We start from the raw sequence: 57,181 nt of genomic DNA, 5'->3' as shown, positions 1-57,181 counted from the left end.
CCTGCCGGTGCGCTCCCGGACGAGGGTCGTCAGATGCCCTGGCGTGTACCCGAGTGCGGCCGCCACGTCCGCGGTGGAGATCGGCTCGCGGAACGTCTCCTCGATGCGGTCGAACACCCGCTCCACGAGCGCGTCCCGCGTGTCGGGCTGCCGCGGGGCCAGCCGAGCCGCGTCGACCAGCACGCGGGTGAGCAGGCTCGTCACCGCCTCCCGCGCACCGAGGCGCTCCGGTGCGGCCAGTTCGGCAGCGAGGTCGGCCAGGTGCCGGGACCAGCGGTCGCGGTCCGGTTCGGGAACCAGCGCGACGCCCACCTGCGGTGCGAACAGGGAAAGCAGCGGATGCCGGGTCCAGGACAGCGGCGACACCGAGGCCAGCGCGGGAACGGCGTCGGGGACGAACGAGACCGACCACGCGCGGCCGCCGGCAGGCGAGGTCGTCACCACCGGCTTCACGACCTGTCCCGGCAGTAGCGCGTGGACCTCGCCTGCCCGCAGCGGCCTGGACGCGCCGTCGACCTCGATCGCACCGGCGTCGGCTTCGACGTAGGTCAGGACGAGGAAGTCGTGTGCGTGGCGGTGTTCCGGCGGGCCGGGAGTGTCCCGCGCGGCGTCGGCCGTGGCCGGTCCCGTGGGGGCGAGCCGGTTCACCGCCACGGCGGGCATGCTCACCGGCTGGCGGTGGCGGTAGACGGGAGTGCCGTCCGCCCGCATCGTCCGCAGCTGCCGCGTGCCGCCGACCACCCCGTCAGATCCGGCGGGCGGGGGCGGGGAGTCAGCGGCAGGGGAGTCGGCGTCCCGGGAGTCGGAGCCCGGGGAGTCGGAGTCCGGGGTGTCGGAGCCCGGGGAGTCTGTCGTACCCGACGAATGTGCCATGTCTACCAAGATATTTCCTGCCGGTCTGCCATGAAATGTCCAATCCTGGAGTTGGGACACCCATAACGCTCGGACACCCGCGCCATTCGATACAGCGCGCCACCCGATACGGCACACGATGCGAGGAGCAGACCATGAGCGACGTACACATCGTCGATGAACGCACCGCCGACGAGCGGGACCGCACGTTTCTGCCCGGCATGGGCAAGGCCTGGCTGATGCCGATCTACGACGTGTTCTCCCGCGCACTCGGCGTCGCGCAGCTGCACCGGCGCGGTGTCGGTGTCGCCGGGGTCCGGCCCGGCCAGGCGGTGCTCGACGTCGGATGCGGCACCGGCAACCTCGCGCTCACCCTGCTCGAGGCGACGCCGCGTGCGCGGGTCACCGGCATCGACCCGGACGGCGGTGCGCTGCGCCGGGCGGCCCGCAAGGCCCGCCGTCGCCGGGTGCCGCTCACCCTGACCCAGGGGTACGCCGACCGGTTGCCCGCCGACGACGGTTCGTTCGACCACGTCATCTCGGCGCTGGCGCTGCACCACCTCGCCGACGAGGACCGGACGGCGTTCGCCCACGAGGCCTTCCGGGTGCTCCGGCCGGGCGGGACCGTGACCATCGTCGATTTCGCCGGGCCGGCTCCGGGTGAGCAGGACGCGGGTCACGGCCACGACCACGACCACGACCACGGCGACGACCACGACCACGGCCACGGGCACGGCCACGGACCGTTGCAGGCCGTGCGGGGACTGAGGCGGCTGCTGCGTGCGAAGGGGGAGGAAGGTCCGGTGGTGGCACGCAGCGTCAGCGATGGGCTCGTCGAGCTGCTCTCCGGCGCCGGGTTTCGCCGACGCCCGGGAGGTCGATCACGTGGACCGCTCGTTCGGCCGCGTCAGCACAGTGCAGGCCACGCGCGAGGATGCGGTCGCGCGGTAGCGCGTCGTCGAGGGGTGGTGGCCGGGCGACGGGCGGAGCGGAACACACGCGCGGCCATGCAGAACACCCGTGGCCGAGTGCAGAACACGCGGTGCTGAACGCAGAACACGCGAAGACAGTTCACGGTGGGATCGTCACGGGCTGAGGCTGGTCAGCCTGCCGAGGAACGCGCGGGCGGCCACGCCGGCGCGGCGTTTCCCGTCGACCACGACCCGGCGGCCGAGCACGTCGTAGTCGGCGGCCGTGATCTCGTCGAGAATGCCCTGGTACAGCGTGAATGCCGTGGTCACACACGGGCGGGCCTCGGGCCGCAGGAGTGCGATGCCCGGCCGCGCTCTGCGATAGACCGCACGGTTGTGGGCGACCAGTGCCTGCAGCGCACGGCGGATCCGTGGGTCGGGCCTGCCGGTGGCCAGGGACCATTCCAGCAGCTGTCTGTCCACATCGAACGCGGCGAGTTCCTCGGCCGGCAGGTACACCCGGCCGCGGCGCAGGTCCTCACCCACGTCCCGTAGGAAGTTCGTCAGCTGGAAGGCCTCGCCCAGTGCCGCGGCGTACGGTTCGGCCTCGGCCTGCGGCACCGTCGTGCCGAGCACCGGCAGCATCTGGAGGCCGATGACGCGCGCCGAGCCGTGGACGTACTCGCCGAGCGCGGTGAACGTGGCGTATTCGGCCGTGTGCAGGTCCATTCGCATCGAGTGCAGGAACGCGTCGAACCAGACGCGCGGCAGGTCGTACCGGTGCACCGTGGCGGCCAGTGCGGTCGCGACCGGTCCGGTGGTCACGCGGCCGGCGTAGACGTCGTCGAGCAGTTGCGCGGCGTCGTCGAGTGCCCGGTGCGGATCGCCGCCGGGCAGGTCGACGGCGTCGTCCACCTGCCGCGCGAACGCGTACAGCGCGTAGGTGGCAGGCCTCGCGTGGGCGGGCAGCAACAGGGTGGCGAGGAAGTAGGTGCGGCCGTGCCGGGCGGCGATCCGCCGGCAGGCACGGAAGGCCGGGGCCAGGGACCGGCCGGACATCGGGTACCGGCTCGTCGCGGTGGTCGGGTGTGCGGAAGCCACTGTCGTCAGGGCCGCTCCGACGTCGCGGCGCCGGTGATGCGTTGGGCCGCGAGCCGTCCGGAGATCAGCACCGGCGGGATTCCCACGCCCGGCCGGGTGCCGGATCCGGCGAGGACGACGTTGGCCGCACCGCGCACGAGATTGCCCGGACGGAACGGACCGGTCTGGGCGAGTGTGTGGGCGAGCGAGAACGGCGTGCCCGCCGCCATGCCGTCGGCGGCCCAGTCCTGCGGGGTGTCCATGCGGTGGAGGCGGAACTCGCCGGCGAAGCCGTCCAGGCCGCGGTCCTGCAGGGTGCGCACCAGTTCGTCGCGGTAGGCAGGAGCGATCCGCGGCCAGTCCAACGGTCCGGTGCGCAGGTTCGGTGCCGGGGCCAGCACGGACACGAGCTGGCGTCCGCCGGAGGCGAGCGTCGGATCGGTCGCCGTGGGCCGGGTGACCAGCAGCGACGGATCGCTCATCAGCCTGCCGTCGCGGACGATCTCACGGAACGTCTCGTGCCAGGCGCCGCCGAAGAAGATCGTGTGGTGGTCCAGCGCGTCCCAGCTGCGCGACGTCTCGCCGTGCAGCACGACCGCCGACGGCGAGTACCGGGGCCGGACCGGCCTGCGCGGGTGGATGCCGAGCAGGCGGTAGGCCGCCGCGAGCTCCGTCGCGAGGACGACGGCGTCGCACGGGATGCGTTCGCCGTCACTGGTGCGCACCGCGCGTACCCGGTCGCCGACGCGCTCGAGCCATGCCGCCTGCGTGCCCGTGCGGACGGTGGCGCCGGCCTGCTCGGCGGCGCCCGCCATCGCGGTGGCGATAGCGCCCATGCCCCCTTCCGGATAGGACACGCCGCCCACGGTGTCCATGAACGGGATGGCCCCGTACGCACCGAGTGCCCGCCGCGGCTCGAGCCCGGCATACAGGGCCTGGAAGGAGAACAGCCTGCGCACCCTGTCGTCGGTGACCAGCCCGGCGACCTTCGGCCACAGCCTGCCGAACCCGCCCAGTGCGACGAGCCGGGCCAGTGCGGGCCGTGCGTCGGAGCGCAGCAGGTCGAACGGACTGTCGAAATTGCCGCCGATGAAGTGCTCGGCCTCGGCCGTGTACAGCTCGGTCAGCCACCTGCGCAGCCTGCGGTAGCCCGCCACCTCGTGCGGGCCGACCACCGCGCGCAGCTCCTCCTCCATCGCCTCCGGTTCGGTGTGCAGGTTCAGCGTCGAACCGTCGGCGAAATGTGCCCGGTACGCCGGGTCGAGGCGAGTCAGGGTCAGCCGGTCGGCGGTCTTCTCGCCCACCGCGGCGAACGCCTCGTCCAGCAGCTCCGGCATCGTCAGCACCGTGGCGCCCGTGTCGAACGCGTGGCCGCCGATCGTCTCGGTCGCCACGCGCCCACCCGGCCGGGGTGCCCGGTCGAGCACGGTGACCTCCCGGCCTGCGCCGGTCAGGTGCAGTGCCGCCGACAGCCCGGACAGGCCCGCACCGACCACGACCACCCGGTCGGTGGCCCCGGAAACCGTCCGCATCAGTGATTCCTCGTCCTCGCGTGCGCAGTCGGCCGGCAGGTCCTCGATCGGCAGAGCATGGGTGCGGCTCGCATCAGCGGGAGCGCTGGGTCGCCTTGACGGCGAGTTCGGTGAGCCGCTTCGGCGCCGGATCGGCCAGACCCGCGGTGTCCAACGCGGTCAGCGCCGAGTCGGTGAGCGTCTCGATGCGGCGCTCCACCTCGGCGACGGCACCGACGTCGGTGAGTACCTCGCGCACCCGGTCGACGGTGGCGTCGGTCAGCTGAGCGTCGCCGAGGGCGGCGTCGATGACCCGCGCTGCCTCGGACCCCTCGCCCGCGTGCTGCAGGCCGAGCGCGACCAGCAGTGTCCGCTTGCCCTCGCGCAGGTCGTCACCGGCGGGCTTGCCGGTGACCGCAGGGTCCCCGAACACGCCGAGCAGATCGTCGCGCAGCTGGAACGCCACGCCGATGTCGCCGCCGAACGAGAGCAGCGGGTCGATCACGTCGTCACCCGCGCCCGCCAGCGCCGCGCCGAGGTGCAACGGCCGCTGCACCGTGTAGGCGGCCGTCTTGAGCAGGTCGATGCGCAGCGCGGCGTCCACCGACGCATCGCCCGTGGCCTGGGTGCGCACGTCGAGGTACTGGCCGGCCAGGACCTCCGAGCGCATCGCCCGCCACGCGGGCCGCGCCCTGCGCAGCACGTCGGCGGGCAGCGGCGCGTCGGCGAACATGTCGTCGGCCCACGCGAGTGCGAGGTCGCCGATCAGGACCGCCGCGGCCAGCCCGTACTGCTCGGCCGAACCGAGCCAGCCGCCCCGCGCGTGCTCGTCCGCGAACGCCACGTGCACTGTCGGGCAGCCACGGCGGGAGTCGGAGGAGTCCAGCACGTCGTCGTGGATCAGGGCGCACGCCTGGATCAGTTCGAGGCTCGACACGGCACGCACCACGCCCGCCGCGTCGTCTCCGGTCGCGGCGCCACCGGCCCCACGCCAGGCCCACCATGCGAAGGTCGGCCGCAATCGCTTGCCGCCGCCGAGCACGAACTCCCGCAACGCGTCGGTGGCGCCGGTGAACGCGGGTTCGGTCCGCCCGATCGACTCGCTCGAGTCGCGGAGGAACTCGGTCAGCGCCTCGCCGATGGCCGCGGGCAGGTCGGCGTCGAAGTCGGGCTGGGTCATGGCCCCATCGTTCCAGGCGCCGCGTGCGGCCTGCGCGGGGCGATCGCCGAGGTGTGGCGAGGGAAACGACGATGCGGGAGCACGCGGGTACCGAGCGGGTAACGACCGCGGTTCGAGCGGCGCCAAATCCCACGCGGCGCGGGAAGGCGTACGGGTAGCGTGCCGGACATGAGCGTGCACGACATTGCCAACCAGTACCTCGACGATCATGCGGCCGCCGATCCCATCGACGCGACCGCGATGGGGGTTGTCGGGTTCGACGACCAGCTCACCGACTACTCGCCCGAGGGGCACGCCAACCGCGCGGCACTGACCCGCCGTGCCCTGCGGGACATGGATTCGGCCGAACCGGCCGACGAGGCGGAGCGCGTGGCGAAGGCGGTGTTCACCGAGCGGGGGCAGGTGGCCGTCGAACTCCACGAGGCGGGTCTGGACCTGGTGGACCTGAACGTCATCGCGAGCCCCGTGCAGGGTGTGCGCGAGGTGTTCGATCTGATGCCGCAGGAGACACCGGAGCAGTGGGAGACGATCGCCAAGCGCATGGCGGGAGTGCCGGAGGCGCTGGACGGCATCCGCGCGTCACTGCTCACGTCCGCCGACACCGGGCGGGTGCCTGCCATCCGCCAGGTGAGCAAGGTCGCCGGGCAGGCTGAGACGTGGGCCGGGATGAGCGGCGACGGCTACTTCCAGACCATGGTGTCGGGCGCCGACGTGCCGGACTCGCTGCGCGGCGAGCTCGAGCACGCCGCGCAGGTGGCCCAGGAGGCGTACGCCGAGTTCGCCGGGTTCCTCCGCGCCGAACTCGCCCCCGAGGCGAGGGAGAAGGACGCCGCGGGTGCGGACGTCTACCGGTTGTGCTCGCGGAACTTCATCGGCGCCGAACTGGACCTGCGCGAGGCCTACGAATGGGGCTGGGAGGAGTTCTTCCGCGTCGAACGCGAGGCCAAGGAGGTCGCCGAGCGGATCAAGCCGGGCGCCACGCTCGCCGAGGCCGCCGCCGCGCTCGACGCCGACCCGAAGTACCGCGTCACCGGGCAGCGGGCGCTGCGCGAGTGGATGCAGAACCTCTCCGACGAGGCGCTGCGGTCGTTGCGCGGTACGCACTTCGACATCCCCGACGAGCTGATGGCGTTGGACTGCCGGATCGCCCCGCCCGGCGGCGGCGTCGGCGCGTACTACAACGGCCCGAGTGAGGACTTCTCCCGCCCCGGCACCATGTGGTGGTCGGTGCCGCCCGGCAAGGAGGACTTCTCCACGTGGCGTGAGGTCACGACCGTCTACCACGAGGGCGTGCCCGGTCATCACCTGCAGATCGCCACGTCGGTCGCCGAGCAGTCGCTCAACAGGTTCCAGCGGCTCATGGCGTTCACCTCGGGCCACGCCGAGGGTTGGGCGCTGTACGCCGAGCGGCTCATGCGCGACCTCGGCTACCTGTCGGACGACGGCAACCTGCTCGGGATGCTCGACGCGCACCTGTTCCGCGCGGCACGGGTGATCATCGACATCGGTATGCACCTCGAACTGGAGATCCCTGCCGGCACCGGCTTCCACGAGGGCGAGCGGTGGAGCCCGGAACTGGGCCTGGAGTTCATGCTCACCCGCACGATCACCGACGCCGACCACGTGCGCGACGAGATCGACCGCTACCTCGGCTGGCCCGGCCAGGCTCCCTCCTACAAGCTCGGCGAGAAGCTGTGGCTCGAGGCGCGCGACGACGCCCAGCGGAGGGAGGGGGACGCGTTCGACCTGGCCGCCTTCCACCGCCGCGCACTCCGCATGGGCGGCATGGGCCTGGGCACCCTCCGCGAACTCCTCCTCGGCTGACCCACCCGCGTGTTCTGCACTCGGACCCACGTGTTCTGCACTCGTGCCGGGTCGTGGGGCTCGGGAAATTCCGTGCCCCACGACCCGGTCGCTCGTTAGGATCGCGGCATGCACCGGCTGTTTCCGATCACTCCGCCGCCGCGCCCCGTTCGCGGGGCGTAGGCGTACAGGCACGCCGCGCGGGCCGGCCCTGATCGAGGGCGGCCCGCGCGGTCCTCGTGTGCGGTTCTCCCGTCGGGGCGACGTTCTCGTGTCGTAGCGACGTCGCCGTCTCCGACGGTTCTCTCGTGCGGCCGCAACACCACGGCGCCACACCATGCCGCCGCACCGGCACGTCGGACCACGACGTGGCCGGTCTGCGCCGGTGCGGCGGGAGTCGACGGTGCCGCTGAGGTCGAAGCGCCCCGCGTCGAAGAGTTTCCCGTTCTCTTTTCCGACGCTGGAGCGTTCTCATGTCTGTTGTCGTCTCCACATCCGCGCGTCCTCGTGCGGGCACCGTGAACTTGCTGTCGGCCGGAGTGCTGTGGGGCACCGGCGGGATCGCCGGCTCCGTCCTCGCCGCCACGGCCGGTCTGTCGTCGCTGTCGGTGGCTGCGTGCCGTCTCGTGCTGGGCGGCCTGTTCACCGTCGCGGCGCTCGGTGTGCTGGGCCGGTTGCGTGGTGTGCCGCGCACGCCGGCGGTGGTGCGCCGGGTGCTCATCACCGGTGGACTCCTGGCGTTGTTCCAGGCGTGCTACTTCGCATCGGTGGCGGCCACGTCGGTCGGCATCGCCACGATGGCGACGATCGGCAGTGTGCCGGTGTTCGTCGCCGGGGCCTCCGCGGTGCGGCAGCGCTGTCTGCCAGACGCGATCACATCGCTCTGTGTCGCCGGTGCCGTGACGGGACTGGTGCTGCTGACGTGGTCGCCGGAGGGAACCGCGGAACGCGGCCGGTTCGTGGCCGGGCTCGTCGCGGCGCTGGTGTCCGGTGCCGGGTTCGCGACGTTGACGCTTGCCACGCGCACCCGGGTGGCCGGGCTCGATCCGGTACGGACGACCGGGTTCGGCTGTCTGCTCGGCGGTGCGTTGTTGCTTCCTGCTGCCGTGTGGTCGGGGTTGTCGATCCCGCTGCACTGGGACGTGCTCGCCGCCGCCTGCTATCTGGGTGCCGTTCCGACGGCGTTGGCGTACGCGGCCTACTTCCGCGGACTGCGCACCGCGCCTCCGGTGTTCGCTGCCCTGGCGGCTCTCCTGGAACCGCTCACGGCGACGGTGCTGTCGGTGCTGCTGCTCGGCGACCGGCTCGGCGTGACGGGTTGGTGCGGAGCGGCGTTGTTGTTGACGGCCGTAGCCGCGGGTTACCTGCGGCGGTGACGCGGGTCCCGGGTACGCGGTCCGCGCCGCGAACCCGGGCCGCCGGTTCAGTCCAGCGGCAGGGTGCGGCCCAGCACCGCGAACGGGCGCGGGTCGCCCGCGAACCGGTACTGCCGCAGGACGTCGCCGAATCCGACCCTGCGGTAGAGCTTCCAGGCGCGGCTGTCGCCTTCCGGCGTGGACAGCAGTACCCGCCCGTCGGGAACGCCGTCGAGCAGCATGCGCAGCAGGTCCTCGCCGGTTCCGCGACCCTGTCCGCCGGGGCGTACGTGGATCTCGGTGAGTTCGAAGTAGTCGCCCAGCCACGCGTTGGCGGTTTGTTCGCCTTCGCGGTCGGTGACGCCGCGGCGCACCTGTTCGTGCCACCACTGGCCAGGCATGCCGCGGTAGCCGTAGGCGATGCCGACGAGGCGTTCCTCGTCATCGAGGGCGGCGACCGCGCGCCAGCCCTCGCGGAGTGCGTGGGTGAGCCACATGGGGGCGCGCTGCTCGGCGGTGCCCGGCGGGTAGTTCATCGCGGCGACGTAGATGTCGAGGGCCTCACGCAGCCGCATGCGGAACTCCTCGCCGGAGAGCCGGACGTAGCGCTGCGCGCTCGGCATCGCGGTCATCGCCGCTGTCCCGGCTCGGTGGCGACGTCCGCCGCGGTGCCGCCGGTCGCGGCCAGCAGGTCGTCGAACGTGGTGGGATAGACCGATTTCGGGTGTCCTGCGGCGGCCCACACGACGTCGTAGGAGGCCAGCGCGGTGTCGACGAGCGTGAGGATGCGCTGCGGATGGCCCACCGGGGCGACGCCGCCGATCGCCTGTCCCGTCGAGGTCTTGACGAACTCCGGATCGGCCCTGCCGACCGTGTCCGCGTCGATGAGCTCGGCGAGCGTCGTCGTGTTCGCCCGGTGCGCCCCGGACGTCAGCGCGAGTAGTGCGCGGTCGGTGCCGTCGGGCAGCGTGGCCCGGAACACCAGGCTGTTGGCGATCGCGCCGACCTCGATGCCCAGTGCCGCGGCGGCCAGCTCGGCGGTGCGGGCGTCCTCGGGGAGGAGACGAATTCCCTGCGCAGCGGCGTCCTGATCGGCTTCCGAGAGCGCGGCCGCGACCTTCGCGACCGATGGATGGTCGAGGGTGCTCATGACTTCATGAGATCACGTCCGCCGTGCGGACTGCGACGCAGATCGCTCCCGGTCGGCGCTTGTCGGGGAGCCGGTGGCGCGCTACCGTGATGGTGTCGAACAGATGTTCGGCAACGGGAATCCCTGGTGAGTCCGGCAGGTGGACGGGGAAACGTCCCGTGCCGGACGCCGCTCGACCGGGAGTCCCCAGGGCCGGAGTTGCTGGAGCGGGAGTTCCGAGAGCGGCCGGACTGGGAAGGGGGCGGCCATGTCGGTAGCCATGACGCCGCAGGATCCGTCGGTGCGTAGGCGGGTCACGCAGCCCGCGCTGCCGTTCGCGGAGGCGCCGCCCGCCGCGCCCGCGGCGGCTCCGCTGTTGGCCCAGGCGCGTCGCGGCATCCAGGCGGCGCGTGGGGAGTCGGACGTGGTGGAGAGGTTCACGGGTGCCTATCTGTCGGCGCTGCGTGCCGCGGCGGCGGTACTGACCGCGCGCGGCAGGCCGCACCGGGGCAGGGCCAAGCCGCAGAGCACCTGGTCGTTGCTGGAGTCGGCAGCTCCGGAACTGGCGGGCTGGGCGGCGTACTTCGCGGGGTACTCGGCGCGGTACTCGGCCGTCCGGTCGGGTGCGTACCGCGGCGCGGACGAGGAGTCCGCGCACGAACTGCTGCAGCGGGCGGGCGAGTTTCTCGCCATCGCCGATGTGGTCGTGCGCGGGCAGACGGCATCCGGTGGACGGGAAACGCCTTCGCAGTGTGATGCCCCGGTGCCGTTTCCGCGGCGGCGGTCGCGGAGACGGTGATGGTGACGAGCGGTGGCCCGGTGATCGATCATCGGCGGCTCGCCGAGGCGTTCGGCGACGAGGTCACGTTGCTGATCGAGGCCTCACGCGGCGTTGCACCCGAGACGCCGGTGCCAACGTGTCCCGGATGGACGGTCGGCGACACCGTCCGGCACGTCGGCAGCATCTACCGCGTGGCGCAGGCGTGGCTGATCGACGGCGAGCGGCCGCGAGAATGGCAGCGCGATCCCGCACCGGGGCAGAGCGAGGAGAGTTACGTTCGGCAGGGGTACGCGGATCTGCGCGAGATCCTGGACTTCCACGAGCCGGGCGAACCCGCGGCGACGTGGTGGCCGCAGGACCGGACGTACGGGTTCTGGCGGCGGCGCATGACGCACGACACCACCGTCCACCGGGTGGACGTCGAACGCGTCGCAGGCACGACGTGGTCCGGGGTCGCGGCCGACGTGGCACTCGACGGTGTCGACGAGGCTCTCCTACTGTGGTTCGGCCACCGATTGCCACGACTCGGGCTCCGGGGCACGCGAGCGGGCGAGGTCGGCGTGTGCACGGGCGGGTACGGCTGGCTCGTGTCCGCGGGCCCGGACGAGACGGCCGTGCGCCGATGCGGGGAGCCCGAGGCACGGCGTGCCGCCGCCGTGGTGTCGGGCGAGCCGGAGGCGGTCTATCTGTGGTTGTGGGGCCGGAACCGGCCCGGCGCCGTCGACGTGGCCGGCGACGACGACGCGGCCGGGCAGCTGTTGGCGCTCATGCGGTTGGCGACGCGATGACATGGCCGCGCCGTGTCGCAGATGTCGCCGGGACGACGGAGGTGTGTGGTGAACGGGATGCCCGGAGTGGTGTTCGAAGCCGAACGGCCACGGGAGGTTGCGGAGTTCTGGGCCGCCTTGCTGGGCGGCGAACTCGTCGGTGACGGTCATGACGCCGGCCGCCACGACGGCGGCCGGCTGCGGGTCCGGCTCCCGGACGGCCCCACGGTGCACATCGTTGGTGCCACGGCGGAAAAGTCCGCCAAGAATCGGATCCACCTCGATCTCGCCTCCGACGGTGACGGCGGAACCGGCCGCGGTACGCAACAAGCCATTGTGGACAGAGCGATACGACTCGGTGCCGTACACATCGACATCGGGCAGTACGCGGGCCCTGTTCCGGCGCCTTGGTATGTGCTGGCGGATCCGGCGGGAAACGAGTTCTGTGTCCTCGAACCACGCGGCGAGTACACCGCCACCGGCGCACTCGCCGCGGTGGTGATCGAATCGCCCGACCCCCACCGGCTGGCCGAGTTCTGGTCCGGTGCCACGTGGTGGCCGACCGTGCGGACCGACCCCGAGCTCGTCAGCCTGCGTGCTCCCGAAGGCAGGGGTCCCTGGCTGGAACTGCTGTCGGCCGACCCGTGCCCGCCGGTGACTCCTCGCTGCCGGCTCGAACTGGCCGTGTCGGCGAGCGGCCGTGGATCCACGGCGACGGCAACGGGGACGGAGAGGCCCGGACCGATGCCCGAAACCCCGGAAACGCCCGGAGCCTCTGCTGCTCCGACCACCGAAGCACCGGCCACCGAAGCACCGACCAGAGGAGCCCCGACCGCAGGAGCCCCGGCCACAGGAGCCCCGGGAGCGTCGGCCGCGCGGACAAGCCGGTCCGCGTCGGACGCACCGGATGAGTTCGCCGCGGAAGCGGACCGGTTGTGCCTGCTCGGCGCGACCCGCCGCGGAGCGGGACGGCTTCTCGATCCGGACGGCACCGTGATCGACCTCGTACCCCGGTACTGAAGTCGATGCCGGAGTCCTCCGCCGTCCCATCGTTCCGGCGCCCGATCGTTGCGCCGTTCCGGACGTCCGGGTGCTCTCCGGGATGCCGCGGTGCTCAAGTCGTGGTGCGCAAGCCGTGGTGCTCACGTCACCGTGGTGCTCGAGTGGCTGGTGTTCGTACAGCCGGTGTTCGTGTGGCCGTGATGTTCGTGTGGCCGTGGCGCTCGCGCTGCCGCGGTGCTCGATTCGCCGTGGTCTCGATCCGCCGTGGTGTTCCGGGACGCCGTGCAGCCGGAGGGTCGTCGCGGTGCGCGGACGCGAGACCGGGGCGCTCGGACCGCTGCGCACCGGCCGACGTGAGCGCCGCGGTGGGCACCGGTGTCGGCGCCCACCGCGGCGTCACGGATGCGGGTCACGTGACGTGTCAGCAGGTGACGTCCACGTCGGCGGAGGACTCGAACGACACGTGCACGTGGTCGTAGTGGTTCGCGGTGTCGCTGCCCCGGTCCTCCATGTACGACCAGCCACTGCCGTCGTTGTACCGCTGCTCCCAGATCACGTACGTCACGCCGAACTCGGACTGGTTGGCGAGGATGTACTCGGCGATCTGGTCACCGGTGGTGCCGGTGGTCATGAAGTCCAGTGCGAGTCCGCTCGGGTGGTCGCTCGCCCCGGATCGGCTGGCGACGCCGCCGACCGAGTCGACCTCGAACTTCGTGAGCACGTGGTTTCCCACCTGGGCCACGTGCGGCTGCGTGCCCTCCAGTTCCGTCGAGCACGGTTCGGGCTCCGGCGTCGGCGGCGGGGGAGGAGGAGATGGCTTCCGCGTGGTCGTAGGCGTCGTCGTGGACGGCGTCGGCTCGGGTTTCGGCTTCGAGGTGGTGCTGCTCGGGGTGGGCTTGTCGGTCGTCGACCTCGTCGTCGGAGCCGACGAGGTCGACGACGCCGTGGGGGCGCTCATGGCGAGCGCCGCGTTGGTGGGTTCGGCTCCGGAGCCGGTGAGCCCTTCCGTGATCGACACGGTGGCACCCAGCAGGGCCGCGGCGGCCAGCCCCAGTCCGACGGGCAGCGGCCACGAACGTCGGGATCGTTCGCCGGGCTGCTCATGCGGCGTCGGGGAGTCGCCGGGGGTGGGTCTTCGGGATTTTCGGGCGCGCGGGTTCGCCGCACGATGTCGGCCTGCCATGGGGACCTGCCTCGGGATTGCTCGGGGTGGGCTGTCGGGGTGGTGACAGGTTACGAACCGGCAACGGGGGCGTCACGTGCGAGTGGCAATGCGCACAGCAGGTCGAGACAACCTTTCTGATCTTCGCTGGTCAGGGAGTCCCCCGGTGGGGGATGGTGGTGCGCACCACTGGCCGTGCACGCGGTGTTCTGGCGTGTCAGCTTGACGTGGCGTGGCCGGGAGACCCGGTGAACCGGGAAGGTCAGCGGAGGCGGAACCAGTCGCGGGAGCGCATGTCCCGCAGTGCGGAGCGACGCTGCTCGGTCGCCAGCCGGTCCAGGTAGAGCATGCCGTCGAGGTGGTCGACCTCGTGTTGCAGGCACTGTGCCGTCACTCCGTCGCCTTCGATCGTGACCGGCTGTTGGCGCAGGTCCACACCACGTACGACGGCGTAGGTGGCGCGCCGCACGGGGTAGCGCAGTTCGGGCACGGACAGGCAGCCCTCGTCGATGTCGTGGGTGGTCTCGGCCAGTTCGACGATCTCGGGGTTCAGCACGTAGCCGACCGTGCCGTCGAGACGGTAACTGAAGGCGCGCAGCCCGACCCCGATCTGCGGCGCGGCCAGTCCGGCGCGGCCGGGCATGTCGACGGTGTCCAGCAGATCGTCGACCAGCCGTTTCGTCGTGTCGTCGAACCGGTTCACCGGATCGGCCACGCTCTTCAGTACCGGGTCACCGAAATACCGCAGTTCGCGTACGGCCATCGCCAGTCGTCCTCCGCCGGGCTCGTGCTGCTCGCGTGCGGTCCTGTCCGCACCGGGTTCGTCGGGATGCCAGCTTAGGACCGCTCCGGCCGCCGCCGATCAGGCCCGCAACCGCAGGCCTTTCGGGGTGGCGCGGAAACCGGCCTCCCGCAGCACGTCCGCGAGTTGCGAGGTCAGCGCCTGTTCGCCGTCGGCGCGCTGTACCTGCAGTTTGCCCAGCCATCCCTCCCTGACCGCGGCCGAGAGCGCCTCTGCCGCCTGGCGCAGCGACTCGGTGTGTTCGGTGAACGACAGCATGGACCGGCCGCCGCGTTCGACGTAGAGCGCGGGGACGCCGTCGACCAGTACGACCAGTGCCCCGGCCTTGCGTGCGGGCCGGTGTTTGGTGGTGCCGAGCGGCTCGGGCCACGGCAACGCCGCGCCGTAGGGCTGGGCGGGGTCGCTTGCCGCGAGCACCACCGCACCCTGCGTGTCCCGCGTTCCGGAGGTGTCGGACGCCGCGCGGAGCCGGTCGACGGCTCCGCGCGCGGCGAACTGCGCGGCGCCCAGGCCGTCGACGACGTAGCCGCGGATGACCTGTCCCGAGTCCTCCATGCTCCGCAGCACCTTGTAGATGCCGGAGAAGCCGCCCGTGACGCGTTCGGTGTCGAGCGCTCCCTTGGTCAGGACGCCGTGCCGTTCGAGGAACGACTCGGTGCGCGCGTGGGTTCGCCGGGTCGGGTCGGTCTCCCGCGGCGGCGTCAGCCCCCACCGGCCCGCGACGGTGGGCGGTCCGGTGCGTGACGGCATCGCGGGCCTGCCCGCGCGCATGCGGGCGTAGCGGCCGCGTGGTGCGGACCTGCGGGGTTTGTGCGCCGCGCCGCCACCGGAAACCTGGGCACGCAGCGGCGCGAGGGTGTCACCGGCGATGAGGCCGGCCCAGGTGAGGTCCCACAGTGCGGCCACGACGTCGGCGTCGTCCGGGGGAGCGTCGAGCAGCGGCGTCACGCGGTCGACGAGTTGGCGGAAGAACAGTGCGCCGTGTTCGACCGCGGACAGCACGGCCGCGTGGACCGGGCCCGCCTCGGCGACGTCGTCGTCGGCGTCGGGCAGGAGCAGGTCGGCCACGTCGGCCGGTGCGAGCGCGACCCAGCCGTCCCCGCCGGACAGCGCGCCGCAGCCCGCCCAGACGACTTCGCCCGCGGTCGTCAGCTCGTCCAGCAGCGCCGGGTGGTAGCCGGGCAGCCTGCTCGGCAGGATCAGCGATTCGACGGCGCTGGCCGGCAGGGGCGCCCCGGCGAGCTGTTCCACGACGGACAGCACGTCGTCGGCGGTCGGCGCCGAGCGCAGCCGGCCACCGATGCCGTGCCAGGAGGGCAGGAACCGGCCGAGTGCCGCCGGTTCGACGGGTTCGACCTCGGCCCGCAGTTTCGCCAGGGACGCGCGCCGCAGCCGCCGCAGCACAGCGGCGTCGCAGTATTCGACTCCGCCGGGTGCGTGGGGTTGCGGGCTCAGCTCGCCGCGGACGAGCCTGCCGTCGGCGGTCAGCCGGTCGAGCACACCCGTGGTGACGGCCGTGCCGATGCCGAACCGCTCGGCGAGCCGCGCGGCCGCGAACGGCCCGCGCCCGCGCGCATACCGGGTGACGAGGTCGCCGAGCGGGTCGTCGACCGGTTCGGTGAACGTCTCGGGTACGCCGACGGGCAGGGCCGCTCCCAGTGCGTCCCGCACCCGCCCCGCGTCCTCGATCGCCAGGTAGCGGTCCTCGCCCGCGATGCGCACCACGATCGCGCGGCGGCTCTCGACCAGTTCGGTCAGCCATTCGCGCCGCACCCCGCGCGCCGCGGCCTCGTCGGCCGTCATGTCCCCGAGGAAACGCAACAGGTCGGCGGTGTCCTCCGGGCCGCGGGCGTGGCGGTCCTCGTCGAGCCGCTGGAGTCCCCGTTCCACGTCCGCGACGGCATCCGGATCGAGCAGCTCCCTGACCGCCTCGGTGCCGAGCAGTTCGGCCAGCAGCGTCGAATCGAGCGACAGGGCCGCCGCCCTGCGTTCGGCCAGCGGCGCGTCGGTCTCGTAGAGGAACATGCCGACGTAGCCGAACAGCAGGCTGCGCGCGAACGGCGACGCCGACGGTGTTTCCACCTCGACGAGCTTCACCGTGCGGCTGCGCACATCGGTCATCAGCTCGCGCAGCCCGTCCACGTCGTAGACGTCCTGCAGGCACTCCCGCATCGCCTCCAGCACGACGGGGAAGCGTTCGTACTTGGCCGCCACGCTCAGCAGTTGCGCGGCGCGTTGCCGTTGCTGCCACAGCGGACTCCGCCTGCCCGGGTTGCGCCGCGGCAGCAGCAGCGACCGCGCCGCACATTCGCGGAACCGGGCGGCGAACAGTGCCGATCCGCCGACCTCGGTGACGATGAGTGATTCCACCTCATCCGGGTCGAGCAGCACGTCCTCGCCGGTCAGCGTGATCTCTTGGCCGTCGGCGTCGAGTGCGTCGGGCAGGCGCAACACGATGCCGTCGTCGGAATGGGCCGCCTGGGCGTCCACGCCGCGTGTCTCACGCAGCCTCGCCGTGATCGCCAGCGCCCACGGCGCGTTGACCTGTGCGCCGAACGGCGAGTGCACCACGACGCGCCAGTCGCCCAGTTCGTCGCGGAACCGTTCGAGCAGCAGGGTCCGGTCGTTGGGCACGTGGCGGGTGGCCTCGCGCTGTTCGCGCAGGTAGGCGAGCAGGTTCGTGGCCGCGCGCTCGTCGAGGCCCGCGTCGGCCGCGCGTCGCAGGGCGGTGTCGTCGCGGGCTCCTGACACCTCGCGCAGGAACGCACCGAGGGCTCTGCCGAGTTCGAGGGGTCTGCCGGGCGCGTCGCCCTTCCAGAACGGCATGCGTGCGGGGACGCCGGGTGCGGGAACGACGATGACGCGGTCGTGGGTGATGTCGGTGATCCGCCACGACGAGGTGCCGAGCAGGACGGTGTCACCCACGCGGGATTCGTAGACCATCTCCTCGTCGAGCTCGCCGACGCGACTGCCCGAGGCACGTCTTCCCGTCGAGGGCACATCGGCACTGCCCGAGGCACGTCTTCCCGTCGAGGGCACATCGGCACTGCCGGAAGCGCCTGCCGGCCGGTCGCCGTCGTCGCCGGGGGTCATCACGGTGAAGAGTCCGCGGTCGGGGATGGTGCCGCCGGAGGTGACGGCCAGCCGTTGCGCACCGGGCCTGCCCTGCAGTTCGCCGGTGACGCGGTCCCAGGTGATGCGGGCGCGCAGTTCGCCGAACTCCTCGCTGGGGTAGCGCCCGGCCAGCATGTCGAGGACGGCGTGCAGGGCGTCGTCCGGCAGGGAGGCGAACGGCGCGGCCCTGCGCACGGTGGTGGCCACGTCGTCGACGGTGCGCGGTTCGAGTGCCACCATCGCCACGATCTGCTGGGCGAGCACGTCGAGTGGGTTGCGCGGGTAGCGGGTCGCTTCGATCGCGCCGGATCCCATGCGCTCGGCGGTGACCGCGCAGGAGACGAGGTCGCCGCGGAACTTGGGGAACATCACGCCGCTGGAGACCGCGCCGACGTGGTGGCCCGCGCGTCCGACGCGCTGGAGACCCGAGGCGACCGTGGGCGGTGCCTCGATCTGCACCACCAGGTCGACCGCGCCCATGTCGATGCCGAGCTCGAGGGACGACGTCGCCACCACGCACGGCAACCTGCCGGTCTTGAGTTCCTCCTCCACGCGTGTGCGCTGCTCGCGGGACATCGAACCGTGGTGGGCCTTCGCCACGGTCGGTTCGGCGCCGGTGGTCAGGCCGGATTCGCCGATGGCTTCGGCGGGGAACTCGTCGCCGGGTTCGAGTTCGGTGCGTTCGGCGGCGAGTTCGTTGAGCCGGGCGGTGAGCCGTTCGGCCAGCCGCCGCGAGTTGGCGAACACGATGGTCGATCGGTGCGCGCGCACGAGGTCCAGCACGCGTCCTTCGACCGACGGCCAGATGGACGGCTTCGGTGCCCCTGCGGCGGGCACCTCGTCCTCGAGGGAGCCCGGTTCGGGCTGCGGTGCGGGGCCGTCCAGTTGGGCCATGTCCTCGACCGGGACCTCGACGCGCACCTCGACGGTCTTCGCGGCCTCGGGTTGGACGACCGTGACCGGCCTGCCGCCTGCGAGCAGCGAGCTCACTTCGTCGACGGGACGGACCGTCGCCGAGAGCCCGATGCGCTGCGCCGGTGTCGGGAGCAGGTCGTCCAGGCGCTCCAGCGACAGCGCCAGGTGCGCGCCGCGTTTGCCACCGGTGACGGCGTGCACCTCGTCGACGATCACCGTCTCGACACCCCGTAGCGATTCCCTGGACGACGACGTGAGTAGGAGGAACAGCGACTCCGGAGTGGTCACCAGCACGTCGGGCGGGGTGCGCTGGAAGGACCGGCGTTCGGCCGGGGTGGTGTCGCCGGTGCGCATGCCGACGGTGATGTCCGGCGCAGGCAGGTCCAGTCGTTGCGAGGCCTGTGCGATGCCGGTGAGCGGTGAGCGCAGGTTGCGCTGGACGTCGACGGCGAGCGCCTTGAGCGGGGACACGTACAGGACCCGGCACCGGTGTTGGGCGTCCTCCGGCGGCGGTGCGGTGGCCAGCCGGTCGAGGGCCCAGAGGAAGGCTGCGAGTGTCTTGCCCGAGCCGGTCGGTGCGATGACCAGCGCGTGCTGACCCGCGTGCGCGGCCCGCCACGCGCCCTCCTGGGCGGAGGTGGGCGCAGCGAAGGCCCCGGCGAACCAGTCCCTGGTCGCAGGGGAGAAGAGGTCGAGCGCGCGGTCGGTCACGTCCCCATGATGCGGCCGGTCACCGACATTCCGGGTGCGGGCCGGGTCCGGTCCTGCGCGCCGCGGTGGTCAGCGGTGGTCATTTCCGCCGGTTGCGCCGGATCTGCACGAGCAGTACCACGAGTGTGGCGGTCACGGTCGCGATGGCGGCCAGGGTGAGTGCGGTGGAGCCGATTCCGGAGTCGGGTGGCATGGTGCCCACGATACGGCGCCGCGGCGCGGCTACGCTGGCGTCGATGCGGATCACGGTGTTCCGTCGGTTGATGGCCGACGAGTTCGGCGCCACCAGGGCGGAGATGCTGGCCAAGGACCACGTGCTGAGCGGTCTCGACGGCCGGACGGTCGAGGAGGCGCTCGAGGCGGGGGTTCCCGCGAAGGAGATCTGGAAGCAGGTCTGCACGGAGTTCGAGGTGCCCGTCGAGCGCCGGTGAAGAGCGAAAGATCCTATCGCATCGGGGTGTCGCTTTCGATCTCGAACAGATGTTCTCTAGGATGTTGTCCACATCGGGGTTGGCTGTCCACAGATTCAGCGTGACTCGCGCCGACTGTCGGACCCCGCCCGTAGTGTCGGCCCTCGGCGACCGGCACGCGTGACCCGGCATGCGTGCACCGACTCGGTGCCGGCGCACGAGCACGACCCGGATACAGCAGATCCGGACACCGCAACTTCGGATACAGCAACTTCGGATACAGCAACCGCGAAGGCCAATGAGGTGGGTTCCATGGCAGCAGCATCGGACAAGGGTGCACCGGACAAGGGCAAGGCGCTCGACCTGGCGCTGGCCCAGATCGACAAGCAGTTCGGCAAGGGCTCGGTGATGCGACTGGGCGAGGACACCCGTCCGCCGGTCGAGGTCGTCCCGACCGGGGCCATCGCGCTCGACATCGCGCTGGGTATCGGCGGCCTGCCGCGCGGCCGGGTCATCGAGGTGTACGGCCCCGAGTCGTCCGGTAAGACCACCGTGGCACTGCACGCCGTGGCGAACGCACAGAAGAACGGCGGTATCGCCGCCTTCATCGACGCCGAGCACGCGCTCGACCCGGAGTACGCCAAGGTCCTCGGTGTCGACACCGACGCGCTGCTGGTGTCGCAGCCCGACACCGGTGAGCAGGCGCTCGAGATCGCCGACATGCTGATCCGGTCGGGTGCGCTCGACATCGTGGTCATCGACTCCGTTGCCGCCCTCGTGCCGCGTGCGGAGATCGAGGGCGAGATGGGTGATTCCCACGTCGGCCTGCAGGCGCGGTTGATGAGCCAGGCGCTGCGGAAGATCACCGGTGCGCTGCACAACTCCGGCACCAGCGCGATCTTCATCAACCAGCTGCGCGAGAAGGTCGGCGTGATGTTCGGCTCGCCGGAGACCACCACGGGTGGTAAGGCGCTGAAGTTCTACGCGTCGGTCCGGCTCGACGTGCGGCGGATCGAGACGCTCAAGGACGGTGGCGAGCCGGTCGGCAACCGCACCCGCGTGAAGGTCGTGAAGAACAAGGTCGCCCCGCCGTTCAAGCAGGCCGAGTTCGACATCCTCTACGGCGTCGGTATCTCCCGTGAGGGCTCGCTGATCGACATGGGCGTCGATCAGGGCATCCTGCGCAAGTCCGGTGCCTGGTACACGTACGAGGGTGACCAGCTCGGCCAGGGCAAGGAGAACTCGCGGCGGTTCCTCAAGGACAACCCGGACGTCGCCAACGAGATCGAGAAGAAGATCCTGGAGAAGCTCGGGGTCGGTGCCAAGGTCGACGCCGAGGAGGCCGCGGCCGAGCCTGCACCCGTCGAGTTCTGAGGGGTCTGCCGGTGAGCGAACCGGATTCGACGGGTGCGCGACGGTCGCGCGCCCGCACCCCGGTGTCCGAGCTGCCGCCGGAGGAGGCGAGGCGCAAGGCCAAGGAGGTCTGCTTCGACCTGCTGGCCGCTCGCCCTCGCACCAAGGAGGAACTGCGGTCGGCGCTGGCGCGGAAGGGCTTCGACGGCGAGGTCTGTGACGAGCTGCTGCGCAAGCTCGACGATGCCGGGCTGATCGACGACGCGGCGTTCGCGGAGACCTGGGTGCGATCCCGGCACACCCATCAGGGTCTGGGCAGGCGCGCGCTGGTCGCGGAGCTCCGGCGCAAGGGCGTCGACAGCGAGGTGGCTGCGGAGGCGGCGGGGGAGATCGATGCCCGCGCCGAGGAGGAGCGTGCGCGGGAGCTCGTCCGCAAGAAGCTGCGGACGATGACGGGTGTCGACGAGCAGAAGGCCACGCGCCGGCTGTTGGGCATGCTGGCGCGCAAGGGCTATCCGCAGGGCCTGTCCTACGGCGTCGTGCGCGAGGAACTCCGCAATGCCGGAGCCGAATCGACCCCGCTCGACGACGCCACCCCGGACTGACCACCCCGTGTGGGGCTACTCCTCCGAAGACGAGTCAGCAGTCAGGGTCCCCGATCGCGGTGGCCCTGACTGCTCCGGCATGGCGATCGGATGGGAATTGCTGATCACAGGGTCGGGCCCGGGTCGTAGGTAATGTCGGCTCCGTGGAGGTCAAGGCCTTCTGTGGGCAGGGGCTGTGAACATCACCTTCACTGTGACGCGGCAGTGATCATTCTCGACCGGTTCTTGTTCCCCTCGGTGTGTTCAGTTCCAGCAGACGAGCCCCGACTCCTGTGTCATCGTGACAGTGTTCCCGCTTCCTGACAGTCCGATATAGGTAACGACGGCCGAAGCGCAGTACTCGGCGTACTTGGTGGGGGCGTCGGCCCGAACCAGCATGGAGTGCGCCCCTTCCGCGCCGTACGCTACGTTGTTCCCTTTGGCTGCGCTGACGAAATAGTGTTTCGAATTGCCCTGGACGGCAAAGTATGTGAACTCGGTCTTGATCTGCAGTAGGTTGTGCTGATCTTTACTGCATTCGGCGGAGATGGTGAGCCGTTCCCGCGCACCCATGTTGTCCGAGGCGGTGTGCCCCTTGAGGTTGCCCTTGCAGTTTCCCCCGCCGAACGGGGTGTTCGTGCCGGCGTGCGCCGGCGAGGAAAAGAGCGCCATCGAGAGTGTGACAATGCCGAGCAGGGATGCTCCGCGTCGCGTTTTATGAGTATTGTTCACGATTCGCCCTTCGTTCATCGGAATCTCGACGAAACGATTTCGATGCTACGCAAGGGTTGTGCCGCGTGAAGTCCCTCGTTCCGGTTATCTTGAATCGAACGTGGATATTCGTGAGGTTCAGTCGATTGAAAAGCAGAAGGGCCACCTTCCCGGGCTGGGGGAAGGTGGCCCTTCGCGGTCGTGGCCTGGAGTCGCAGGCCCACACTCGGACGCGAACCGGGCGGAGTGACTACAACTCGTTGTTACCGTCGTCGAGCGGCTTCACCACGGTGCCGGAGCTCGTCTTTCGCTGCCGGGACCATTTCTCCAGCCAGCCTGCGGCGGCCGTGAGCAGGTTGTTCAACAGGATGTAGATCACCGCGACGATCGTCAGGGTGGCGATCGTGTTCGCGAAGTAGTTGTTCGAGATCGGTCGGATTTGGCTGAACAGGTCGCTGAAGCCCAGCGCGGCACCACCCAGTGCGGTGTCCTTCACGATCACGACGAGCTGGCTGACGATTGCCGGCAGCATCGCGGTGACGGCCTGGGGCAGCAGCACGTTCGTCATGGTCTGCGTCTTGCGCATGCCGATCGCCTTGGCCGCCTCCGTCTGGCCAGTGGGCAGCGACTGGATGCCCGCACGCACCACCTCGGCGAGCACGGCTCCGTTGTACAGCACCAACGCCGTGACCACGGCCAACAGTGGCCGGTAGTCCGAGTCGACGTCGGTGTACTCGGAGTAGAACTCGTTGGCGAAGAACATGAGGATCAGCACCGGAACGGCGCGGAAGAACTCCACCACGGTTCCGGCGGGCACGCGGATCCACACGTGATCCGACAGTCGCAGGATGCCGAACAACGAGCCGATGGGCAGCGCGATCACGATCGCCAGCCCCGCGGCGATGAGCGTGTTCAGCAGTCCCGGGAAGATGAAGGTCGTCCACACCTGGCCCTCGGTGAAGAACGGACCCCACTTCTGCCAGGTGAGCTGGTCCTTCTCCGCCAGCGTCGCAATGATCCACCAGCCGACACCGGCGAGCGCGAGAAGGAACAGCACCGTGTAGACGGCGTTGCGCGTCTTGGCCTTCGGCCCGGGGACGTCGTAGAGGACGGAGGGAGCGCTCATCGTTTCACCGTCGCTTTCTTGGCGACCCGGCCCAGCAGGAGCCCGATGGGCAGGGTCAGGATCACGAAGCCCATCGCGAAGGTCATGAAGACCAGCCCGATGACGTCGCTCTCGTTCTCGATCATCTCGCTCATCAGCAGCGAGGCTTCGGCGACGCCGATAGTGCTGGCCACCGTCGTGTTCTTGGTCAGCGCGATCAGCACGCTGGTCAGCGGACCGATCACGGACCGGAACGCCTGCGGCAGCACGATCATGCGCAGGACCTGGCCGAAGTTCAGGCCCAGAGCCCGCGCCGCCTCGGCCTGTCCGACCGGGACGGTGTTGATGCCCGAGCGCAGTGATTCGCACACGAACGTCGACGTGTACAGCACGAAGCCGAGGACGGCGAGCCGGAAGTTGATCGTAGTGAGGACATCCCCGCCCAGCGCCGCCCCCAGGGTCTGGTTGAGACCGAGGGACATCGAGATGATGACCAGGGTCAGCGGGATGCTTCGCACGATGTTGACGTAGGCCCCGCCGAATGCCCGCATGATGGGGACCGGGCTGACCCGCATACCGGCGAGAATGGTTCCCCAGAGCAGCGAACCGATCGCCGAATACACGGTGAGCTGGACGGTGACCCAGAAAGCGCCGAGTATGTCGTACTCGGTCAGAAAATCGAACACGTGGTGCTCCTCCGGAGACCGAACGAGCCCGGGCCGACCCCGTTGAGGCGGGCCCGAGCTCGAATCGGTGTCTGTCTCAGGTCAGTTACTCGACCACTTCGCCGACGGTCGGCGCCTCCGGGACCTCGTAACCGGCCGGCCCGAAGTGCTGCTGGGCGGCCTTCTTCCACTCGCCGGAGTCGATCATCTTCTGGATCGCCTCGTCGAGTGCCTTCTTGCCCTCGTCGTCGCCCTCACGCAGGCCGATGCCGTAGTTCTCGTTGCTGAGCTCGGCGCCGACCAGCTGGAACTTGCCGGGCTGCTGAGCGGCGTAACCGGCGAGAATCGTGTCGTCGGTGGTCATCGCGTCGATGGCCTCGTTCTCGACGCCGGTGAGGCACTCGGAGTAGCCGCCGTACTCCTGCAGCTGTGCCTTCGGGGCGAAGTCGTCGCGGACGTTCTGGGCCGAGGTCGATCCCTTGACCGAACAGAGCTTCTTGTTCTTGTTGAGGTCCTCGGCACCCTGGATCGAGTCGTCGCCCTTCCGCACGAGCAGGTCCTGGTGGGCCAGGAAGTACGGGCCTGCGAAGTCGACCGCCTCGTCGCGTTCGGGCGTGATCGAGTAGGTGGCGACGATCATGTCGACGTCGCCCTTCTGGATCATGTTCTCGCGCTGGGCGGACGGCGTTTCGACGAACTCGATGTCGCCTTCCTCGACGCCCAGCTCCTTGGCGACGTACGTGGCGACGTCGACGTCGAAGCCCTCGTACGAGCCGTCCGGCTTCTTCAGGCCGAGGCCGGGCTGGTCGATCTTGACGCCGATGGTCAGCGAACCGTTGTCCTCGGCGCGCTGGACGAGCGATTTGTTCGCGTCCTCTTCGCTGTTCGGTTGGCCGCAGGCTGCGAGCGTCAGGCCGACCGCCGCCACCAGGGCGCCGGTACGTAGTACTCGGCTGAAACGCATGTCGTGTTCCTTCCGTTGCCAGGTGGTTCGCCCGCCTCCGGCGGGTGTCGGGACAGGCCCCGGCAGGGGTATCGCGGGGCCGGATGTGCGATCAGTGGGTGAGGATCTTGCCGAGGAAGTCCTTCGCGCGGTCCGATTTCGGCGCAGTGAAGAAGTCGGTCGGTGTGGAATCCTCGACGACCTCGCCGTCGGCCATGAAGATCACGCGGTGGGCGGCCCGGCGGGCGAAGCCCATCTCGTGCGTGACGACGACCATCGTCATGCCTTCGTCGGCGAGTGAGGTCATTGTGTCGAGCACCTCCTGCACCATTTCGGGGTCCAGTGCGGAGGTCGGCTCGTCGAACAACATCACCTTCGGCTTCATCGCCAGCGCGCGGGCGATCGCCGCGCGCTGCTGCTGGCCGCCCGAGAGCTGTGCCGGGTACTTGTCGGCCTGGTCGGCGATGCCTACGCGCTCGAGCAGCTCCATCGCGGTCTCGCGCGCCTCGCTCTGCGAGGCCTTACGCACCTTGACCGGGCCGAGCGTGACGTTCTCGACGATCGACTTGTGCGAGAACAGGTTGAACTGCTGGAACACCATGCCGACGTCGGCGCGCAGTGCAGCGAGCGCCTTGCCCTCGGCCGGCAGCGGTTCGCCGTCGACCTCGATCGTGCCCGAGTTGATCGGCTCGAGGCGGTTGATGGCGCGGCAGAGGGTCGATTTACCCGACCCGGACGGTCCCAGCACGACCACGACCTGCCCGCGTGGGACCTCGAGATTGATGTCCTTCAGTACGTGCAGGTCGCCGAAGTACTTGTCCACGGACGCCGCCTTGATCATCGGCGGGGTGGTGCCCGTGGACGCGCCGCCGGAGCCGGACGCCTCGGTACTCAAATCTTGCCTCCATAACGGTGAGCTGCCGGTTCGACGAGCATGTCCGGCAACCCCGAGATTGAACACCATCGGGTCAATCCCGGTGCGCCATTTAAGTCAAATCGCAATCTTTCGCCCCGGGTCGCCTACGGCGCGTGACCGGAGCTGCTCGCGGGAGCCTATCCACTCGAGCCCGATCCGGCCCACCGAGGTGCCCGTTAGATGCCTGATTACCCTGGTGACGTGACCCGTTCGTACTCCATCCGCACCTTCGGCTGCCAGATGAACGTCCACGACTCCGAGCGTCTCGCGGGACAACTGGAGGACGCGGGATACGTCGCGGCCGCCGAGGGCGACGCCGCCGACGTCGTCGTGCTCAACACATGCGCCGTGCGGGAGAACGCCGACAACAAGCTGTACGGCAACCTCGGTCATCTGCGCGCCCGTAAGAACGAGAAGCCCGGCATGCAGATCGCGGTCGGCGGCTGTCTCGCGCAGAAGGACCGCGGCGAGATCGTCAAGCGGGCGCCCTGGGTCGACGTGGTGTTCGGTACCCACAACATCGGGTCGCTGCCGACACTGCTGGAACGCGCTCGCCACAACGCCGAGGCCGAGGTCGAGATCCTCGAGGCGCTCGAGACGTTCCCGTCCACGCTGCCCGCCCGGCGCGACTCCGCCTACTCGGGCTGGGTGTCGATCTCGGTGGGCTGTAACAACACGTGCACGTTCTGCATCGTGCCGTCGCTGCGGGGCAAGGAACGCGACCGCAGGCCCGGCGAGATCCTGGCCGAGGTCGAGGCGCTGGTCGCCGAGGGCGTGCTCGAGGTGACCCTGCTCGGCCAGAACGTCAACTCCTACGGGGTCGAATTCGGCGATCGGCACGCCTTCGGCAAGCTGCTGCGCTCGTGCGGCTCCGTCGACGGGCTCGAGCGCGTGCGGTTCACCTCCCCGCACCCGGCCGCGTTCACCGACGACGTGATCGACGCGATGGCCGAGACCCCCAACGTGTGCCACCAGCTGCACATGCCACTGCAGTCCGGTTCCGATCGCATCCTGAAGGCGATGCGCCGCTCGTACCGGTCGGAACGGTTCCTGTCCATCTTGGACAAGGTGCGCACCGCGATGCCCGACGCCGCGATCACCACCGACATCATCGTCGGCTTCCCCGGGGAGACCGAGGAGGACTTCGAGCAGACGCTCGAGGTGGTGCGCCGCGCCCGGTTCTCCAGCGCGTTCACGTTCCAGTACTCGAAGCGGCCCGGAACGCCCGCCGCCGAACTCGACGGTCAGCTGGCCAAGGAGGTCGTGCAGGAGCGGTACGAGCGGCTCGTCGCCCTGCAGGACGAGATCTCCTGGGAGGAGAACCGCAAGCAGGTCGGCAGGCGCGTGGAACTCCTCGTCGCCACAGGTGAAGGCCGTAAGGACGCGGAGACACGGCGCATGAGCGGACGCGCCCGCGACGGCAGGCTCGTGCACTTCACGCCCACCGGTCCGGAGATCGACACGGCCGTGCGGCCCGGCGACATCGTCGAGACCACGGTGACCTACGCCGCGCCGCACCACCTGGTGGCCGACGGTGACCTGCTCAGCCACCGCAGAACCCGCGCGGGCGACAACGCCGAGGCGGGGCAGCGGCCCAAGACCGACGGCGTCAGCCTCGGCCTGCCGAGCTTCGGCCGCCCCGCCGAAGCCGCGGAAGCCGCCGCGACGACCACGGCGACGGGATGCGGACTGTGACCGACGACGAACGGGACCCCGCGGTCGAAGAACTCGGCGCCGACGTCGACGCCACCCTCTCCAAGGCCGAGAAGACCATCGAGCCCGGGCGCTCCGGGTTCACGATCGCCGTCGTCGTGTTCGTGGCGCTCATCGCGATCCTGCTGCCATGGGCCGGCGGCGAGCCCGGCTGGCGCATGTTCGCGGGTGAAGGCGGCGCGATCCCGCTGCTGTTCGTGTCCACCAGCGCGTTGTTCGCTGTGCTGGCCTCAGCCGCCGCCCTCGTGACCCGTCGCTGGTGGCTCAGCTGGATCTGCACGGTCGGATGCTGGGTCTCGTCGGTGGACGGCCTGCTGGCCATCTGGTCGCAGCAGTCGTCACCCGTCAGCGGTCACGCCGGCACCGGCCCCGGTGCGGGCATGATCGTCATGTGGATCTGCGTCGTCGTGCTCGCCGTGCAGTGGACGCGCCTCGCGTGGTCACGGTCCTGACGGGCGCTCGCCCCGCTATCGCCTGACCGGCTGGTTGGCCCGGGCCCGGCGTCGACGGACCGGCTTCGGCGTCCGGGTGACCGCGCCCCGGTGAGGAGGGCCGCGGTCACCCGGCGCAGCCGGATCAGCGGTCGGCGATCGCGGCCTCGGCCGCCGACAACCACTCGCGCCACTGCGCGGCCTGCTGCTCGGCCTTCGCCGCGCGCTTGTCGTCCCCGGCGTCGCGGGCCTTGGCGGCCTGCTCCTCGAACTGCTCCACCTTCTCGCGGAACTGCGCCACGCGCGCCTGCGCCTCGGGGTCGGTCCGGCGCCACTTGGCGTCCTCGGCCCCGCGCACGCGGTCCTGCACCGCCTTGAGCCTGCCGTCGAGCTCGCGGATGCGTTCCCGTGGCACCTTGCCGATCTCGTCCCACTGCTCCTGAATGCGCCGCAGCTGCGAGCGAGCCGCCTCCAGATTCGCCGACGGGTCGATCTTCTCCGCCTCGACCAGCAGTTCCTCCTTGCGGGAAGCGTTCTCGGCGAACTCGGCATCCCGTTCGGAGAACGCCGCCGCCCTGCGGGAGAAGAACGCGTCCTGGGCGGCGCGGAACCGCTGCCACAGCGCGTCGTCGGCGTCCTTCGGCGCCCGGCCCGCGGCCTTCCAATCGGCCATGAGCTGCTTGTACCGCGCGGCGGTCGGGCCCCAGTCGGTCGACTCGGTCATCGACTCGGCCTCGGCGATGAGTTCCTCCTTGCGCCGCTTCGCCGTGGCCCGCTGCTTGTCCAGCTCGGCGAAGTGCGAGCCGCGCCTGCGGTTGAACGCCTCCCGCGCCTTCGAGAACCGTTTCCACAGTTCGTCGTCGGTCTTGCGGTCGATGCCCTTGATCGTCTTCCACTCCTCGAGGATCGCCTTGAGGCGGTCGCCGGCCCACTTCCACTGGGTCGACTCGGCGGCGATCTGCTCGGCCTCCGCGGCGAGCTCCTGCTTGCGGGCGACGGCCTCGGCGCGCGCCTGCTCCCGCTTCTCCTTCACCTGGGAGACGGCCTGCTCGGCGTGTGCGATCACGGCGTCCAGTTTCGCCGCCAGGGCGTCGACGTCTCCGACGATCGCCGCGTCGGGGAGGCCTTCCTTGAGGTGTGTGGCACTGCTGAGCGCCTGCTTCGGGTCGCCGGCACCGGAGGAGAGGCGGGTCTCCAGCAGCTCCACCTCGGTGCGCAGGTCGTCGAACCGCCGCGCGAAGTGGACCAGGCCCTCCTGGGCCGTGCCCGCCTGCCACACGCCGACCTGCCGTTCACCGTCGGAGGCGCGGACGAACACCGCACCCTCGTCGTCGATGCGGCCCCAGCGCTCGGGGTGCGGTTCCGCCGCGGGAACCGTGGAAGCGGCCTGTGTGTGCGGCACCTCGCTGGGCGCCGGCACGTGCGTCGTGTTCTCCGGGGTGTTCTGCTCGGCCATGGCCGGCTCCTTCTCACCTAGGCCCGTGGTGGGCGCCCCGCCGCGGGCGGGGCCGGGTGGTGCTGTCGGTGTCACTGCCTGGGATCGCGGGCGATCCGGTGGGTCGTTGTCCGCATTCAAACAGGTCAGCGCGGTTCTCGGTACTCCGTTGCCGGAAGATTGCCTCAAGACGTACCGCGGAGAGTGCTGCCGGTAGCCTCTGGACGCGTGATCTCGTGTGCCGTCGTGGTTCCCGCTGCACCGCTTCTGGTGCCGGAGTTGGTCCCCGGTACGCGGCTCGCCGACGCGGTGCGCGCCGCCGCCGTCGACGCGGCGTCCCGGTTGCCGTCCCGGTGGATCGCCGTGGGCGCGGCTGCCGCGGGCAGCGCGCCCGCCACCGTCGAGGCCGACCGGGCCGGCACGTTCCGCGCGTTCGGCGCCGACGTGGTCGTACCTCTTGGCGAGCATGCCGCCGGACCGCCGGAGGACCTTCCGCTGTCCGCGCTCGTCGCCGCGTGGCTGCGGGTGCGGGCGGGCGCGCACACGGTGCGTGCGGAACTGATCGCCGAGGACGCGAGCCCCTCCGACTGCGTGACGCTGGGCGAGAAACTGGCCGCGACCGACGACCCGGCCGGCGACCCGGTCGGACTGCTGGTGGTGGGTGACGGATCGGCGCGCAGGGACACCGCACCGCCCGGTGAGGAGGACGAGCGGGCAGAGGGCTTCGACAGTGCCGTCGCCGCCGCGCTCGCCGCCGCCGACCCGGAGGCCCTGCTCGACATCGACCCCGCTCTGGCCGATGAGCTGCGAGTGGCCGGCCGCGCCCCGTGGCAGGTCCTCGCCGGCTTCGCCCGCGCCCGCGGCGTCGCCTGGCGCGGTGACCTCGTGTATTCGGACGCTCCTCGCGGTGTGGGCTACCACGTCGCGTACTGGGAGGCGGGATGAGCATCCGACCGGTGGCGGTCGTCGGGCCGACGGCCACGGGGAAGACGGCGCTCGGTGTGGAGCTGGCACTCGCCCTGGGAGGGGAGGTCGTCAACGCCGACGCGATGCAGCTGTACCGCGGCATGGACATCGGTACGGCGAAGGTGACCGTGGCCGAACGCCGGGGCGTGCCGCACCGGCTGCTCGACGTGCTGGACGTGACGGAGACGGCGTCGGTGGCGGCCTACCAGCGTGACGCGCGCGCCGAGGTGGAACGGCTGCTCGCCGAGGGGCGGGTGCCGGTGCTGGTCGGCGGATCGGGACTGTACGTGCAGGCCGTCGTCGACGAGCTGCGGTTCCCCGGTACCGACCCCGAGGTGCGGGCCGCGCTGGAGGCCGAGGCACAGCGGGTCGGCGCAGCGGCGCTGCACGAACGACTCGGCACTCTCGATCCGGATGCGGCCGCGGCGATCCTGCCGGGCAACGTGCGGCGGATCGTGCGCGCCCTGGAGGTCATCGAGATCACCGGGCAGCCGTTCTCGGCGAATCTGCCGACCCCGGGCGAGCCCCGGTACGGCACCGTGCTGGTCGGCGTGGACCGCGACGTCGCCGAGCTGGACGAGCGGGTGAACCTGCGCGTGGAGCGGATGTTCGCCGACGGGCTCGTCGAGGAGGTGCGCACCCTGGAACGACGGGGGCTGCGCGAGGGCAAGACCGCGTCGCGGGCGCTCGGGTACCAGCAGGTGCTGGCGGCCATCGACGCCGGGACCGGGGATTTCACGCAGGCCGCCGACGAGACGGCGCAGGCGACCCGACGGTTCGTCCGCAAACAGCGCAAGTGGTTCCGGCGTGACACGCGCATCCACTGGTTCGACGGTGGAGATCCGGAACTGGGTGATCGCGTCCGCCGTCTGGTGACGCCGTAATCTGGACGGCATGGGTGGAATCGAGTTCCTCAAAGGGCACGGCACGCAGAACGACTTCGTGATCCTGCCCGATGCGGTCGGTGCGCTGGAGCTGACGCCGGAGCGTGTCGCCGCGCTGTGTGACCGGCAACGAGGGCTCGGCGCCGACGGTGTGCTGCGGGTCGTGCGCGTGTCGGCCGTGGACGGGGACGTCCCGGGCACCGAGGACTCGGCCGCCGAATGGTTCATGGACTACCGCAACGCCGACGGTTCGGCCGCGGAGATGTGCGGGAACGGGGTGCGGGTGTTCGCGCGCTACCTCGTCGAATCCGGCCTCGAGGAGCGGCGGGAGTTCGCCGTCGGCACCCGTGCGGGGGATCGGCCGGTGCAGGTGCACCGGGATCTGTCGGTGACCGTGGAGATGGGGCCGGCGCGGATCATCGGCACCTCGGTCGCGGTGGTCGACGGGCGAGAACTGTCCGGGGTCGCCGTCGACGTCGGCAACCCGCACCTGGTGTCCACAATGGATGACGACGTGTCGGGTCTCGACCTGCGGGAGCAGCCCCGGTTCGACCACGACTTCTTCCCCGACGGCGTCAACCTCGAGTTCATCAACACCGTCGAGCCCGGCGCGCTCCGCATGCGCGTGTACGAACGGGGAGTGGGGGAGACCCGGGCGTGCGGCACCGGCACCGTGGCCGCCGTCGCGGCGGCGCTGCATCTCTCGGGGACGGACCACGGTTCGTCCACAGTGGATATCCCGGGTGGGCGGGTGACCGTGACGGTCGACCGCGAGGGAGCGACGCTGACCGGCCCGGCCGAGTTCGTCGCCCGCGGCGAACTCGACGCCGGCTGGTGGGGCCGCAACCGCTGATCCGTCGCCGCCGACCCGCTGCCCTGCGGATCTGCTGCCCCGCGGATCTGCGAGCCGGCGGATGCGTCGCCCACGTGCCGCCGACGAGCCGGCGGATGCGTCGCCGACGTGCCGGAGTGCATGTGCCGGAGTGCATGTGCCGGAGTGCATGTGCCGGAGCGCAGGACGGGCACCATCGGCCGGCGGTGCTCGGCCGATGGTGCGTGCGACGGCGCCGGCCGCGCCGGCCAGGGACTGGACCCGCCGTCGACCTGCCGACCCGCGGTGACGGTTCGGCGGGTCCGTAGCTCCGTCACCCGCGTGTCCTGCGCTCATACCCGCGTGTCCTGCGCTCGTGCATCGCCGGCAGGCCGTGGCCGCGAACGGCGAACACGTGCCGGAGTGCAGCACACGCGGTGTTGCCGTAGTGGTCCGGGGGAAGGACGGGTGGTCATGATCATTGTGGACGGAGGGTGTGGCCGCTCGTGACACGCGGCGCACGTAGACTCGAACCTGTCAATGCAGTACCAGCAGGGAGAATGTGCGTGTCGGACGACGAGCAGGAGTTTCCGCCCGAACTCACCGAGGGCGACAACTTCATCGCCGGTCCGCTGCCGGACGACCCGGAGCCGCTCAGCGACGAGGCCGAGGCCGCCATCGAGCAGCAGTCCCGGCGTGAGTTGCAGATCGTCGAGGCCGAGCTGAACGAGCGGTGGCCGGAGACGAAGCTGGAGCCGTCGCTGACGCGCATCTCCGCGCTGATGAACCTGCTCGGTGATCCGCACCGCACCTATCCGGTGCTGCACGTCGCCGGCACCAACGGCAAGAGCTCGGTCTCGCGCATGATCGAGGCGCTCATGACGCAGATGGGCCTGCGGGTCGGCCGCTACACCAGTCCGCATCTGCAGCTGGTGACCGAGCGGATCAGCATCGACGGGCAGCCGATCTCCGCCGAGCGCTATGTCGACACTTACCGCGACGTCGCGCCGTTCGTGCAGATGGTCGACCAGGCGGGCGCCGCCGATGCGCCGCCGATGAGCAAGTTCGAGGTGCTCACCGGTATGGCGTTCGCCGCGTTCGCCGACGCGCCCGTCGAGGTCGCAGTGCTCGAGGCGGGCATGGGCGGCGCGTGGGACGCCACGAACGTCGCCGATGGCCAGGTCGCCGTCGTCACGCCGGTCGGCATCGACCACGCCGACTACCTCGGTGACGACCGCGCGACCATCGCCGGGGAGAAGGCGGGCATCATCAAGGCCGGTTCGGTGGCGGTCATCGCCGAGCAGGAATCCGACGCCGAGCGCGTGCTGCTGGAACGGGCCGTCGAGGTCGACGCCGCCGTCGCACGTGCGGGCAGCGAGTTCACCGTGCTGGACCGCACCAAGGCCGTCGGCGGGCAGATGCTCACCATCCAGGGTCTCGGCGGCGTGTACGAGGAAGTGTTCCTGCCACTGCACGGCAAGCACCAGGCCGACAACGCCGCACTGGCGCTGGCCGCGGTCGAGGCGTTCTTCGGGGCGGGCAAGGAGCGCCAGCTCGTCGGGGAATCGGTGCGCGCGGCGTTCGCCGAGATCGTCACGCCGGGCAGGCTGGAACGTGTCCGCGCCGCGCCTGCGGTGCTCGTCGACGCGGCGCACAACCCGCACGGCGCCGCCGCGCTGGCCGCCACGATCGACGAGGAGTTCGCGTTCCGCAGGCTCGTCGCCGTCATCGGCGTCCTCGAGGACAAGGACGTCCGGGGCATTCTGGAGGCGCTCGACCCGGTCGTCGACGAGGTCGTCGTCACCGTCAACACCTCGCCGCGGGCGATGCCCGCCGAGCAGCTGGCCGAGCTCGCGATGGCCGTGTTCGGCGAGGAGCGGGTGACGGTCGAGCCCGCGCTCGACACCGCGATCGAGACCGCCATCAGTCTCGTCGAACAGCCCGACGACCCCGAGGAACCCCTCGCGGGCGGCGGGGTGCTCGTCACCGGTTCGGTGGTCACCGCGGGCGAGGCCCGCACGCTGTTCGGCAAGGAGCCCGCATGAGCGACGACGGCACCCCCTCGGGCGCGGCCGAGCCCACCGGCGACGCGCCGGCCCCGGCGACCGACCCGATGAAGGGTTTCCGCGGTGTCCAGGCAGGGACGCTGGTCATCGAGGCGATCGTCGTCGCGCTGGCGCTGCCCGTGGTCGGCACGCTCGGTGACGGCGTGACGAGCTTCCAGGGCTGGACCGTCATGGCCGTCGTCGCCGCGCTGCTCGTGCTGTGCGGGCTGCTGAAACAGCCCTGGGCGGTATGGGCGATCCTCGGCCTGCACGTCGTGCTGCTGGCGTTCGTCGTCGCGCTGCCGTCGATCGCCGTGATCGGGCTGATCTTCCTCGGGGTGTGGCTGTGGCTGTTGTGGCTGCGCCGCGACGTCGCGCGGCGCATGGCCCAGGGCACGCTCCCCAGCCAACAGCAGGGGTAGACACCGCCCGTCTCCTGTTCGCACGGCGGCGCGGAGGCGCCGGGGCGTGAGATCGTCACCGCCCCGCGTCGTTCACCGCCCGGCCACGCGGCGTTGAACCGGCGGCCCCGCCCGCCCGGTAGAAGTGCGGCATGACCGATCTTCCTCCCCACCACGATGTTTCCGCGGCCGATGACGGCTTCGAGCGCCGCAGACTGTTGAAAGCGGGTGCCGTCGGCGCGGGCGTGCTCGCCGCCGCCACGCTGACCGGCGGCACGGCCGCCGGTTTCACCCGTTCCGGCCGTCCGGTGCTCACCCACGGCGTGCAGTCCGGCGACGTCGACATGCACTCGGCGATGGTGTGGACGCGCGCCGACCGCCCCTCGCGCATGCTCGTCGAGGTCTCGGCCGACCCGTCCTTCCGCCGCAGTCGCCACGTGCGCGGCCCCGTACTGAGTCCCGAGACCGACGGTACCGGCAAACTGCGGTTGCGTGGGCTGCCGACCGGCGCCGACACGTACTACCGCGTCACCGCCGAGGACCTGGACGGGCGCGTGACGTCCGAACCGGTGATCGGCAGGCTCCGCACCGCGCCGAAGGGCCGCTCCGACGTCCGCCTCACCTGGTCCGGCGACGTCGCGGGCCAGGGCTGGGGCATCAACGCCGACATCGGCGGCATGCCCGCCTACACGGCGATGGCCGAGCGCCGCCCCGACCTGTTCCTGCACTGCGGCGACACCGTCTACGCCGACGGGCCCCTCGAGGACTCGGTGACGCTGCCGGACGGGCGGGTGTACCGCAACCTGGTCACCGAGGCCAAGTCGAAGGTCGCCGAAACGCTCGAGGAGTACCGCGGCCAGTTCGCCTACAACCTGCTCGCCGACGCCGTCCGCGAGTTCAACGCCGTGACTCCCAGCTACGTGCAGTGGGACGACCACGAGGTCGTCAACAACTGGTACCCCGGCGAGATCCTGGACCTGCCCGAATACACCGAGAAGCGTGTCGACGTGCTGGCGCGGCGCGCGTTCCGGGCGTTCCACGAATGGCACCCGATCGACCCGAAGGCCGCCGAGGACGGGCGCGTGTACCGCAACTTCGCCTACGGCGACCACGTCGAGGTGTTCGTGCTCGACATGCGCAGCTACAAGGACCGCAACGACGGCGACGCCCGCCGCGACGGTTCCGTGCTGGGCGAGCGGCAGGCGGCCTGGCTCGTGCGCGCCCTGGCCCGCAGCAAGGCGACGTGGAAGATCGTGCAGGCCGACCTGCCCATCGGCCTCCATGTCGCCGACGGCGACGACGGCGACATGGAAGGCGTGTCCAACGGGATCGGCGGCGCCCCCGGCGGGCGCGAGACCGAGCTGGCGTGGGTGCTGTCGCAGATCGCCCGCAGGCAGATTCGCAACGTCGTGTGGCTGACCGCCGACGTGCACTACACGGCGGCGCACCACTACAGCCCCGAACGGGCGAGCTTCACCGACTTCGCCCCGTTCTGGGAGTTCGTCTCCGGCCCGCTGCACGCGGGTGCGTTCGGTCCCGGCGACCTGGACGGCACGTTCGGTCCGGAGGCCGTGTTCACGCACGCACCGCCCGCCGACGGGCAGAACGCCTCGCCCATGGAGGGCTTCCAGCACTTCGGCGAGATCAACGTGGACGGACGGAGCGGTGCACTCACCGTCGATCTGCGTGACGGCACCGGCGCCGCCCTGTGGTCGAAGACGCTGCAGCCGGAGTGAACCGGGCCGGCGGCCTCCCGCCCTCACGAGAGGGCGCGGGGAGGGGCCGCTACGCTTTTTCCAATACCGTTTTGTGTTGAAGGAGAAATACCCCGTGACTGAGCGCACGTTGGTTCTGGTCAAGCCCGATGGCGTCAAGCGGGGCCTGGTCGGTGAGGTCATCTCGCGCATCGAGCGCAAGGGACTGTCGCTCGCCGCGATGGACCTGCGCACCGTCGAGCGTTCCGTGGCCGAGGAGCACTACGCCGAGCACAAGGACAAGCCGTTCTTCGGCGAGCTCGTCGACTTCATCACCTCGGGTCCGCTCGTGGCGATGACCGTCGAGGGCCCGCGCGCGATCGCGGCCTTCCGCCAGCTGGCAGGCGGCACCGACCCCGTCGAGAAGGCGACGCCGGGCACGCTGCGCGGCGACTACGCCCTCGAGGTGCAGTTCAACCTGGTGCACGGCTCGGACTCGCCCGAGTCGGCCGAGCGCGAGCTGAAGCTCTGGTTCGGCAGCCTCTGAGGCACGTGCCTCGGGCACGCTGAGCATTCGACACCCGGTGGCCGCTTCCTCCCGCGAGGAGGAAGCGGCCACCGTCGTTCGTGAGGGGGACCGATGAATCAGCCGTACGGCCACGGCCCGCAGGGTGCGCCCGGCCTGCAACCGTCGCAGCAGCCGCAGGGGATGCGCGGTCCGCACGGCGCGCCCGGTCCGCAGGGAGTACCCGGCGGAGCGCCGGGGCCCGGTGGCGCACCCTGGCAGGCGCCCGGTCCGTATCACCAGACGGCGTATCAGCAGGCTCCGTATCTGCAGCAGCCCGGGCACGGGTGGCCGCCGCAGCAGCAACCGCCGTACGGAGCCGTTCCGCCGGGCGGCGGGCCACCCACCTCGCGCGGGCCCGACGGACTGTCGATCACAGCCCTCGTGTTCGGCCTCCTCGCCCTGCTCGGGGCCGGTGTGCTCGTCGTCGCCCGTATGGGGCTGATCGTGTTGATCCTCGCTGTGATCGGCTTGTCTACGTCGATCACAGCGCTGGTCAAGGCCCGCGCGGCCGGACGCCCGACGACACTGCCGGTCGTCGGGCTGGTACTCGCGGGGACGAGCATCGTGTTGACGGTGGCGATCGCCGCCGTGGCCATCTCGCTGGAGTGATACGGCGACGGGCTGCGGGCGACACTGCCGTGTCGAAATCCGTCGTTTCCTGTCGGTGGGTTGTGGCAATGTTCCGCGGGTGAGCGGTGAGACCACATGAGCGGTGAGGCGGCAGCCCCGATGGTGGAGGCCAAGGCGCTGGTGAAGCGCTTCGGCGACTTCGAAGCCGTCCGTGGGATCGACGTGCAGGTGCGCAAGGGCGAGGCGTTCGGTTTCCTGGGGCCGAACGGTGCCGGCAAGTCGTCGACGATGCGGATGATCGCGTCGACCTCACCGCGGTCCGACGGCGACCTGCGCGTGCTGGGCATGGACCCGGACGTCGACGGGCCGCGGATCCGTGCTCGTCTCGGTTCGGTGCCGCAGCAGGACACGCTGGACACCGAGCTGACGGTGCGGCAGAACCTGCAGATCTACGGCCGGTACTTCGGCATGTCGCGGGCCGACGTGCGCCGCAAGGCGACAGAGCTGATGGAATTCGCCCAGCTCTCCGAGCGCGCCGACGGCTTGGTGGACGCGCTGTCCGGCGGTATGAAACGGCGGCTGACGATCGCCCGCTCGCTCGTGAACGATCCCGACCTGCTGCTGCTCGACGAACCGACCACCGGGCTGGATCCGCAGGCGCGGCACATGTTGTGGGACCGGTTGTTCCGGCTCAAGGCCGGCGGCGTCACCCTCATCATCACCAGTCACTACATGGACGAGGTCGAGCAGCTGTGCGACCGGCTCGTCGTCATGGACGACGGCCGCATCGTCGCCGAGGGTTCGCCCTCGGAACTCATCGCCCGGTACTCGACCCGTGAGGTGCTCGAGCTGCGGTTCGCGCCGGGGGAGCAGGGTGGCATCGCGGAGCGGGTGGCCGAGTTCGGCGGACGGGTCGAAGAGCTGCCGGACCGCGTGCTCGTCTACACCGGGGACGGCGAACGTGCGCTGGAACAGGTCCACGGCCGGGACGTGCGGCCGGCGTCGAGCCTCGTCCGGCGCAGCACGCTCGAAGACGTCTTCCTGCGCCTGACCGGCCGGACGCTGGTGGACTGACATGGCGGGCAGGGACACGGCGGGCAGAGACACGGCGGGCAGAGACACGGCGGGCAGGGACATGACGGGCGGGAACATGGCGGGCGCGACGGCGCGCGTGGAGACCGGATCCCGCTCGGCCGGCTGGGTGCTCGGATCGTGGCGCGCGGCCTGGCTGCGGGTCGAGGCGCACTGGACGTGGTATCGGCGGTACTGGCAGTCGAGCCTGTACTCGTCGGGGCTGCAACCGGTGCTGTTCCTCGCGGCGATGGGCCTCGGTTTCGGTTCCCAGGTCGAGGCGGGTCCTGCCACCGGCGGGCTGGCGTACCTGCATTATGTGGCGCCCGCGCTGCTGGTCGCCGGCGCGGTGCAGAACGCCATCGGCGAGTTGAGCTATCCCGTGCTGTCCGGGTTCAAATGGCAACAGGACTACTACGCGGTGACCGCGACGCCCGTGACGGCGGGACAGCTGCTCGGCGGGCAGATCATCTGGATCGCGCTGCGAGTGGGGATCGCCTGTGTCGTGTACGCGATCATCGCGCTGTTGTTCGGCGCCTGGCTGAACGCCGGGGCGCTGCTGGTCATCCCCGTCGGCGTGCTCGCGGCCGTGGCGTGCGGCGTGCCGATCATGGCGGTCGCGGCGACGACCTACAACGAAGGGGAGCGGTTCGCCGCCATCTTCCGGTTCCTCGTCATGCCGATGATCCTGTTCTCCGGCACGTTCTTTCCGATCGAGCAGATCCCCGGTGCGGTCCGGTGGCTCGCCTGGATCTCGCCGGTCTGGCACGGCACCGAACTCGCGCGCGGCGTGACCCTCGGCGGTCTCGGCATCGGGCCCGCGCTCGGGCACCTGGCGTTCCTGGGTGCGCTGTTCGGCGTCAGCGCCGTGCTGGCGCGCCGGTACTTCTATCGGCGGCTGGTGGTGTGATGCGGACCTCCCCGACGACCTCGACGACCGCACCGGGCGCCGCCGGGCCGGACGCCACGAAGCCGGACACCACGAAGCCGGCGCGGCGCGGCCTGCTCCTGCGGATGCTGCCGGCGCCCCTCTACGCGGGACGCGCGCGTGCCCTGCTGGAGCGTTCGGCGATGGTGTACTCGCGCGCCTGGCTCGTGTTCGTCTCCGGCGTGGTGGAGCCGCTGCTGTACCTGCTGGCGTTCCAGGTCGGCTTCGGCAAGCTCGTCGAGGAGGTCACCGGTCCCGGCGGGCAGACGATGAGCTACGTCGCGTTCGTCGCACCGGCACTGCTGGCGGCTTCGGCGATGAATGGCGCGGTGTTCGACTCGACGTTCAACGTCTTCTTCAAGTTCCGCTACAACAAGACCTACGACGCCATCCTCGCGACCCCGCTCGGGCCGCTCGACATCGCGCTCGGCGAGATCAGCTGGGCGGTCCTGCGTGGCGGGCTGTACGCGCTGGCGTTCCTCGGTGTGATGACCGGTTTCGGGCTCGTCACCTCGCCGTGGGCGCTGCTGCTCCTGCCGGTGGCGTTGCTGGTGTCGTTCGCGTTCTCCGCCGTGGGCATGGTGTGCGCGACGTTCCTGAAGTCCCCCGCGCAGTTCGACTTCGTCCAGCTCGCAGTGATGCCGATGTTCCTGCTGTCGACGACGTTCTACCCACTGTCGGTCTACCCGGAGCCGCTGCAGTACGCGGTGCAGTGCCTGCCGCTGTACCACGGTGTCGAACTCACCAGGGGGCTGGCGGTCGGCGTGCTGGACGTGAGCATGATCGGCCACGCCGCGTATCTGTTCGTGCTCGCCGCGGCCGGTTCCTACTTCACCGCGAAACGCCTGGCGCGCCTGCTGCTGCGCTGACCGTTCCTCACGTGTGCCGGGCGTGCTCGTCGCCGGCGGCCACGCGTGCGCGCAGTCCGTCGAGCAGGAGCTCGAGGGAGGGTTCGACATCGGACCGGCCGACGGGAACGCCATCGATAGCTCCTGCGCTGGCGGCCTGCAACGCGGTCTGTTCTTCGGCGGTGTGCCCGAACACCAGGTGCAGCAGAGCGCGCGCCCCGGTTTCGACGAGGTCGGCGGGCAGCCCGCCGTCGCGGAGGGCCGTGCGCAGCCGCTCCGCGGGACCGTCCGCCCCGAGCCCAAACGTGTGCGCCGTGACGACGACCTCCGCGCCGTCGCGATACGCGAGCATGGCGTCCCGTAGCTCGGTGCAGATCTCGACAGCCCGGGCGTCCCACCGGTGCGCCCGTGCCGGCCGCCGGCCTCTCGCCAGGATCTCGTCGGCGACGGCGGCCAGCAAGGTCTGCTTGTTCGGCACGTGGTGGTAGAGCGCGCTGGGACGCACTCCCAGCTCTGTGGCCAGCCTGCGCATCGTCAACGACTCGAGTCCGTACTCGTCGAGCACGGTGATCGCGTGCGCCACGACATCGGACCGGCTGTGACGCATGCGGACCCCTCTCGTCGGTCGATCGGTGCCCATCACCCTAACCTGAGCACTGTTCACCTGAACGTCGTTCAGCTGCTCCTTGGTGCGGTGACTGGTTCGGCGACGCGACGTGCGCGTGGCTGGCGCCGTCAGTGCTGCTCGCCGAGCCGCACCAGCAACCGGTGCACCGCGTGGGTCGCGTGGGCCGCACCGGCGTCGACCATGCCGCTGCCGTGGAACGTGTTGTCCTCGCGCGGTCCCGTGCAGGCACCGTCCTCGTGCGCGGCCCCGGGGCACGCGATCGGCCGGGCCTGGCGGTGCAGCATCCGCCGCAGCGTGTCCGGGGAACGCCCGTCGGAACCGCTCGCGGCCAGGAGCGCGGCCGCGCCCGCGACGTGCGGGGCCGCCATCGAGGTGCCGCACATCCGGTCGTAGCCCCCGGGCACGGTCGACAGCACGCAGTGACCCGACGAGCCGCCCGGCGCGGCGAGATCGATCACGTTCCGCCCGTAGGAGCTGTAGTCGGTCTTGGTGCCGCGATGGTCGACGGCGGCGACCGTGACCGTGTTCCGGAGCCCGGCGGGCACGGCCACACAGTTCCGCGTGAGGTCACCGTTCCCGGCGCTCCCGCCGTGGTGTAGCTCGCTGTGGGGGAGGGGGCCCAATTCGAAGCCGTCGTTGGTGGCCGCCGCGACGGTGAGGGTGCCCGATCGCTCGGCGAACTCGACGGCCCGCGCCACGGCCTCGTGCACGACCCGGCTGCCGCGGCTCGCCGCACACGACACGCCCGACGGCGCGACGGTGACGCTGCTGTTGGCCACGGCCATGCTCCGGCGCGCCGCCCACATGTACCCGCACACGGCGGCCTCCGGGGTGACGTACCCGTCGTCGTCGACGACCCGCAGGGACGCGAGCCGTACGCCGGGTGCGGTGCCGGTGATGCCGCGGCCGTCGTCGGCTGCGCCGACGAGGCCCGCGACGTGGGTGCCGTGTGCGGAACGGCGCGCCGACCACGCCGATCGGCGCCGGTCGGGGACGCCGCGCACGCAGCCTGCCGAGGCGGCGGGGTCGACGGCCTCGGCCAGGTCGGGGTGCGTCGCGTCGATGCCCGAGTCGAGGACACCCACGGTGACGTCGGCGAGGTCGGCCTGCGCCGGGTGGGTGCGATCCGCGTCGACACCGGGAGCGCCGGTCATGTGCAGGTTCCACTGCTCGCCGGTCCGATCGGGGGTCCGCACGCCATCGTGGCCCGTTTCACCGGTGGCGGCCGTCGCCGCACCCTCCTGCCGTGGGGTCCGCCGGCTGGTCGCCCCGGTGGTGGAGCCCCACGCGCGCAGGTGGCGGGCGCGCTGGGCGCTGAACGTCCGGTCCGGTCCCAGCGCCGTGTCGAAGTCCGGGTCGCTCGACGTGGCGACGGCGACCGCGATCTCGGGAAAGTAGCCGGTCAGGGCGCCGCATGCGGTGTCGACGGCGTGGCGGGCCTCGGAATCCGACGTTCCCGGGGCGAACACCACGACATACCGCCACGCCCGGGAGTCGGTGTGACAGGTCTCACTGTGTGCGGCGTGCGCCGGTGTCGTGGCCGTCAGTTGTGCGGCGACGGCGAGTGCGGCGCACGCGAGCGGCAGGCTCCTCCGGCCGAGCACGGGACCTCCGTCGATGTCGGCGGGACAGCCGCGTCGGCATCCGTGATCCGCGACTACCCCATGACGCACCGTAGCCACGGGTCTGTGCGAGCGCCAAGCATTTCGCACCACCCGGGTGACCGGACCGGAGGTGTCGTGGAGGCCGCGCCGCGCGGTGCCCGCCGCGGTGTGTGGGATACTGGACGCGGCCATCGAGCCGTCGTCGCCGGATCAGTACGGCGCACGCAGGGGCGGTGGCCCGGTGACGTGCCGATTCCGGATCCGAGTCGTCGCCGCGGGCACGCGCCATGTGCCTGGCGGCTGGGACGACGTGGACACCGGGCTCGGACGCCGGAACGCTGTGTCGACGTCGACGGCTCGGGAGGCACCGAGAGGTCGCGAACAGGGCGGCCGCGTCGCCGCGGGACCCGCCACATCGGGCATGTCGGAAGATCCGGCGCTCACGTGGCACGAGTGACAACAGGATTCCCGCCGGTGGTGAGCCCACCACGGCGGTAAACAAGGAACGGCCCCTGTGCGGCCGCGTCCTGTGAGCCGGTGCCGGCAGCGAGGTGAGAAGCCTCGGCCGGACGGACGCAGGCGCGCCCGGGGGCGGAGGAGACATATGTCGAACGCGGACACACCCGCCGAGAACACCGGCGGGGCCGCCGCCACACCCACCGCACGTGCACTGGCAGACCTGCCCAACCGGGTGCGGGTCCACGCGCTGGCGAAACTGCTCGGCTCGAGCAGCAGGGAAGTGCTCGGGATGCTCGCCGACCTCGGCGAGACCGCACGGAGCCCGCAGTCCAGCGTGCACCGGGACGTCGCGCTGAAGGTCGCCGAGAACGCAGGCGTGCTGACCGAGGAAGGCGAAGCGGGTGCCGGGGACACGGTGGCCGCAGCCGACTCGGCGGGGGAGCAGGCGGCGAAGCCGACTCCGGAGGAGTCGAGCCCGGACCCGGCGCCAGCTGCGCAACCGGCGACTGCCGGGGCCGCGACGGCAGCGAAGCCCGCCGCTGCCGAGGAGGCCGCGGCCCAGGACACCGCGGCGTCCGCCGCCGCTGCCGGCAACGCTGCTGCCGAAAACGCTGCTGCCGGCAACGCTGCTGCCGAAAACGCTGCTGCCGAAAACGCTGCTGCCGAAAAGACGGCACCGAAGAGTGGGGCGCCGGCGGGCGCCGAGTCCACGAGTGCGTCGAAGGGCGCCGCCGGTGAGGCCGGCCCGGCCGCCGCTGCGCACACGCCGCTGTTCGCGGCGCCGTCACCGGTCTTCCTGCCGCCGGAGCCGACGGTGGAGACCGCTCCGGCCGGCGGTGCGGCCGACGAGGCGGAACCGGAAGACACGGCCGCGCAGGACGAGAGTGCGGCCGACGCCGACACAGCCGGTGAGCGCGACACGAGCGACTCCTCGTCGTCGGACGACACGGGCGACGACCAGTCCGGTGACGGCGGCCGCCGCCGTCGCCGCCGTGGCCGCCGTGGCCGCGGCCGTGGCAAGGGTGGCGACGAGAACGGCGGTGACGACCAGCAGGGCGACATCGCGGACGAGGCCGCAGGTCAGGACGACACGTCGGGCGGGGATTCCTCGACGGGCGAGTCGTCGAGCGACCAGTCGGCCGGTTCCGACGAGCAGGCCGACGGCGCGGACGGTGACGACACCGACGGCGAGTCCGGCCAGTCGGACGCGGGCAGCAAGCGCCGCCGTCGCCGCCGTCGCCGCAAGGGTGGCGGCAGTGACGACGCCGACGGCCAGTCGCAGGACGATCCGCCCAACACGGTGGTGCACGTCCGCGACGGCAAGCAGGACAAGGGCGACAAGAACGACAAGGGTGACAAGGGCGACAAGGGCGACAAGGGCGACAAGGGCGACAAGGGTGGCGACGGCGTGCGCAGTGTGCGCGGGTCGACGCGGCTCGAGGCGAAGCGCCAGCGTCGCCGGGACGGCCGGGAGGCGGGCCGCCGCCGCGCGCCGATCCTGTCCGAGTCGGAGTTCCTCGCCCGGCGGGAATCGGTCGAGCGCACGATGGTCGTCCGGGAGCACGGTGAGTCGACACAGATCGGCGTGCTCGAGGACGGGGTGCTCGTCGAACACTTCGTGACCTCGCAGGGCAGCGGTTCGATCGTCGGCAACGTCTACCTGGGCCGGGTGCAGAACGTGCTGCCGTCCATGGAGGCGGCGTTCATCGACATCGGCCGCGGCCGCAACGCCGTGCTGTACGCGGGTGAGGTCGACTGGGACGCGGCCGGTCTGGAAGGCAAGGCGCGCAAGATCGAGCAGGCGCTCTCCAGCGGCGACCAGGTCCTGGTGCAGGTCACGAAGGACCCGGTCGGCCACAAGGGTGCGCGGCTGACCACGCAGATCTCGCTGCCCGGCCGGTTCCTGGTGTACGTGCCCTCGGGTGGTGCGACGGGCATCTCGCGCAAGCTGCCCGAGACCGAGCGTCGCAGGCTCAAGGACATCCTCAAGCGCATCGTGCCGGAGGACGCGGGTGTCATCATCCGCACCGCTTCCGAAGGCATCAGCGAGGACGAACTGGACCGCGACGTCCGCAGGCTGCAAGCGCAGTGGGAGGTCATCAAGGAGAAGTCGGAGTCGACCTCCTCGTCGTCGGGCAAGAAGTCCGGCGCCCCCGCGTTGCTGTACGAAGAGCCGGACCTGCTGGTCAAGGTCGTGCGGGACCAGTTCACCGAGGACTTCGTCAAGCTCGAGGTGCAGGGGCAGACGGCGTGGGAGACGATCAGCTCGTACGTCGAGCACGTCGCGCCGGACCTGATGGACCGTGTCAAGCGCTACGTCGGCAACGGCAACGTGTTCGCCGACTACCGGATCGACGAGCAGATCACCAAGGCACTCGACCGCAAGGTCTGGCTGCCGTCGGGCGGTTACCTGGTGATCGACCGCACCGAAGCGATGACCGTCATCGACGTCAACACCGGTAAGTTCACCGGTTCGGGCGGGAACCTCGAAGAGACCGTCACGCGGAACAATCTCGAGTCGGCGGAGGAGATCGTCCGCCAGCTCCGTCTCCGCGACATCGGCGGCATCATCGTCATCGACTTCATCGACATGGTGCTGGAGTCGAACCGCGATCTGGTGCTGCGCAGGCTCACCGAGTGCCTCGGCCGGGACCGCACACGGCATCAGGTGGCCGAGGTGACGTCGCTGGGCCTGGTGCAGATGACGCGCAAGCGGGTCGGCACCGGTCTGCTCGAGGCGTACTCGTCGACGTGCGAACACTGCAAGGGCCGCGGCGTGCTCGTCACGTCGGAGCCGAACGGCAACGGCGGCGGTCACCAGCACGGCAACGGCGGAGGTGGCCGCAAGCGCGGCCGGGGTAAGGGCGGCGACCAGCCGGACCAGGCCGAGAAGTCGAAGCAGGCCGACCAGGGACGGACGCCCGAGCAGCGCGAATCCGTGGTCACCGCCGTGCAGGCGGTGGCGAACGCGTCCAAGGTTGCCAAGCACGAGGACACCGCGGAGACCGGTGCGGCCCAGGCTGGTTCCGCCGATGAGCAGGCAGCCGCGGCTTCGTCCGACACGGCCGGATCGGCCGGTCAGGAGACGTCCGGCAAGCCCGGTAAGCGCAGCCGCGACCGCAAGAGCCGCCGCGACCGGGGCCCGGCCAAGGACCAGGTGTCCGAGTCGGCGCCGGAGGGCGCGAAGACGTCGGTGGCCGAGTCCTCGGTCTCCGGTGACACGGCTTCGGGGGACGCGGCTTCGAGGGACGCGGCTTCGGGTGACGCAGCCACCGGAACTCCGGTGCCCACGGCGCAGTCCGGGGTCACGGCGCAGCCCGAGGCCCCTGCGCAGCCCGAGGTCACCGAGCAGGTCGGGGCCGCCGCCGAGCGGACCGCGGCTGCAGAAGAGGCCGAGTCGGCAGCGGACGTGTCCGGCGCCCCGGCGACGTCCGGTGAGGACGAGCCCGTCGCAGCGAGGACCGGCGACGACAGGACCGGCGAGGACAGCGCCGGCGAGGACAGCGCCGTCGAGGACACGGCGGCCGCCCCGGCGACTGACGCTGCGACCTCTGAGGCGGTGGCTTCCGAGGCTGCGACCTCCGCGACGGCGACCTCCGAGGCGGCGGCTTCCGGGACGGCGGCGTCGGCCACACCGGCGTCCGGGGAGGCCGGCGGTGGCACCGCGCGGCGGGGCCGTCGCTCGGCGCGTCGCGCCGCGGGTAGGCCCACCGGGCCGGCAGCCGGCGCCTCGGGGAGTGGCGTCGAGGTGCAGACGGTGATGACCGGTACCATGAGCTCCTCGGCATCGTCCCCGGCGGAGTCGGGGACCCAGAGCAACGGGACCTCCGACGCGAGCGTTCCGGGCACGGCGGAGCAGGACGCGACCTCGGTCGCAACCGTCTCCGCGGTGCGGAGTAGTACCCGGCGTCCGCGCCGGGCGGCGGGCCGTCCCGCGGGACCGCCCGTCGATGACGAGAGCAGCTGATCGTGACCCCGGTGTCCCAACGTCACCGGGTGGCACGTAAGCTGGACAGCGGCCTGCTGTTGGAGCGGGCCGCTACACGCGAAGGCCGGATCGCCACGGGCGGTCCCCATCGCGTGAGCCCCCACCCACAGTCGAGCAATGCAGGAGACTTCCGTGTCGGCGTATGCAGTCGTCCAGACCGGCGGCAAGCAGTACAAGGTCGCCGTTGGTGACGTCGTCGAGGTCGAGAAGCTCGAGGGCGAGCCGGGCACCGAGCACACCTTCCCCGCCGTGCTTCACGTTGACGGCGGCAAGGTCACGTCGGACGCCGACGCGCTGGCGAAGGTCTCGGTCACCGGCAAGGTCGTCGAGCAGACCAAGGGTCCGAAGATCCGGATCCACAAGTTCAAGAACAAGACCGGCTACCACAAGCGCCAGGGTCACCGTCAGAAGCTGACCCGCGTTGAGGTCACCGGAATCAGCAAGTAAGGCTTTCGCCTTTTTCCAGAGGAGACTGAGCTCAGATGTCAACCAAGAAGGGCGCTTCCAGCTCCAAGAACGGTCGTGACTCCAACCCGAAGTACCTCGGTGTGAAGCGGTTCGGCGGTCAGGTCGTGAAGGCCGGCGAGATCCTGATCCGGCAGCGCGGTACCAAGTTCCACCCGGGTGACAACGTCGGCCGTGGCGGTGACGACACGCTGTTCGCCCTGGCCCCTGGCTCGGTCGAGTTCGGTGAGAAGCGCGGCCGCAAGATGATCAACGTGGTTCCGGGCGAGGGCTGAACGGCCCGACCAGCTACCACGAGTAACTCCGACGAGGGGCGGGGCCGGAACAATTCCGGTCCCGCCCCTCGTTGTTTTTCGTGGTGCGCCTGTGCCCCCGCGGGTTCGCACACCCCGAGCTCGGACACCCTGAACGCGCACACCGAGGTGCATCTCGACCGCCTGCACATCGCGGCCCGAGAGCGCCGGTCACAACCGAAAGCGCCCGTACTCCGGCAGCGCTTGTACTCCGAAAGGCAGAGCCATGACAACCCGATTCGTCGACCGGGCGGTGATCCATCTGACCGCCGGCTCGGGTGGGAACGGCTGCGCTTCCGTGCACCGGGAGAAGTTCAAACCGCTCGGCGGTCCTGACGGAGGCAACGGCGGCACGGGTGGTGACGTGCTGCTCGTCGTCGACCCGGGCGTGCACACGCTGCTGGACTTCCACTACCGGCCGCATGCGCGTGCGGGTAACGGCAAGCAGGGGCAGGGCAGCCACCGCAACGGTGCCGCGGGAGAGACGCTCGAACTGCGCGTGCCGGAGGGCACGGTCGTGCTGACCGAGGACGGCGAGGTGCTGGCCGATCTGGTGGGCGCCGGTACGACGTTCGTGGCGGCGAAAGGCGGCCGGGGCGGCCTCGGCAACGCCGCGCTGGCCTCGCGCGCCCGCAAAGCCCCGGGGTTCGCGCTGCTCGGGGAGGAAGGCGAATCCCGTGACCTGGTGCTCGAGCTGCGGTCGATGGCCGATGTCGGGTTGCTGGGCTTCCCCTCTGCCGGCAAGTCGTCGTTGATCTCGGTGCTGTCGGCGGCCAAGCCGAAGATCGCCGATTACCCGTTCACCACGCTCGTGCCGAACCTGGGTGTCGTCACCGCGGGTGACACGGTGTTCACCATGGCCGACGTGCCCGGTCTCATTCCCGGGGCCAGCGGGGGTAAGGGTCTCGGTCTGGACTTTCTGCGGCACATCGAACGCTGCGCCGTGTTCGTGCACGTCATCGACTGCGCGACGTACGAGGTGGACCGTGACCCGGTCTCGGACGTCGACGCGCTGGAGGAGGAGCTCGCGCGCTACACCCCGGCGCTGGGTGAGAGTCTCGCCGACCGGCCGAGGCTGGTCGTGCTCAACAAGGTGGACGTGCCCGACGCTGCCGAGCTCGCCGAGTTCGTGCGACCGGACCTGGAACAGCGTGGACTGCGCGTGTTCGAGGTGTCGACCGTGTCGCGCCAGGGGCTGCGGGAGCTGGGCTTCGCGCTGGGGGAGATCGTCGAGCGGACGCGCGCCGAACGGCCTGCCGCCGAGCCGACGCAGATCGTGCTCGCGCCGCCCGCGGTGGACGACAGCGGATTCACCATCGAGGCGGACCCCGACGAGCCCGGCGGGTTCATCGTGCGCGGGCCCAAGCCGGAGCGGTGGGTTAAGCAGACCAACTTCTCCAACGACGAGGCCGTGGGATACCTCGGCGACCGGCTCAACCGGCTCGGCGTGGAGGAGGAGCTCGCGCGGATGGGTGCCGAACCGGGATGCCCGGTGACGATCGGCGACTACACGTTCGAGTGGGAGCCGTCCACGCCGAGCGTCGTGACGCAGCTGGCGGGACGGGGCACGGATCCGCGCCTCGAGCGCAGCGACCGGGTGTCGGCGGCCGACCGGAAACAGGCGCGCCGGGCCCGCCGGGTGTCCGGCACCGGCGACACCGACGACGCCGGCGACGAGACCGCCGACATCAATCCGGACATCGACGCCGGCGGCGACGGCGACCGGTGACGGCGTTCGATCACGGCGTGCGGTGCCGGGCACGGCGAGCGAGTTCAGCGAGGGAACGGAGAGCTGCGGTGAGTGAGGGCGCCGGTGAGTGAGGCACGTGCGGCGATCGCGGGCGGGAGCCGGGTCGTCGTCAAAGTCGGGTCGTCGTCTCTGACGACCGCCGATGACGGTCTGGACGTCGCACGGCTCGACGCGCTCGTCGACGCCGTCGCCGGCAGGGTCGGGCGTGACGGTCAGGTCGTGCTCGTCTCCTCCGGTGCCATCGGCGCCGGGCTCGCGCCGCTGTCGCTGGACACCCGGCCACGGGATCTGGCCACGCAGCAGGCCGCGGCGAGTGTCGGCCAGCTGGCACTCGCGCACGCCTACGCGGCGTCGTTCGGCCGTCACGACCTCACCGTCGGCCAGGTGCTGTTGACGTCCAACGACGTGGTGCGCCGGGCGCACTATCGCAACGCGGAGCGGACACTGGGCCGGTTGCTCGCGCTCGACGCCGTGCCGGTGGTCAACGAGAACGACACGGTCGCCACGGAGGAGATCCGCTTCGGTGACAACGACCGGCTCGCCGCCCTCGTCGCCCATCTCGTCGGGGCGGACGGGCTCATCCTGCTGTCCGATGTGGACGCGCTGTACGACGGTGATCCGCGCGCGGGCGGCACACGAAAGATCGCCGAGGTGGCAGACGAGTCCGATTTGGACGGCCTGAAGGTCGGGATGTCCAGTTCGGGTCTCGGAACCGGTGGCATGATGTCGAAGGTCGCCGCCGCGAGGATGGCCGCATCCAGCGGTATTCCGGTGCTGGTTGCCGCGGCGGCGGACGCTCGGCGCGCACTGACCGGTGCGGACGTCGGCACGGCGTTCCACGCCGCGGGCAAACGGTTGTCGGCGCGCAGGTTCTGGCTCGGCTACGCCGCGGGCACCGAGGGCAGGCTGCAGCTCGACGACGGGGCGGTCGCCGCGGTCGTCGGCAAACGCCGGTCTCTGCTCGCCGCCGGCATCGTCGGGGTGGACGGGGACTTCCGCGCAGGCGACGTCGTCGACCTCGTCGACCCGGCACAGCAGGTGGTGGCCAGGGGAGTGGTGGCCTACGACGTCACCGAACTGCCCGAGATGATCGGCCGATCGACCCACGAACTGCCCGACGAGCACCGCCGCGAGGTCGTGCACGCCGACGACCTGGTGCCGATCGGCCGGCACTGAACGCCTGCGGTCGGTGCTGCGCCGGGTGAAGCGGGCCGCGCCTCGTCAGCGCAGTTCGCTGCCACGGGTCTCCGGCAGCCGGAGGATGACGAGAAACGCCACCGCCGAAGCCGCAGCGACGTACCAGAAGAACGCCACTCCGGCGCCCGCGTCGGACAACGCCGTGATGACGAGCGGGGCGGTGCCGCCGAACAGCGCGACCGTGAGGTTGTACCAGGCGCCGATGCCGAGAGCGCGCACCGACGTCGGGAACAGCTCGCTCATGACCGCTGGCGCGATCGACGTCATCGCCGTGTAGAGCCCGAGTCCGACGCAGAACACCAGGAGCAGGCCGCCGAATCCCGGGCCGACCAGGGTCGACAGCGGCACGATCAGCACCGCCGTCGCCGCGGACCAGACCAGTAGTTGCGGTTTGCGGCCCAGCCGGTCGGCGAGTGCGCCCATCGGATACTGCAGCGCGACGAAGAGGGCGGTCGCGATCGACAGGGCGAGGAAGACGTCGACGTCGTCGGCGCCCCGCGAGTTGACCGCGAACGGCGTGAGTGCGCTGAAGAAGGTGTAGTAGCAGAGCGTCGACAGCATCGTGAACCCGACGAGGTGGCCGACGGCCTTCGGGTGCTGGCTCAACGTCGTCAGCAGTGGGCGCCGCACGCGCCGGGCGGTGGCCTTGTTCTCCTCGAACTGCTCGGTCTCGGCGAGGGCGCGGCGCAGCCACAGTGCCACCAGTCCGAGCACGCCGCCCAGCAGGAACGGCAGTCGCCAGCCCCAGTCGTACAGCTGGGCCTCGGACAGACCGCGCGCGAGCCCGAACCCGAGCAGGGACGCGAGCAACACCGCTGATCCGGTGGAGATGTAGAAGAACGAGGAGTATCGGCCCCGGCGGGCGGGCGGAGCGATCTCGCCGAGGTAGGCCGAGGCGTTCGAGACCTCGCCGCCGAGCGACAGCCCCTGTGCGATGCGGGCCAGCAGCAACAGGATCGGTGCGAGCCAGCCGACCTGCTCGAACGTCGGCAGGACGCCGATCATTATCGACCCGCCCGCCATGAGCAGGATCGTGAAGATCATCGCTGGTCTGCGCCCGCGCACATCGGCGAGCCTGCCGATCAGCATCCCGCCGAGCGGGCGGAAGAAGAAGGCCAGGGCGTACGTCGCGAACGTGTTGATCGTGGCGAGCTCGCCGGGAAAGAACGCGCTCGCGAAGTAGATACTGAACGTCGCGTAGATGGTCCAGTCGAACCATTCCAGCGCGTTGCCCGCGCTGGCCGCGACCAATCTGCGTACCGGCAGCCTGTGTGGCGCGGTGCGGGATGCGGACACGTGCGATTCGACCATGTCGGCCCTCCACCTCGGCGTGGCATACGCCGCTGCGGCGGAGAACGCGCCGCGGCAGCAGAACGCACCGTGCCACAGTGACCACGACAGGGGAAGCCTCCGGACGCGCGATCGACGTCGCGCAGCCCGGAAGCGCCCGACGGAACCGGCCACGACCGGACCGACAGCGACAGAGCCGGCCGCGGAGCCGACGGAGCCGGCCGCGACGGAACCGACTCCGACGGTCCGCGGCACGAGCGGGACCGGGTCCGCCGGTCAGCTCGTCGAGGCCAGCGCGAGCGGCAGGACCTCGGCAGCACCGGCCCGCCGGAGCAGGCGGGCGCCGACCGTCATCGTCCAGCCGGTGTCGACGAGGTCGTCGACGAGCAGCACCGGACCGTCCGGTTCGCTCAGTGCCGCGTGGAGATCCACCGGTACCCGGAGCCGCTGCCACAGGTCCGCGAGTCTCACCGCGCTGTTGGCGCGGCGTGGCGGCGGCCCGTCGGCGTCGAGCGTGCCGATCAGCGGCAGCCTGCCGATCGAGGCGAGCCTGCCCGCCAGATCGGCCGTGAGCCGTGGCCTCCGCTGCGAGCCCACCGCCACGATGCCGGCGGGTCGCTCCTGCCAGTCCCACGAGGCCAGCACGGCGATACAGGCCTGGACCAGTTCGTCCGGCACGGGCCCGTCCGGCGACTCCGGACCGAGCAGGTCGCGCAGCCGCCCGCCCCATCCGACGTCGGTGAGCCTGCCGACGACCCGCCCCGGTGCGGCCTGCTCGCCGGTGCCGATGCGGCCGGACAGCGGTACGTCGAGCGCCGCCAGTCCCGTCGGCCACTGTTTCCGCGGTGCGAGCTCGACACCGGGTTTGGCCAGTGTTTCGGCCGTCTGTCCGACGATCTCGTCGGCGACGCGCGACGGCCAGCCTTCGCCGGTGCAGTTGTCGCACCGGCTGCAGGGCTGTGCGTGCGGATCGTCGAGTTGCCTGCGCAGGAACTCCATCCGGCAGTCGCCGGTCGCCGCGTAATCGACCATGGCCTGCTGTTCGGCTTCGCGAGCGATGCGCACACGCTCGTAACGCTCGGCGTCGTAACTCCACGGCGTTCCGGTGCCGACCCAGCCGCCCTTGACCCGCCGGACCGCGCCGTCGACGTCGAGCACCTTCAGCACCATCTCGAGTCGCGACCGGGACAGCTCCACCCGCGGTTCCAGCGCCGCCGTCGACAGGGGTCGGTCGGCGTAGGCGAGGGCGTCGAGCACCTGGTTGACGCGGTGTTCGTCGGGGAAGGCCAGTGAACCGAAGTAATCCCAGATCGCCTTGTCACCCGGTCCCGGCAGGAGCACCACCTCGGCCCGCTCCACGCCGCGACCCGCGCGGCCGACCTGCTGGTAGTAGGCGATCGGCGACGACGGTGCGCCGAGGTGGACCACGAAGCCGAGGTCGGGCTTGTCGAATCCCATGCCGAGCGCGGAGGTGGCGATGACGGCCTTGACCTTGCTGGCGAGCAGGTCGTCCTCGATGGCCTGACGGTCGGCGGGCTCGGTCTTGCCGGTGTAGGCGGCCACCTCGTAGCCGCGCTGGGCGAGCAGGGCGGCGGTGTCGTGCGCGGCGGCGACGGTGAGGGTGTAGACGATGCCGGAACCGGGCAGATCCGCCAGGTGCTCGGCGAGCCAGGCCAGCCGCGCCGTTTCCGTCGGCGTGTCGACCACGGCCAGGCGCAGGCTCTCGCGGTCCAGCGGACCCCGCAGGACGAGTGTGTCGGACTGTCTGCCGATGCCGAGCTGTTCGGCGACGTCGGTGACCACCCGGTCGTTGGCCGTCGCGGTCGTCGCCAGGACGGGAACGCCGTCGGGCAGCTCGGCCAGCAGCGTGCGGAGCCTGCGGTAGTCGGGGCGGAAGTCGTGGCCCCAGTCGGAGATGCAGTGGGCCTCGTCCACCACGAGCAGGCCGGCGGACGCGGCCAGCTTCGGCAACACGGCGTCGCGGAAGTCGGGGTTGTTGAGCCGTTCGGGGCTGACGAGCAGTACGTCGATCTCGCCCGCGTCGACGCCTGCCTGCACCTCGTCCCACTCCTGCTGGTTCGCCGAGTTCATCGTGGCGGCCCTGATGCCCGCCCGTGACGCGGCCGCGATCTGGTTCCGCATCAGCGCGAGCAACGGCGAGATGATCACCGTCGGGCCGGCGCCCTGCTGCCGCAGCAGTGCCGTGGCGAGGAAGTACACGGCCGATTTGCCCCAGCCCGTGCGCTGCACCACGAGCGCGCGCCGGTGTTCGGCGACGAGCGCCTCGATCGCTGTCCACTGGTCGTCGCGTAGCTGCGCGTGTTCACCCGCCAGCGCACGAAGCAGTGTGGCGGCGCGGTCGCGGAGGCTCTCGCCGGAGCCGTGTTCCTCGGTAGTCACGGGTCCAGCTCTACACCCGGGCGCCGACACTGTCCCCGCCGCGGGTCCGGTTGCCTGTCACGAACGGACCCTTCACTACTGGAATGTGACCCAGGTCACTTGAAAGTGTCGTCATGGGGCCGCGGCGGGGCGGTCTCATCCGTGATCGGAACGGGGACCCGGTCATCGGCGTGGTGCGTCCCCCAGATCACCACGCCGCCCCGTGTGGTGCGGGCCGACCCGGCAGGGGAGGGCCGGCCCGCATCACACGGACCACCGGCGCACGTCAGCGCCGAATCGGACGCGGTATAGGGTGGGTGGCCATGTCGTCGCGACGCATCGGGGTCATGGGCGGAACCTTCGATCCCGTGCACCACGGTCATCTCGTCGCCGCCAGCGAGGTACAGGCCAGATTCGAACTCGACGAGGTCATCTTCGTCCCGACCGGCCAGCCGTGGCAGAAGGCCGATCGGGTGGTCACGCCCGCCGAGGACCGCTATCTCATGACGGTCATCGCCACCGCGTCGAACCCGGTGTTCTCCGTCAGCAGGGTGGACATCGACCGCGGCGGTCAGACCTACACCGTCGACACGCTGCGTGACCTGCGCGTGCAGTATCCCGATGACGACCTGTTCTTCATCACCGGCGCCGACGCGCTCCAGCAGATCCTCACGTGGCGCGCCGCGGACGAAGTGTTCGCCAACGCCCACTTCATCGGCGTGACCCGGCCCGGATACCGCCTCGACGACGACCACCTGCCTCCCGGTAAGGCGAGTTTGGTCGAGGTCACGGCGATGGCGATCTCGTCGACCGCACTGCGCCAGCGGGTCGCAGGCGGTGAACCGGTCTGGTACCTCGTGCCCGACGGCGTCGTCCGCTACATCCACAAACGCGGGCTGTATCGCACGGATCACGCCTGACCGGGCGGAGTCGGCGGGCGCGTCGGCCCCTCCGGGTACCCTGCACCCGGCGTACGTACTAATCCGGAGGGCACCACCGTGGCAGCGACGGCCGAAGCACGAGACCTCGCGAACGTGGCCGCGCACGCGGCCGCTGACAAGAAAGCGACCGACATCGTCGTGCTCGACGTCTCCGATCAGCTCGTCATCACCGACGCCTTCGTCATCGCGTCCGCACCGAACGAACGGCAGGTCGGTGCGATCGTGGACAACGTCGAGGAGAAGATGCGCAAGGCCGGGCACAAGCCGGTGCGCCGCGAGGGCGAGCGGGAAGGCCGATGGGTGCTGCTCGACTTCGTCGACGTCGTGGTCCACGTGCAGCACGACGAGGAACGCGCCTTCTACGGGCTCGAACGCCTGTGGAAGGACTGCCCGCAACTCGAGGTCGACGGTCTGGACGAGGCGGTGGCCAGGGCCGCCGAGGAATCGGACGTCCCGTGAGCGTCGAGCGGATCGTACTCTGGCGGCACGGTGAGACCGATTACAACGCCGTCGGCCGGATGCAGGGCCACCTCGATTCGGCACTCACCGAGGTCGGCTGGAACCAGGCGCGCTTCGCCGTGGCCGCGCTGGCGCGGTTCGAACCGGACCTGGTGATCGCCTCCGACCTGCGCCGTGCCACCGACACCGCCACGGTGCTGACCGACGCGATCGGCGTGCCGCTGCGGCTCGACAAGCGGTTGCGCGAAACCCACCTGGGCGAGTGGCAGGGCATGACGGGCTCCGAGGTCGACGAGCAGTCGCCCGGTGAGCGGGACCGCTGGCGGCTCGACGCGACGTGGGCCCCGCCCGGCGGGGAATCACGGGTCGACGTCGCCGAGCGCGCCGGCGAGGTCGTCACCGACCTGCTGCGCGACGACGAGGAGTACGGCACCGTGCTGCTCGCGGCCCACGGTGGACTGATCCTCGCGCTGACCGCGTACCTGGTGGACCTGCCGGTGGAGCGGTGGCCCTCGCTCGGCGGTATCGGCAACTGTCACTGGGTGGACCTGCGCCGCCGTGACGACCGCTGGCGGCTGCAGGCCTACAACGCCGGTATGACGGGATAACACCGGCGATGACGGAGCAGGCCCCGGTGACCGCGCCGCGGATCCTCGTGCTCGGCGACTCGCTCACTTTTCACGGACCGGACAGCGGACATCCGGCGGACGAACCACGGCTGTGGCCCAACGTGTGCGCCCGGCACCTCGGCGGGGAGGCGGTCCTGTTCGCCGGTTTCGGGTGGACCGCCCGTGACGCGTGGTGGGCACTGATCGGCGATCCGCAGCTGTGGGCGGAGCTCCACCGGGCCGACGTCGTCGTGCTGGCCGTCGGCAGCATGGACACGTTGCCCTCGCCGCTGCCGACCTACCTGCGCACCGGCTTGCGCTATCTGCGCCCCGACGGACTCCGGCGGTTCGCCCGCGGCGCCTACCGTCGCGCACAGCCTGCGCTCGCACGGCTGACGCGGGGCCGGCCCGCCGTACTGCCCGCCCGGCTGACCGTGCGCTACCTCGACACGGCCGTCGGCGCGCTGCGCGTGCTTCGTCCCGAACTGCCGATCGTGGGCTGGCTGCCGTCGGTGCACCGGTCGGCCGACTACGGCCGGGTACACAGCGAACGGGCCGCGACCGCGGCACGGCTGACCGCGTGGTCCGAGCACGCCGACGTGCCGATGCTCGACGTGGCCGCCGTCGTCGGTGCGCACGTCCTCGGCGGGCACGGCAACCCCGACGGCATGCACTGGGGCTGGGACGGCCACGCCGCCGTCGGCCGGGCGATGGCGGACCGGATCTCGGCGGTCCGGCCCGGCGTGGCGGCCGCGCCGGTCCCCGGACGCGACGCTCACGGAACGTAGGCTGACGGCGTGCCGGTCGCCGTCGTCACCGATTCCACCGCTCACCTCCCGGAAGGCTGCGCCGAGAGGCTCGGCATCCGGGTAGTCCCGTTGCACGTGCTCGTCGACGGGCTGGCCGTTCCCGTCGAGGAGTTCGGCGCCGAGGAACTGACCGGTGCGCTACGGCGGAAACGGATCGTGACGACATCGCGGCCGACGCCCACGG

General features: G+C 70.9%; 51 protein-coding genes (2 of these 51 only partly in view). 32 read left to right on the top strand and 19 right to left on the bottom strand.

Annotation, left to right across the window (positions count from 1 at the left end):
* Positions 1-873: the 5' portion of a helix-turn-helix transcriptional regulator gene (locus tag LY40_RS06305; RefSeq protein ID WP_258936201.1), read on the bottom strand. It extends 186 nt beyond the left edge of the window; the window shows 873 of its 1,059 coding nt (coding positions 1-873); its start codon is at positions 871-873; the stop codon falls past the left edge of the window.
* Between the two features lie 134 nt (positions 874-1,007).
* On the opposite strand from LY40_RS06305, the gene LY40_RS06300 reads away from it, so the two are divergent.
* Entirely contained in the window at positions 1,008-1,901 is an 894-nt protein-coding gene (locus LY40_RS06300; protein ID WP_258936200.1) for a class I SAM-dependent methyltransferase, read from the top strand.
* Between the two features lie 36 nt (positions 1,902-1,937).
* On the opposite strand, the gene LY40_RS06295 is transcribed toward LY40_RS06300, so the two are convergent.
* The 3 genes from LY40_RS06295 to LY40_RS06285 form a co-directional block, all read right to left on the bottom strand.
* Positions 1,938-2,822 (bottom strand): phytoene/squalene synthase family protein, encoded by an 885-nt coding sequence (locus LY40_RS06295; RefSeq protein WP_258936199.1) that lies wholly within the window; start codon positions 2,820-2,822, stop codon positions 1,938-1,940.
* A 47-nt stretch (positions 2,823-2,869) separates the two neighbouring features.
* A complete protein-coding gene (crtI, locus tag LY40_RS06290) occupies positions 2,870-4,375 on the bottom strand; it encodes a phytoene desaturase family protein (RefSeq protein ID WP_183778052.1) in 1,506 nt (501 codons plus the stop codon).
* Between the two features lie 73 nt (positions 4,376-4,448).
* Positions 4,449-5,534: a polyprenyl synthetase family protein gene (locus LY40_RS06285; RefSeq protein WP_183778050.1), complete on the bottom strand. Its 1,086-nt coding sequence runs from the start codon at positions 5,532-5,534 to the stop codon at positions 4,449-4,451.
* Between the two features lie 168 nt (positions 5,535-5,702).
* Between LY40_RS06285 and LY40_RS06280 the strand changes: the two genes are divergently transcribed.
* Together LY40_RS06280 and LY40_RS06275 are read left to right on the top strand one after the other, a co-directional pair.
* Entirely contained in the window at positions 5,703-7,358 is a 1,656-nt protein-coding gene (locus tag LY40_RS06280) for a DUF885 domain-containing protein (RefSeq protein ID WP_258936198.1), read from the top strand.
* A 452-nt stretch (positions 7,359-7,810) separates the two neighbouring features.
* On the top strand, positions 7,811-8,713 hold the full coding sequence (locus LY40_RS06275) for a DMT family transporter (RefSeq protein WP_183778047.1): 903 nt from the start codon (positions 7,811-7,813) through the stop codon (positions 8,711-8,713).
* A 47-nt stretch (positions 8,714-8,760) separates the two neighbouring features.
* Here LY40_RS06275 and LY40_RS06270 read toward each other — a convergent pair whose 3' ends face one another.
* The gene (locus LY40_RS06270; protein WP_183778045.1) at positions 8,761-9,324 is read right to left on the bottom strand and encodes a GNAT family N-acetyltransferase; all 564 of its coding nucleotides are present in this window, start codon (positions 9,322-9,324) and stop codon (positions 8,761-8,763) included.
* Positions 9,321-9,842, bottom strand: a complete 522-nt coding sequence (locus tag LY40_RS06265; RefSeq protein WP_183778043.1) for a YbaK/EbsC family protein — start codon at positions 9,840-9,842, stop codon at positions 9,321-9,323. The genes LY40_RS06270 and LY40_RS06265 overlap by 4 nt, the downstream gene beginning before the upstream one ends.
* 247 nt (positions 9,843-10,089) lie before the next feature.
* On the opposite strand from LY40_RS06265, the gene LY40_RS06260 reads away from it, so the two are divergent.
* The 3 genes from LY40_RS06260 to LY40_RS06250 are packed head-to-tail and all read left to right on the top strand — an operon-like array spanning position 10,090 to position 12,389.
* A complete protein-coding gene (locus LY40_RS06260; RefSeq protein ID WP_258936197.1) occupies positions 10,090-10,620 on the top strand; it encodes an SAV_6107 family HEPN domain-containing protein in 531 nt (176 codons plus the stop codon).
* On the top strand, positions 10,620-11,390 hold the full coding sequence (locus LY40_RS06255) for a maleylpyruvate isomerase N-terminal domain-containing protein (protein ID WP_183778040.1): 771 nt from the start codon (positions 10,620-10,622) through the stop codon (positions 11,388-11,390). Before LY40_RS06260 ends, LY40_RS06255 begins: the two co-directional genes overlap by 1 nt.
* 57 nt (positions 11,391-11,447) lie before the next feature.
* Positions 11,448-12,389 (top strand): VOC family protein, encoded by a 942-nt coding sequence (locus LY40_RS06250; RefSeq protein ID WP_258936278.1) that lies wholly within the window; start codon positions 11,448-11,450, stop codon positions 12,387-12,389.
* Positions 12,390-12,792: 403 nt separating this feature from the next.
* On the opposite strand, the gene LY40_RS06245 is transcribed toward LY40_RS06250, so the two are convergent.
* From LY40_RS06245 to LY40_RS06235, 3 genes are all read right to left on the bottom strand, one after another.
* A complete protein-coding gene (locus tag LY40_RS06245; RefSeq protein WP_258936196.1) occupies positions 12,793-13,389 on the bottom strand; it encodes a VldE C-terminal domain-containing protein in 597 nt (198 codons plus the stop codon).
* Between the two features lie 406 nt (positions 13,390-13,795).
* Positions 13,796-14,296 carry a peptide deformylase gene (def, locus tag LY40_RS06240; RefSeq protein ID WP_258936195.1) on the bottom strand — a complete coding sequence of 167 codons (501 nt, stop codon included), beginning with the start codon at positions 14,294-14,296 and terminating at the stop codon, positions 13,796-13,798.
* A gap of 99 nt (positions 14,297-14,395) precedes the next feature.
* Positions 14,396-19,075: a DEAD/DEAH box helicase gene (locus LY40_RS06235; RefSeq protein WP_258936194.1), complete on the bottom strand. Its 4,680-nt coding sequence runs from the start codon at positions 19,073-19,075 to the stop codon at positions 14,396-14,398.
* A gap of 236 nt (positions 19,076-19,311) precedes the next feature.
* Here LY40_RS06235 and LY40_RS06230 point away from each other — a divergent pair, with 236 nt between their 5' ends.
* The 3 genes from LY40_RS06230 to LY40_RS06220 all read left to right on the top strand — a co-directional run bounded on the left by LY40_RS06230 (position 19,312) and on the right by LY40_RS06220 (position 21,443).
* A complete protein-coding gene (locus LY40_RS06230) occupies positions 19,312-19,506 on the top strand; it encodes a DUF3046 domain-containing protein (RefSeq protein WP_183778032.1) in 195 nt (64 codons plus the stop codon).
* Between the two features lie 291 nt (positions 19,507-19,797).
* On the top strand, positions 19,798-20,859 hold the full coding sequence (gene recA / locus LY40_RS06225) for a recombinase RecA (RefSeq protein WP_183654841.1): 1,062 nt from the start codon (positions 19,798-19,800) through the stop codon (positions 20,857-20,859).
* 62 nt (positions 20,860-20,921) lie between these two features.
* On the top strand, positions 20,922-21,443 hold the full coding sequence (locus LY40_RS06220; protein ID WP_183784728.1) for a regulatory protein RecX: 522 nt from the start codon (positions 20,922-20,924) through the stop codon (positions 21,441-21,443).
* Positions 21,444-21,686: 243 nt separating this feature from the next.
* On the opposite strand, the gene LY40_RS06215 is transcribed toward LY40_RS06220, so the two are convergent.
* From LY40_RS06215 to LY40_RS06195, 5 genes are all read right to left on the bottom strand, one after another.
* On the bottom strand, positions 21,687-22,172 hold the full coding sequence (locus tag LY40_RS06215; protein ID WP_258936193.1) for a hypothetical protein: 486 nt from the start codon (positions 22,170-22,172) through the stop codon (positions 21,687-21,689).
* Between the two features lie 211 nt (positions 22,173-22,383).
* A complete protein-coding gene (locus LY40_RS06210) occupies positions 22,384-23,259 on the bottom strand; it encodes an amino acid ABC transporter permease (protein WP_183778028.1) in 876 nt (291 codons plus the stop codon).
* Positions 23,256-23,924: an amino acid ABC transporter permease gene (locus LY40_RS06205; RefSeq protein ID WP_183778026.1), complete on the bottom strand. Its 669-nt coding sequence runs from the start codon at positions 23,922-23,924 to the stop codon at positions 23,256-23,258. Before LY40_RS06205 ends, LY40_RS06210 begins: the two co-directional genes overlap by 4 nt.
* 85 nt (positions 23,925-24,009) lie before the next feature.
* Entirely contained in the window at positions 24,010-24,867 is an 858-nt protein-coding gene (locus LY40_RS06200; protein WP_183778024.1) for a glutamate ABC transporter substrate-binding protein, read from the bottom strand.
* Positions 24,868-24,958: 91 nt separating this feature from the next.
* Positions 24,959-25,687 (bottom strand): amino acid ABC transporter ATP-binding protein, encoded by a 729-nt coding sequence (locus LY40_RS06195; RefSeq protein WP_183784726.1) that lies wholly within the window; start codon positions 25,685-25,687, stop codon positions 24,959-24,961.
* Between the two features lie 255 nt (positions 25,688-25,942).
* Between LY40_RS06195 and miaB the strand changes: the two genes are divergently transcribed.
* A complete protein-coding gene (gene miaB, locus LY40_RS06190; protein ID WP_258936192.1) occupies positions 25,943-27,457 on the top strand; it encodes a tRNA (N6-isopentenyl adenosine(37)-C2)-methylthiotransferase MiaB in 1,515 nt (504 codons plus the stop codon).
* Positions 27,445-27,927 carry an Rv2732c family membrane protein gene (locus LY40_RS06185; RefSeq protein WP_372497684.1) on the top strand — a complete coding sequence of 161 codons (483 nt, stop codon included), beginning with the start codon at positions 27,445-27,447 and terminating at the stop codon, positions 27,925-27,927. The genes miaB and LY40_RS06185 overlap by 13 nt, the downstream gene beginning before the upstream one ends.
* Positions 27,928-28,051: 124 nt before the next feature.
* Here LY40_RS06185 and LY40_RS06180 read toward each other — a convergent pair whose 3' ends face one another.
* Positions 28,052-29,362 carry a DUF349 domain-containing protein gene (locus LY40_RS06180; RefSeq protein WP_183778018.1) on the bottom strand — a complete coding sequence of 437 codons (1,311 nt, stop codon included), beginning with the start codon at positions 29,360-29,362 and terminating at the stop codon, positions 28,052-28,054.
* Positions 29,363-29,569: 207 nt separating this feature from the next.
* Here LY40_RS06180 and LY40_RS06175 point away from each other — a divergent pair, with 207 nt between their 5' ends.
* From LY40_RS06175 to LY40_RS06125, 11 genes are all read left to right on the top strand, one after another.
* Positions 29,570-30,286: a class III extradiol ring-cleavage dioxygenase family protein gene (locus LY40_RS06175; protein WP_258936190.1), complete on the top strand. Its 717-nt coding sequence runs from the start codon at positions 29,570-29,572 to the stop codon at positions 30,284-30,286.
* On the top strand, positions 30,283-31,191 hold the full coding sequence (gene miaA, locus LY40_RS06170; RefSeq protein WP_258936189.1) for a tRNA (adenosine(37)-N6)-dimethylallyltransferase MiaA: 909 nt from the start codon (positions 30,283-30,285) through the stop codon (positions 31,189-31,191). Before LY40_RS06175 ends, miaA begins: the two co-directional genes overlap by 4 nt.
* 10 nt (positions 31,192-31,201) lie before the next feature.
* A complete protein-coding gene (gene dapF / locus LY40_RS06165; protein ID WP_258936188.1) occupies positions 31,202-32,044 on the top strand; it encodes a diaminopimelate epimerase in 843 nt (280 codons plus the stop codon).
* A 518-nt stretch (positions 32,045-32,562) separates the two neighbouring features.
* Positions 32,563-34,047 (top strand): bifunctional tetrahydrofolate synthase/dihydrofolate synthase, encoded by a 1,485-nt coding sequence (gene folC / locus LY40_RS06160; RefSeq protein ID WP_183778010.1) that lies wholly within the window; start codon positions 32,563-32,565, stop codon positions 34,045-34,047.
* Positions 34,044-34,469 (top strand): DUF4233 domain-containing protein, encoded by a 426-nt coding sequence (locus tag LY40_RS06155; protein WP_258936186.1) that lies wholly within the window; start codon positions 34,044-34,046, stop codon positions 34,467-34,469. Before folC ends, LY40_RS06155 begins: the two co-directional genes overlap by 4 nt.
* 131 nt (positions 34,470-34,600) lie before the next feature.
* The gene (locus LY40_RS06150; protein WP_258936185.1) at positions 34,601-36,184 is read left to right on the top strand and encodes an alkaline phosphatase D family protein; all 1,584 of its coding nucleotides are present in this window, start codon (positions 34,601-34,603) and stop codon (positions 36,182-36,184) included.
* 94 nt (positions 36,185-36,278) lie between these two features.
* Entirely contained in the window at positions 36,279-36,689 is a 411-nt protein-coding gene (gene ndk / locus LY40_RS06145; RefSeq protein WP_183778003.1) for a nucleoside-diphosphate kinase, read from the top strand.
* Between the two features lie 93 nt (positions 36,690-36,782).
* Positions 36,783-37,319, top strand: a complete 537-nt coding sequence (locus tag LY40_RS06140; RefSeq protein ID WP_258936281.1) for a hypothetical protein — start codon at positions 36,783-36,785, stop codon at positions 37,317-37,319.
* A 96-nt stretch (positions 37,320-37,415) separates the two neighbouring features.
* Entirely contained in the window at positions 37,416-38,354 is a 939-nt protein-coding gene (locus LY40_RS06135) for an ABC transporter ATP-binding protein (RefSeq protein ID WP_258936184.1), read from the top strand.
* A 76-nt stretch (positions 38,355-38,430) separates the two neighbouring features.
* Positions 38,431-39,261 carry an ABC transporter permease gene (locus LY40_RS06130; protein WP_258936277.1) on the top strand — a complete coding sequence of 277 codons (831 nt, stop codon included), beginning with the start codon at positions 38,431-38,433 and terminating at the stop codon, positions 39,259-39,261.
* 104 nt (positions 39,262-39,365) lie between these two features.
* On the top strand, positions 39,366-40,148 hold the full coding sequence (locus LY40_RS06125) for an ABC transporter permease (RefSeq protein WP_228726071.1): 783 nt from the start codon (positions 39,366-39,368) through the stop codon (positions 40,146-40,148).
* 7 nt (positions 40,149-40,155) lie between these two features.
* Here the strand turns inward: LY40_RS06125 and LY40_RS06120 are convergent, their stop codons facing one another.
* Together LY40_RS06120 and LY40_RS06115 are read right to left on the bottom strand one after the other, a co-directional pair.
* Entirely contained in the window at positions 40,156-40,734 is a 579-nt protein-coding gene (locus LY40_RS06120) for a TetR/AcrR family transcriptional regulator C-terminal domain-containing protein (RefSeq protein WP_183777999.1), read from the bottom strand.
* A gap of 128 nt (positions 40,735-40,862) precedes the next feature.
* A complete protein-coding gene (locus LY40_RS06115) occupies positions 40,863-42,359 on the bottom strand; it encodes a S8 family peptidase (RefSeq protein ID WP_258936183.1) in 1,497 nt (498 codons plus the stop codon).
* 604 nt (positions 42,360-42,963) lie between these two features.
* Between LY40_RS06115 and LY40_RS06110 the strand changes: the two genes are divergently transcribed.
* The 5 genes from LY40_RS06110 (at position 42,964) to proB (ending at position 50,490) form a co-directional block, all read left to right on the top strand.
* Positions 42,964-46,785 (top strand): Rne/Rng family ribonuclease, encoded by a 3,822-nt coding sequence (locus LY40_RS06110; RefSeq protein ID WP_258936182.1) that lies wholly within the window; start codon positions 42,964-42,966, stop codon positions 46,783-46,785.
* 153 nt (positions 46,786-46,938) lie between these two features.
* A complete protein-coding gene (rplU, locus tag LY40_RS06105) occupies positions 46,939-47,253 on the top strand; it encodes a 50S ribosomal protein L21 (RefSeq protein WP_183656051.1) in 315 nt (104 codons plus the stop codon).
* 35 nt (positions 47,254-47,288) lie between these two features.
* On the top strand, positions 47,289-47,546 hold the full coding sequence (rpmA, locus tag LY40_RS06100) for a 50S ribosomal protein L27 (RefSeq protein ID WP_183654789.1): 258 nt from the start codon (positions 47,289-47,291) through the stop codon (positions 47,544-47,546).
* A gap of 244 nt (positions 47,547-47,790) precedes the next feature.
* A complete protein-coding gene (gene obgE / locus LY40_RS06095; RefSeq protein WP_183777994.1) occupies positions 47,791-49,293 on the top strand; it encodes a GTPase ObgE in 1,503 nt (500 codons plus the stop codon).
* Between the two features lie 84 nt (positions 49,294-49,377).
* The gene (gene proB / locus LY40_RS06090) at positions 49,378-50,490 is read left to right on the top strand and encodes a glutamate 5-kinase (RefSeq protein WP_183777992.1); all 1,113 of its coding nucleotides are present in this window, start codon (positions 49,378-49,380) and stop codon (positions 50,488-50,490) included.
* Between the two features lie 45 nt (positions 50,491-50,535).
* Here the strand turns inward: proB and LY40_RS06085 are convergent, their stop codons facing one another.
* Both LY40_RS06085 and LY40_RS06080 read right to left on the bottom strand, forming a co-directional pair.
* Positions 50,536-51,822, bottom strand: coding sequence for an MFS transporter (locus LY40_RS06085; RefSeq protein WP_183777990.1), 1,287 nt, complete (start codon positions 51,820-51,822; stop codon positions 50,536-50,538).
* A gap of 255 nt (positions 51,823-52,077) precedes the next feature.
* Positions 52,078-54,201, bottom strand: a complete 2,124-nt coding sequence (locus tag LY40_RS06080; protein WP_258936181.1) for a RecQ family ATP-dependent DNA helicase — start codon at positions 54,199-54,201, stop codon at positions 52,078-52,080.
* A 302-nt stretch (positions 54,202-54,503) separates the two neighbouring features.
* Between LY40_RS06080 and nadD the strand changes: the two genes are divergently transcribed.
* The 5 genes from nadD to LY40_RS06055 form a co-directional block, all read left to right on the top strand.
* On the top strand, positions 54,504-55,100 hold the full coding sequence (gene nadD / locus LY40_RS06075) for a nicotinate-nucleotide adenylyltransferase (RefSeq protein ID WP_183777985.1): 597 nt from the start codon (positions 54,504-54,506) through the stop codon (positions 55,098-55,100).
* Positions 55,101-55,178: 78 nt separating this feature from the next.
* On the top strand, positions 55,179-55,580 hold the full coding sequence (gene rsfS / locus LY40_RS06070; protein ID WP_183777983.1) for a ribosome silencing factor: 402 nt from the start codon (positions 55,179-55,181) through the stop codon (positions 55,578-55,580).
* Positions 55,577-56,188, top strand: a complete 612-nt coding sequence (locus LY40_RS06065) for a histidine phosphatase family protein (RefSeq protein ID WP_183777981.1) — start codon at positions 55,577-55,579, stop codon at positions 56,186-56,188. The genes rsfS and LY40_RS06065 overlap by 4 nt, the downstream gene beginning before the upstream one ends.
* Positions 56,189-56,196: 8 nt before the next feature.
* A complete protein-coding gene (gene octT, locus LY40_RS06060) occupies positions 56,197-56,976 on the top strand; it encodes a diglucosylglycerate octanoyltransferase (RefSeq protein ID WP_258936180.1) in 780 nt (259 codons plus the stop codon).
* A gap of 9 nt (positions 56,977-56,985) precedes the next feature.
* A protein-coding gene (locus LY40_RS06055) for a DegV family protein (protein WP_183777977.1) crosses the window boundary here: on the top strand, positions 56,986-57,181 show its 5' portion. The gene runs 659 nt beyond the window's last position; 196 of the gene's 855 nt are visible here — the first part of the coding sequence; the start codon lies at positions 56,986-56,988; its stop codon lies off the right edge, out of view.

It is taken from the genome of Prauserella salsuginis, from assembly GCF_024648885.1.
GTDB classification, from domain to species: domain Bacteria; phylum Actinomycetota; class Actinomycetes; order Mycobacteriales; family Pseudonocardiaceae; genus Prauserella; species Prauserella salsuginis.
The sequence above is the reverse complement of the archived record's forward strand: the minus strand, read 5'-3'. Positions and strand labels throughout refer to the sequence as shown.

Coding starts and splice junctions, on each gene's coding strand:
- LY40_RS06155 (WP_258936186.1), top strand. CDS start 34,044: ATGAGCGACGACGGCACCCCCTCGGGCGCGGCCGAGCCCACCGGCGAC.
- obgE (WP_183777994.1), top strand. CDS start 47,791: ATGACAACCCGATTCGTCGACCGGGCGGTGATCCATCTGACCGCCGGC.
- folC (WP_183778010.1), top strand. CDS start 32,563: ATGTGCGTGTCGGACGACGAGCAGGAGTTTCCGCCCGAACTCACCGAG.
- LY40_RS06140 (WP_258936281.1), top strand. CDS start 36,783: ATGAATCAGCCGTACGGCCACGGCCCGCAGGGTGCGCCCGGCCTGCAA.
- def (WP_258936195.1), bottom strand. CDS start 14,296: ATGGCCGTACGCGAACTGCGGTATTTCGGTGACCCGGTACTGAAGAGC.
- LY40_RS06135 (WP_258936184.1), top strand. CDS start 37,416: ATGAGCGGTGAGGCGGCAGCCCCGATGGTGGAGGCCAAGGCGCTGGTG.
- miaB (WP_258936192.1), top strand. CDS start 25,943: ATGCCTGATTACCCTGGTGACGTGACCCGTTCGTACTCCATCCGCACC.
- LY40_RS06120 (WP_183777999.1), bottom strand. CDS start 40,734: ATGCGTCACAGCCGGTCCGATGTCGTGGCGCACGCGATCACCGTGCTC.
- LY40_RS06230 (WP_183778032.1), top strand. CDS start 19,312: ATGCGGATCACGGTGTTCCGTCGGTTGATGGCCGACGAGTTCGGCGCC.
- crtI (WP_183778052.1), bottom strand. CDS start 4,375: ATGCGGACGGTTTCCGGGGCCACCGACCGGGTGGTCGTGGTCGGTGCG.
- recA (WP_183654841.1), top strand. CDS start 19,798: ATGGCAGCAGCATCGGACAAGGGTGCACCGGACAAGGGCAAGGCGCTC.
- dapF (WP_258936188.1), top strand. CDS start 31,202: ATGGGTGGAATCGAGTTCCTCAAAGGGCACGGCACGCAGAACGACTTC.
- LY40_RS06110 (WP_258936182.1), top strand. CDS start 42,964: ATGTCGAACGCGGACACACCCGCCGAGAACACCGGCGGGGCCGCCGCC.
- LY40_RS06125 (WP_228726071.1), top strand. CDS start 39,366: ATGCTGCCGGCGCCCCTCTACGCGGGACGCGCGCGTGCCCTGCTGGAG.
- LY40_RS06280 (WP_258936198.1), top strand. CDS start 5,703: ATGAGCGTGCACGACATTGCCAACCAGTACCTCGACGATCATGCGGCC.
- LY40_RS06275 (WP_183778047.1), top strand. CDS start 7,811: ATGTCTGTTGTCGTCTCCACATCCGCGCGTCCTCGTGCGGGCACCGTG.
- LY40_RS06210 (WP_183778028.1), bottom strand. CDS start 23,259: ATGAGCGCTCCCTCCGTCCTCTACGACGTCCCCGGGCCGAAGGCCAAG.
- LY40_RS06130 (WP_258936277.1), top strand. CDS start 38,431: ATGGCGGGCGCGACGGCGCGCGTGGAGACCGGATCCCGCTCGGCCGGC.
- LY40_RS06285 (WP_183778050.1), bottom strand. CDS start 5,534: ATGACCCAGCCCGACTTCGACGCCGACCTGCCCGCGGCCATCGGCGAG.
- LY40_RS06180 (WP_183778018.1), bottom strand. CDS start 29,362: ATGGCCGAGCAGAACACCCCGGAGAACACGACGCACGTGCCGGCGCCC.
- LY40_RS06265 (WP_183778043.1), bottom strand. CDS start 9,842: ATGAGCACCCTCGACCATCCATCGGTCGCGAAGGTCGCGGCCGCGCTC.
- rpmA (WP_183654789.1), top strand. CDS start 47,289: ATGTCAACCAAGAAGGGCGCTTCCAGCTCCAAGAACGGTCGTGACTCC.
- LY40_RS06185 (WP_372497684.1), top strand. CDS start 27,445: ATGCGGACTGTGACCGACGACGAACGGGACCCCGCGGTCGAAGAACTC.
- LY40_RS06085 (WP_183777990.1), bottom strand. CDS start 51,822: ATGGTCGAATCGCACGTGTCCGCATCCCGCACCGCGCCACACAGGCTG.
- LY40_RS06200 (WP_183778024.1), bottom strand. CDS start 24,867: ATGCGTTTCAGCCGAGTACTACGTACCGGCGCCCTGGTGGCGGCGGTC.
- LY40_RS06295 (WP_258936199.1), bottom strand. CDS start 2,822: ATGTCCGGCCGGTCCCTGGCCCCGGCCTTCCGTGCCTGCCGGCGGATC.
- LY40_RS06195 (WP_183784726.1), bottom strand. CDS start 25,687: ATGATCAAGGCGGCGTCCGTGGACAAGTACTTCGGCGACCTGCACGTA.
- nadD (WP_183777985.1), top strand. CDS start 54,504: ATGTCGTCGCGACGCATCGGGGTCATGGGCGGAACCTTCGATCCCGTG.
- LY40_RS06215 (WP_258936193.1), bottom strand. CDS start 22,172: ATGAACGAAGGGCGAATCGTGAACAATACTCATAAAACGCGACGCGGA.
- miaA (WP_258936189.1), top strand. CDS start 30,283: ATGAGCATCCGACCGGTGGCGGTCGTCGGGCCGACGGCCACGGGGAAG.
- LY40_RS06150 (WP_258936185.1), top strand. CDS start 34,601: ATGACCGATCTTCCTCCCCACCACGATGTTTCCGCGGCCGATGACGGC.
- LY40_RS06300 (WP_258936200.1), top strand. CDS start 1,008: ATGAGCGACGTACACATCGTCGATGAACGCACCGCCGACGAGCGGGAC.
- LY40_RS06250 (WP_258936278.1), top strand. CDS start 11,448: ATGCCCGGAGTGGTGTTCGAAGCCGAACGGCCACGGGAGGTTGCGGAG.
- LY40_RS06270 (WP_183778045.1), bottom strand. CDS start 9,324: ATGACCGCGATGCCGAGCGCGCAGCGCTACGTCCGGCTCTCCGGCGAG.
- LY40_RS06260 (WP_258936197.1), top strand. CDS start 10,090: ATGTCGGTAGCCATGACGCCGCAGGATCCGTCGGTGCGTAGGCGGGTC.
- octT (WP_258936180.1), top strand. CDS start 56,197: ATGACGGAGCAGGCCCCGGTGACCGCGCCGCGGATCCTCGTGCTCGGC.
- LY40_RS06255 (WP_183778040.1), top strand. CDS start 10,620: ATGGTGACGAGCGGTGGCCCGGTGATCGATCATCGGCGGCTCGCCGAG.